This is a genomic window from Streptomyces sp. RFCAC02, from assembly GCF_004193175.1.
Classification (GTDB): domain Bacteria; phylum Actinomycetota; class Actinomycetes; order Streptomycetales; family Streptomycetaceae; genus Streptomyces.
In genome coordinates this window covers 4637757-4695259 of the sequence record NZ_SAUH01000001.1, presented here as the reverse complement: position 1 = coordinate 4695259, position 57503 = coordinate 4637757, and the positions used below count along the sequence as shown (strand labels likewise).

General features: G+C 73.5%; 49 protein-coding genes, 4 tRNA genes and 1 pseudogene (2 of these 54 cut by a window edge). 12 read left to right on the top strand and 42 right to left on the bottom strand.

The window, feature by feature from the left end; genetic code table 11:
• A protein-coding gene (locus tag EMA09_RS21840; protein ID WP_129842681.1) for a DAK2 domain-containing protein crosses the window boundary here: on the bottom strand, positions 1-1199 show its 5' portion. It extends 544 nt beyond the left edge of the window; 1199 of the gene's 1743 nt are visible here — the first part of the coding sequence; it begins with the start codon at positions 1197-1199; the stop codon falls past the left edge of the window.
• Positions 1200-1475: 276 nt separating this feature from the next.
• Between EMA09_RS21840 and rpmB the strand changes: the two genes are divergently transcribed.
• Positions 1476-1661 carry a 50S ribosomal protein L28 gene (gene rpmB, locus EMA09_RS21835; RefSeq protein ID WP_129842680.1) on the top strand — a complete coding sequence of 62 codons (186 nt, stop codon included), beginning with the start codon at positions 1476-1478 and terminating at the stop codon, positions 1659-1661.
• A gap of 74 nt (positions 1662-1735) precedes the next feature.
• Here rpmB and thiD read toward each other — a convergent pair whose 3' ends face one another.
• Together thiD and EMA09_RS21825 are read right to left on the bottom strand one after the other, a co-directional pair.
• Positions 1736-2524: a bifunctional hydroxymethylpyrimidine kinase/phosphomethylpyrimidine kinase gene (thiD, locus tag EMA09_RS21830; protein ID WP_129842679.1), complete on the bottom strand. Its 789-nt coding sequence runs from the start codon at positions 2522-2524 to the stop codon at positions 1736-1738.
• 43 nt (positions 2525-2567) lie between these two features.
• Complete coding sequence (locus EMA09_RS21825; RefSeq protein WP_129844186.1) at positions 2568-3533, bottom strand: thiamine-phosphate kinase; 966 nt, start codon at positions 3531-3533, stop codon at positions 2568-2570.
• A 133-nt stretch (positions 3534-3666) separates the two neighbouring features.
• Here EMA09_RS21825 and EMA09_RS21820 point away from each other — a divergent pair, with 133 nt between their 5' ends.
• Complete coding sequence (locus EMA09_RS21820; protein ID WP_129842678.1) at positions 3667-3900, top strand: Lrp/AsnC ligand binding domain-containing protein; 234 nt, start codon at positions 3667-3669, stop codon at positions 3898-3900.
• 128 nt (positions 3901-4028) lie between these two features.
• On the opposite strand, the pseudogene EMA09_RS21815 reads toward EMA09_RS21820, so the two are convergent.
• The 3 genes and pseudogenes from EMA09_RS21815 to EMA09_RS21805 all read right to left on the bottom strand — a co-directional run.
• Positions 4029-5141 (bottom strand): annotated as a pseudogene (locus tag EMA09_RS21815) (D-alanine--D-alanine ligase family protein); the annotation flags it as partial.
• 63 nt (positions 5142-5204) lie between these two features.
• Positions 5205-6155, bottom strand: a complete 951-nt coding sequence (locus EMA09_RS21810) for an NAD(P)H-dependent glycerol-3-phosphate dehydrogenase (protein ID WP_240796708.1) — start codon at positions 6153-6155, stop codon at positions 5205-5207.
• 47 nt (positions 6156-6202) lie between these two features.
• Positions 6203-6982, bottom strand: a complete 780-nt coding sequence (locus tag EMA09_RS21805) for a lysophospholipid acyltransferase family protein (protein ID WP_129842676.1) — start codon at positions 6980-6982, stop codon at positions 6203-6205.
• A gap of 183 nt (positions 6983-7165) precedes the next feature.
• On the opposite strand from EMA09_RS21805, the gene cofC reads away from it, so the two are divergent.
• Positions 7166-7840 (top strand): 2-phospho-L-lactate guanylyltransferase, encoded by a 675-nt coding sequence (cofC, locus tag EMA09_RS21800; RefSeq protein ID WP_240796512.1) that lies wholly within the window; start codon positions 7166-7168, stop codon positions 7838-7840.
• On the opposite strand, the gene EMA09_RS21795 is transcribed toward cofC, so the two are convergent.
• The 5 genes from EMA09_RS21795 to leuC form a co-directional block, all read right to left on the bottom strand.
• Positions 7812-8015, bottom strand: a complete 204-nt coding sequence (locus tag EMA09_RS21795) for a hypothetical protein (RefSeq protein ID WP_129842674.1) — start codon at positions 8013-8015, stop codon at positions 7812-7814. The genes cofC and EMA09_RS21795 overlap by 29 nt on opposite strands.
• A 147-nt stretch (positions 8016-8162) precedes the next feature.
• Positions 8163-8750, bottom strand: coding sequence for an HU family DNA-binding protein (locus EMA09_RS21790; RefSeq protein ID WP_129842673.1), 588 nt, complete (start codon positions 8748-8750; stop codon positions 8163-8165).
• Between the two features lie 126 nt (positions 8751-8876).
• Positions 8877-9131: a hypothetical protein gene (locus EMA09_RS21785; protein ID WP_129842672.1), complete on the bottom strand. Its 255-nt coding sequence runs from the start codon at positions 9129-9131 to the stop codon at positions 8877-8879.
• 165 nt (positions 9132-9296) lie between these two features.
• Positions 9297-9890 (bottom strand): 3-isopropylmalate dehydratase small subunit, encoded by a 594-nt coding sequence (leuD, locus tag EMA09_RS21780; protein ID WP_129842671.1) that lies wholly within the window; start codon positions 9888-9890, stop codon positions 9297-9299.
• A 5-nt stretch (positions 9891-9895) separates the two neighbouring features.
• Positions 9896-11320 carry a 3-isopropylmalate dehydratase large subunit gene (gene leuC, locus EMA09_RS21775; protein WP_129842670.1) on the bottom strand — a complete coding sequence of 475 codons (1425 nt, stop codon included), beginning with the start codon at positions 11318-11320 and terminating at the stop codon, positions 9896-9898.
• 181 nt (positions 11321-11501) lie between these two features.
• Here leuC and EMA09_RS21770 point away from each other — a divergent pair, with 181 nt between their 5' ends.
• Complete coding sequence (locus EMA09_RS21770; RefSeq protein WP_129842669.1) at positions 11502-12233, top strand: IclR family transcriptional regulator; 732 nt, start codon at positions 11502-11504, stop codon at positions 12231-12233.
• 10 nt (positions 12234-12243) lie between these two features.
• Here the strand turns inward: EMA09_RS21770 and EMA09_RS21765 are convergent, their stop codons facing one another.
• Complete coding sequence (locus EMA09_RS21765; RefSeq protein WP_240796511.1) at positions 12244-12747, bottom strand: DUF4188 domain-containing protein; 504 nt, start codon at positions 12745-12747, stop codon at positions 12244-12246.
• Positions 12748-12873: 126 nt separating this feature from the next.
• Between EMA09_RS21765 and EMA09_RS21760 the strand changes: the two genes are divergently transcribed.
• Positions 12874-13509 (top strand): MerR family transcriptional regulator, encoded by a 636-nt coding sequence (locus EMA09_RS21760; protein WP_129842668.1) that lies wholly within the window; start codon positions 12874-12876, stop codon positions 13507-13509.
• A gap of 59 nt (positions 13510-13568) precedes the next feature.
• Here the strand turns inward: EMA09_RS21760 and EMA09_RS21755 are convergent.
• The 21 genes from EMA09_RS21755 to EMA09_RS21660 form a co-directional block, all read right to left on the bottom strand.
• Positions 13569-13641: transfer RNA gene (locus EMA09_RS21755), tRNA-Glu, on the bottom strand.
• 25 nt (positions 13642-13666) lie between these two features.
• A tRNA-Glu gene (locus EMA09_RS21750) sits at positions 13667-13739 on the bottom strand.
• A 17-nt stretch (positions 13740-13756) separates the two neighbouring features.
• Positions 13757-13828, bottom strand: a tRNA-Gln gene (locus tag EMA09_RS21745).
• A gap of 158 nt (positions 13829-13986) precedes the next feature.
• Positions 13987-15471: a glutamate--tRNA ligase gene (gene gltX / locus EMA09_RS21740; RefSeq protein WP_129842667.1), complete on the bottom strand. Its 1485-nt coding sequence runs from the start codon at positions 15469-15471 to the stop codon at positions 13987-13989.
• Positions 15464-16246, bottom strand: coding sequence for a fumarylacetoacetate hydrolase family protein (locus EMA09_RS21735; protein WP_129842666.1), 783 nt, complete (start codon positions 16244-16246; stop codon positions 15464-15466). Before EMA09_RS21735 ends, gltX begins: the two co-directional genes overlap by 8 nt.
• 105 nt (positions 16247-16351) lie before the next feature.
• On the bottom strand, positions 16352-16948 hold the full coding sequence (locus tag EMA09_RS21730) for an ATP/GTP-binding protein (RefSeq protein WP_129842665.1): 597 nt from the start codon (positions 16946-16948) through the stop codon (positions 16352-16354).
• Positions 16929-17582: a DUF742 domain-containing protein gene (locus tag EMA09_RS21725; protein WP_240796510.1), complete on the bottom strand. Its 654-nt coding sequence runs from the start codon at positions 17580-17582 to the stop codon at positions 16929-16931. Before EMA09_RS21725 ends, EMA09_RS21730 begins: the two co-directional genes overlap by 20 nt.
• Before the next feature lie 174 nt (positions 17583-17756).
• A complete protein-coding gene (locus tag EMA09_RS21720; protein WP_129842663.1) occupies positions 17757-18170 on the bottom strand; it encodes a roadblock/LC7 domain-containing protein in 414 nt (137 codons plus the stop codon).
• A 10-nt stretch (positions 18171-18180) separates the two neighbouring features.
• On the bottom strand, positions 18181-20805 hold the full coding sequence (locus EMA09_RS21715) for a nitrate- and nitrite sensing domain-containing protein (RefSeq protein ID WP_129842662.1): 2625 nt from the start codon (positions 20803-20805) through the stop codon (positions 18181-18183).
• 343 nt (positions 20806-21148) lie between these two features.
• Positions 21149-21745, bottom strand: coding sequence for an ATP/GTP-binding protein (locus EMA09_RS21710; RefSeq protein ID WP_129842661.1), 597 nt, complete (start codon positions 21743-21745; stop codon positions 21149-21151).
• Positions 21726-22139: a DUF742 domain-containing protein gene (locus tag EMA09_RS21705; protein ID WP_129842660.1), complete on the bottom strand. Its 414-nt coding sequence runs from the start codon at positions 22137-22139 to the stop codon at positions 21726-21728. The genes EMA09_RS21710 and EMA09_RS21705 overlap by 20 nt, the downstream gene beginning before the upstream one ends.
• A 70-nt stretch (positions 22140-22209) precedes the next feature.
• Entirely contained in the window at positions 22210-22623 is a 414-nt protein-coding gene (locus EMA09_RS21700) for a roadblock/LC7 domain-containing protein (RefSeq protein WP_168220780.1), read from the bottom strand.
• An 18-nt stretch (positions 22624-22641) separates the two neighbouring features.
• Positions 22642-26448, bottom strand: a complete 3807-nt coding sequence (locus EMA09_RS21695) for a nitrate- and nitrite sensing domain-containing protein (protein ID WP_129842658.1) — start codon at positions 26446-26448, stop codon at positions 22642-22644.
• A 569-nt stretch (positions 26449-27017) separates the two neighbouring features.
• A complete protein-coding gene (locus EMA09_RS21690) occupies positions 27018-27230 on the bottom strand; it encodes an acyl-CoA carboxylase subunit epsilon (RefSeq protein WP_129842657.1) in 213 nt (70 codons plus the stop codon).
• A 58-nt stretch (positions 27231-27288) separates the two neighbouring features.
• Complete coding sequence (locus tag EMA09_RS21685; RefSeq protein WP_129842656.1) at positions 27289-28884, bottom strand: acyl-CoA carboxylase subunit beta; 1596 nt, start codon at positions 28882-28884, stop codon at positions 27289-27291.
• A 175-nt stretch (positions 28885-29059) separates the two neighbouring features.
• On the bottom strand, positions 29060-30679 hold the full coding sequence (cimA, locus tag EMA09_RS21680; protein ID WP_129842655.1) for a citramalate synthase: 1620 nt from the start codon (positions 30677-30679) through the stop codon (positions 29060-29062).
• A 310-nt stretch (positions 30680-30989) separates the two neighbouring features.
• A complete protein-coding gene (locus EMA09_RS21675; protein WP_129842654.1) occupies positions 30990-32099 on the bottom strand; it encodes a branched-chain amino acid aminotransferase in 1110 nt (369 codons plus the stop codon).
• Between the two features lie 261 nt (positions 32100-32360).
• Complete coding sequence (locus tag EMA09_RS21670) at positions 32361-33404, bottom strand: 3-isopropylmalate dehydrogenase (protein WP_129842653.1); 1044 nt, start codon at positions 33402-33404, stop codon at positions 32361-32363.
• 94 nt (positions 33405-33498) lie between these two features.
• Positions 33499-33663: a hypothetical protein gene (locus EMA09_RS28480; RefSeq protein WP_168220596.1), complete on the bottom strand. Its 165-nt coding sequence runs from the start codon at positions 33661-33663 to the stop codon at positions 33499-33501.
• Between the two features lie 144 nt (positions 33664-33807).
• The gene (gene pruA, locus EMA09_RS21665) at positions 33808-35439 is read right to left on the bottom strand and encodes an L-glutamate gamma-semialdehyde dehydrogenase (RefSeq protein ID WP_129842652.1); all 1632 of its coding nucleotides are present in this window, start codon (positions 35437-35439) and stop codon (positions 33808-33810) included.
• Positions 35440-35483: 44 nt separating this feature from the next.
• Positions 35484-36410 carry a proline dehydrogenase family protein gene (locus tag EMA09_RS21660; RefSeq protein WP_129842651.1) on the bottom strand — a complete coding sequence of 309 codons (927 nt, stop codon included), beginning with the start codon at positions 36408-36410 and terminating at the stop codon, positions 35484-35486.
• A 110-nt stretch (positions 36411-36520) separates the two neighbouring features.
• On the opposite strand from EMA09_RS21660, the gene EMA09_RS21655 reads away from it, so the two are divergent.
• Together EMA09_RS21655 and EMA09_RS21650 are read left to right on the top strand one after the other, a co-directional pair.
• The gene (locus EMA09_RS21655; protein ID WP_129842650.1) at positions 36521-37720 is read left to right on the top strand and encodes a helix-turn-helix domain-containing protein; all 1200 of its coding nucleotides are present in this window, start codon (positions 36521-36523) and stop codon (positions 37718-37720) included.
• A 146-nt stretch (positions 37721-37866) separates the two neighbouring features.
• The gene (locus EMA09_RS21650) at positions 37867-38514 is read left to right on the top strand and encodes a hypothetical protein (RefSeq protein ID WP_129842649.1); all 648 of its coding nucleotides are present in this window, start codon (positions 37867-37869) and stop codon (positions 38512-38514) included.
• 21 nt (positions 38515-38535) lie between these two features.
• Here EMA09_RS21650 and uppS read toward each other — a convergent pair whose 3' ends face one another.
• Positions 38536-40167 (bottom strand): polyprenyl diphosphate synthase, encoded by a 1632-nt coding sequence (gene uppS, locus EMA09_RS21645; protein ID WP_129842648.1) that lies wholly within the window; start codon positions 40165-40167, stop codon positions 38536-38538.
• 875 nt (positions 40168-41042) lie between these two features.
• A tRNA-Met gene (locus tag EMA09_RS21640) sits at positions 41043-41116 on the bottom strand.
• 369 nt (positions 41117-41485) lie between these two features.
• Between EMA09_RS21640 and EMA09_RS21635 the strand changes: the two genes are divergently transcribed.
• Positions 41486-42307, top strand: coding sequence for a glycoside hydrolase family 6 protein (locus EMA09_RS21635; protein ID WP_240796509.1), 822 nt, complete (start codon positions 41486-41488; stop codon positions 42305-42307).
• Positions 42308-42488: 181 nt separating this feature from the next.
• On the top strand, positions 42489-43529 hold the full coding sequence (locus EMA09_RS21630; protein ID WP_129842646.1) for an NAD(P)-dependent alcohol dehydrogenase: 1041 nt from the start codon (positions 42489-42491) through the stop codon (positions 43527-43529).
• A gap of 93 nt (positions 43530-43622) precedes the next feature.
• Here the strand turns inward: EMA09_RS21630 and serA are convergent, their stop codons facing one another.
• The 6 genes from serA to EMA09_RS21600 form a co-directional block, all read right to left on the bottom strand.
• Positions 43623-45212 (bottom strand): phosphoglycerate dehydrogenase, encoded by a 1590-nt coding sequence (gene serA, locus EMA09_RS21625; RefSeq protein WP_129842645.1) that lies wholly within the window; start codon positions 45210-45212, stop codon positions 43623-43625.
• Between the two features lie 206 nt (positions 45213-45418).
• Complete coding sequence (gene ilvC, locus EMA09_RS21620) at positions 45419-46552, bottom strand: ketol-acid reductoisomerase (protein ID WP_346655848.1); 1134 nt, start codon at positions 46550-46552, stop codon at positions 45419-45421.
• Between the two features lie 64 nt (positions 46553-46616).
• Entirely contained in the window at positions 46617-47141 is a 525-nt protein-coding gene (ilvN, locus tag EMA09_RS21615) for an acetolactate synthase small subunit (protein ID WP_129842643.1), read from the bottom strand.
• A gap of 43 nt (positions 47142-47184) precedes the next feature.
• On the bottom strand, positions 47185-49035 hold the full coding sequence (locus tag EMA09_RS21610; protein WP_129842642.1) for an acetolactate synthase large subunit: 1851 nt from the start codon (positions 49033-49035) through the stop codon (positions 47185-47187).
• Between the two features lie 269 nt (positions 49036-49304).
• Entirely contained in the window at positions 49305-52304 is a 3000-nt protein-coding gene (locus EMA09_RS21605) for a diguanylate cyclase (protein ID WP_129842641.1), read from the bottom strand.
• 145 nt (positions 52305-52449) lie between these two features.
• Positions 52450-53406, bottom strand: coding sequence for a 2-hydroxyacid dehydrogenase (locus tag EMA09_RS21600; protein WP_129842640.1), 957 nt, complete (start codon positions 53404-53406; stop codon positions 52450-52452).
• A 72-nt stretch (positions 53407-53478) separates the two neighbouring features.
• Between EMA09_RS21600 and EMA09_RS21595 the strand changes: the two genes are divergently transcribed.
• From EMA09_RS21595 to EMA09_RS21585, 3 genes are all read left to right on the top strand, one after another.
• Entirely contained in the window at positions 53479-54501 is a 1023-nt protein-coding gene (locus tag EMA09_RS21595; RefSeq protein WP_129842639.1) for an aldo/keto reductase, read from the top strand.
• A 68-nt stretch (positions 54502-54569) separates the two neighbouring features.
• Positions 54570-55790 (top strand): PQQ-dependent sugar dehydrogenase, encoded by a 1221-nt coding sequence (locus tag EMA09_RS21590; protein ID WP_129842638.1) that lies wholly within the window; start codon positions 54570-54572, stop codon positions 55788-55790.
• A gap of 107 nt (positions 55791-55897) precedes the next feature.
• Positions 55898-56545 carry a dihydrofolate reductase family protein gene (locus EMA09_RS21585; protein ID WP_129842637.1) on the top strand — a complete coding sequence of 216 codons (648 nt, stop codon included), beginning with the start codon at positions 55898-55900 and terminating at the stop codon, positions 56543-56545.
• A gap of 234 nt (positions 56546-56779) precedes the next feature.
• Here the strand turns inward: EMA09_RS21585 and EMA09_RS21580 are convergent, their stop codons facing one another.
• Positions 56780-57503: the end of a helix-turn-helix transcriptional regulator gene (locus EMA09_RS21580; RefSeq protein WP_129842636.1), read on the bottom strand. The gene runs 2294 nt beyond the window's last position; the window shows 724 of its 3018 coding nt (coding positions 2295-3018); its start codon lies off the right edge, out of view; its stop codon occupies positions 56780-56782.

The window sequence follows — 57503 nt, the reverse complement described above, 5'->3', positions numbered from 1 at the left end:
AGTTCGGCGCCGCCCGGGGGCTCGCCCGGGTGGACGGTGAGGGCGGTCGCGCCCGCCTCGGCGCACAGCCCGGCCAGTCCGTCGCCCGGCATGACGGACACGACCGCGCGCCGCGCCGCGCGGCGGTCGGTCCCGGCGCCTGGGGCCGGGGTGAGCACGCTGATCCCGATGCGGTGCGGCCGGCCCGCCTCGATGCCGGCCTCGACGGCGGCGCCGGGCCTCGCGGTGTGGACGTGGATGTTCCACAGCCCGTCGCCGCCGACGACGACGAGGGAGTCCCCGAGCGCGTCGAGGCGGGCGCGCAGGGCCGGGACCGCGGCGTCGGGGGCGTCGAGGAGGTAGATCACCTCGTACGCGGGGCCGGTGCCCGCCGGGGGCGGCGCGCCGTGGTCGTGGGCACCGGTGCGCGTGGTGTCCTCGCCGGAATGCCCCGCACAGGGGGGCGCGGCGCAGCCGGAAACCCCGGGCACGGCCGGCTGTTCCCCGTCCGCCGGCGGGTCCGCCCGTGCCGTACGGGCGCGCGCGGGCCGTTCGCCCGGTCCGGCCGGCCGGTGGCGCCGGTCGCTCGCGCGGCGGACCGGGGGGCGGCCGGAGAGGGCCGCGTCGAGCGCGTCGAGCACGGCGACGAGCCCGCGGCCCCCCGCGTCCACGACGCCCGCACCGGCGAGGACGGCGAGCCGCTCCGGCGTGCCGGCCAGGGCGCCACGGGCGCCCGCGCAGGCGGCGGCCGCGACGGCCGCGGGGCCGCCCGGGGCCTGCTCGGCGGCGTCGGCGGCCGCCGTGGCGACGGTCAGCATCGTGCCCTCGACGGGGTGCGCGACCGCCTCGTACGCCGAGGTCGCGGCCCGGCGCAGCGCGCGGCGCAGGGCGTCGGCGCCGGCCGGCTCGGGGGTGGCGGCGAGGACGTCGGCCATGCCGCGCAGCAGTTGGGCGAGGATGGTCCCCGAGTTGCCCCGGGCGCCGATGAGCGCGCCGTGGGCCATCGCGCGTATCGCCTCGCCGAGCGTCGGCCCCCCGCTGCCGGCCGCGGCCACGGCCTGCGCGGCGGACTCGGCGGTGAGGTAGAGGTTGGTGCCGGTGTCGCCGTCCGCGACCGGGAAGACATTGATGGCGTCGATCTCCTCGCGGTCCCGGCCGAGGAGGTCGAGCGCGAACCGGCACCAGCGCCGTACCGCCTCGGCGTCGAGCGGTTGCGGCACCTGGGCCTCCTCCTGGCGGTACGGCGACGGGGCGCGGCGGCTGGCGGCGGGTGCAGCTTAAGCCTTCCCGTGCGCGGGCCACCGGCCCGTGGGCGGGCGGGGGCACGATTTCCCTGCCCGGGAGCCTTCAGGGTATGCTGCCCCGGTTGCCCGATGTTGTCGCCGATTCTCCGGCCGGCTGTCGGGTCGACCCACCGGGATTCCGAGATCCCGGTTTCCGAGCGTACGTTCACGTCGCCCCGCCTGCGCGGTGGCGACCCGTCTTTGGAGTGACCCGTGGCTGCCAACTGCGACGTCTGCGGCAAGGGGCCGGGCTTCGGCAACAGCATCTCCCACTCTCACCGCCGCACCCCCCGCCGTTGGAACCCCAACATCCAGCGGGTGCGTGCCGTGGTGAACGGGACGCCGAAGCGCCTGAACGCCTGCACCTCGTGCATCAAGGCGGGCAAGGTCACGCGCTAGCGTTCTCGACGGCATCGGCCGGTCCACCCGTGGGTGGGCCGGCCTCTTGCGTGCCGTGAAACGCCCGGCGCGCGCTACGACAGCGCGTGGCCGTGGTGCACCGGGCCGATGCCGGCGCCGAGGGGGAAGCCCGCCGCTATCGCGCCCGTCACGTACTCCTTCGCCGCCGCCACGGCGTCCGGCACCGGGTCGCCGTGGGCGAGGCGCGCGGCGATCGCCGACGCGAGGGTGCAGCCCGTGCCGTGGGTGTGGCGGTTGTCGAGGCGCGGCGCGCGCAGCCAGTGCTCGTCGGTGCCGTCGGTGAGGAGGTCGACGGCCTCCCCCGGCAGATGGCCGCCCTTGATCAGCGCCCAGCGCGGACCGTGCGCGAGGATCGCGTCCGCCGCGCGCCGCATCCCGTCCTCGGAGGTGACGCGGACGCCGGTGAGCTGCTCGACCTCCGGCAGGTTCGGCGTGACGACGGTCGCGGCGGGCAGCAGCCGGCCGCGCACGGCGTCCAGCGCGTCCGCCGCGAGCAGCGGGTCACCGTGCTTCGACACCCCCACCGGGTCCACGACCACCGGGGCGTCCACGTCCGCGAGCAGACCGGCGACCAGCTCGACGAGTGCCGCCGACGCCAGCATCCCCGTCTTGACGGCCTGCACCCCGATGTCGTCCACGACGCTGCGGAACTGCGCCACGACCGCCTCGGCCGGCAGCTCCCAGAACGCCTGGACGCCCAGCGAGTTCTGCGCCGTGACGGCGGCGATGACGCTCATCCCGTGGGTCCGCAGCGCGAGCATCGTCTTCAGGTCGGCCTGGATGCCCGCCCCGCCGCCGGAGTCGGAGCCCGCGACGGTCAGAACGCGTGGTGGTGCCTGCATGGGCGCCACAGTACCGAGCGGCACACGGCGGGCCGCCGCCAGGTCAGGACGGGGCGAAGTGGTCCCAGCCGCCGGCCGTCTCCCACGCCGCGCCGTCCACCGTGACGTGCGGCAGACCCCGCGTCCGCGCCGGCAGGACCTCGCCGATCGTCCGCCAGCGGGCCGGGAGTTTCGTGTCGGCGGGGAAGACGGCGACGATCGCGTGGTCCTCACCGCCCGTCAGGACCCAGGTCAGCGGGTCGACACCGACCGCCTGCCCGATGTCCGACATCTGCGCGGGCACGTCGAGGGCGGCCGACCGCAGGTCGATCCGTACCTTGCTGCCCCGCGCGATGTGCCCGAGGTCCGCGATCAGGCCGTCGCTCACGTCCGTCATGGCCCGCGCGCCGAGGGCAGCGGCCGCCGGCCCGGCCGGGTAGGGCGGCTCCGGGCGCCGGTGCGCCTCGACGAACGCGCGCGGCGAGCGGAACCCGCGCGACAGGACCGCGTGCCCCGCCGCCGACCAGCCGAGCCAGCCCGTGACCGCGACGAAGTCCCCGGGCCGCGCCCCCGTGCGCGTCACCGGCTCGCGGCCCGCCAGGTCGCCGAGCGCCGTGATGGACACCGTGATCGTGTCGCCGCGCACCACGTCCCCGCCCGCGACGCCCGCGCCGGCGACCCGGCACTCGTCGCGGATGCCGTCCATCAGCTCCACGGGCCAGGTCGCGGGGAGTTCGGCGGGGACGACGAGACCGAGCAGGAGCGCGGTCGGCACGGCCCCCATGGCGGCGATGTCGGCGAGGTTCTGGGCGGCGGCCTTGCGCCCCACGTCGTAGGCGGTGGACCAGTCGCGGCGGAAGTGCCGCCCCTCCAGCAGGATGTCGGTGCTGGCCACGACGCGGCGGTCGGGTGCCGCGACCACCGCGGCGTCGTCCCCCGGGCCGAGCCGTACGGCCGGAGTCCCGCTGATCCGGGACGTCAGCTCCCGGATCAGGCCGAACTCGCCCAGCTCCCCCACACTGCCCTTCACTCGGTTCTCCTCATGCTCGTCCATGCCGGCCACGGGTCAACTCGCCGCGATCAGCACCCGCCGGAGTCTCCCGGTGCTGGTCATGACGCGCTACGGTAGCGCCCCCGATCCTCGAAGCCGCTGTGGAGGACCTGTGGTACAGGCGTACGTCCTGATCCAGACAGAGGTGGGGAAGGCATCGGCCGTGGCCGACGTCCTCTCCCGAATGGCGGGGGTGACCCGGGCGGACCATGTGACCGGCCCCTACGACGTGATCGTGCGCGCCGAGGCCGCCTCGGTGGACGAGCTGGGCCGGCTGGTGGTGGCGGAAGTCCAGCGCGTGGCCGGGATCACGCGCACGCTGACCTGCCCCGTCGTCCATCTGTAGACACCCCGTCCGCTCGCCGGGCGTCCTCCACGGTACGCCGCCCGCCCCGGCGCCCCGCGACCGGGCGGGCGGTCACGGCGGCGGGTGCCGGTGCCCGTGGGGCCACGGCACCCGCGGCCGGCGCCGTTCTAGCGCAGCCCGGTCGGGCGGCGCAGTGCCGCCCGCAGCAGCAGGTCGACCAGCTCCGGGTAGTCGACGCCGGTGGCCTCCCACATACGGGGGAACATCGAGATCGGCGTGAAGCCCGGCATGGTGTTGATCTCGTTGATGACGAACTCGCCGCTGTCCAGCAGGAAGAAGTCGGCGCGCACCAGCCCCTCGCAGGACGCCGCGTCGAACGCCCGGACGGCGAGCCGCCGCACCTCGTCGGTCTGCTCCTCGGTGAGCGGCGCCGGCACGATGCCCTGCGAGGCGTCGATGTACTTGGCCTCGAAGTCGTAGAAGTCGTGCGTCTCGCTCGGCGGGATCTCGGCCGGCAGGCTGGCGCGCGGCCCGTCCTCGAACTCGAGGACGCCGCACTCGATCTCGCGGCCCGTCAGCTCCGCCTCGACCACGACCTTCGGGTCGTGGCGGCGTGCCTCCTCGATCGCGGCGTCGAGGTCCTCGGGGCCGGTGACGCGCGAGATGCCGACGGACGAGCCGGCCCGCGCGGGCTTCACGAAGACCGGCCAGCCGTGCTCGGCGGCGAAGGCGGTGATCCGCTCACGGGCGCCGGCCGGGTCGCTGACCCACTCCCGGGGCCGCACCACGGTGAACGGGCCGACCGGCAGGCCGAAGGAGAGGAAGACCCGCTTCATGTACTCCTTGTCCATGCCGACCGCGGACGCCAGGACGCCGGCCCCGACGTACGGGACGCCCGCGAGGTCGAGCATGCCCTGGAGCGTGCCGTCCTCGCCGTACGGGCCGTGGAGCAGCGGCAGGACGACGTCCACGCCGCCGAGGTCCTTGGGCACCGAGCCCGCCTCGGCGTAGACCACCTCGCGGCGGCCCGCGTCGACCGGCAGGACGACGGTGCCGGTGCCGGTCTCGGCGAGGGCCTCGACGCTCGGCATCTCCCGCCCGGCGATGGCCATGCGGTCCGGGTCGTCGGCGGCCAGGATCCAGCGTCCTTCGGTCGTGATGCCGATGGGCAGCACGTCGTAGCGCGTACGGTCGATGGCGCGCAGGACGGCACCCGCGGTGACGACGGAGACCGCGTGCTCGGAGCTGCGGCCACCGAAGACGACGGCGACCCGCGGCTTGGGGCTCTGGGGGAGTTCTCGCTGCTCATAACCCTGTGAGGCTACCTAACGGGGTGGTCGGTTTCAGTGGTGCTCGGGCTTGGCGCTGCGCGCCATCAGGTCCTGCACGGCGACCAGGGGCGGCAGGCCCTCGTGGACGATGCCGACGACGGTCTCGGTCAGCGGCATGTCCACGCCGTACCGGCGCGCCAGGTCGAGCACGGAGCGGCACGATTTGACGCCCTCGGCGGTCTGGCTGGTCACGGCGATGGTCTCCTCGACGGTCATGCCGCGGCCGAGGTTGGTGCCGAAGGTGTGGTTGCGCGACAGCGGCGAGGAGCAGGTGGCGATCAGGTCGCCCATGCCCGCGAGTCCGGCGAACGTCTGCGGGTCGGCGCCCATCGCCTGGCCGAGCCGCGCGGTCTCGGCCAGGCCGCGGGTCATGAGGGACGCCTTGGTGTTGTCGCCGAGGCCCATGCCGTCGGCGATGCCCACGGCGAGCGCGATGACGTTCTTGACGGCGCCGCCGAGTTCGCAGCCGACGACGTCGGTGTTGGTGTACGGGCGGAAGTACGGCGTGCGGCAGGCGGTCTGGAGGCGGCGGGCGACGGCCTCGTCCCGGCAGGCGACGACGGAGGCTGCGGGCTGGCGGTCGACGATCTCGCGGGCCAGGTTGGGTCCCGACAGGACGGCGACGCGGTCGGGGCCGACGCCCGCGACCTCCTCGATGACCTCGCTCATCCGCTTGGCGGTACCGAGTTCGACGCCCTTCATGAGGGAGACGAGCACCGTGCCGGGCGCGAGCAGGTCCTTCCAGACGGCGAGGTTCTCGCGCAGCGTCTGCGACGGCACCGACAGCACGGTGAACTCGGCGTCGCGGGCCGCCTCGGCCGCGTCCGTCGTGGCGCTGATGCCGTCGGGCAGGGTCACGCCGGGGAAGTAGTCCGGGTTGGCGCGGGTGGTGTTGACGGCCTCGGCGATCTCCGGGCGGCGTGCCCAGAGCGTCACCCGGCAGCCCGCGTCGGCGAGGATCATGGCGAACGCCGTCCCCCATGATCCGGTGCCGTAGACGGCGACGCGTGTCACTCCGTTCTCTCCTCCTCGGGCGCGGACACGGCACCGGACGCGCGGTGCTCGTCGCGCCGGTCCGGCGATGTCCTGCGGTGCACGTACCGCTCGGCGGGCGGGGCTTCGTCCCTGATGTCGGCGAGCAGCACGGTGATGGCGTCCATGATCCTGTCAGACGCCTCGCGCAGGACGTCGGCGGTCGGCTCCCGATCGTAGAACTCGCTGAGATCCACGGGGGCACCGGCCGCGACGACGAGGGTCTTGCGGGGCAGCAGGCGGATCTTCCGCGACCTGGCGTAGGGCGGCATGGCGGCCTGGGCGCCCCACTGCGCCACGGGGATGACGGGGGCGCGCGTGCTGAGGGCGACGCGGGCGGCGCCGGTCTTGCCCTCCATGGGCCACAGGCCGGGATCGCGGGTGAGGGTGCCCTCGGGGTAGAACGCGACGCACTCGCCGCGGTGGACGGCGGCGACGGCGGCCCGGAAGGCGTCGGCCGCGTCGGAGGTGTCGCGGTAGACGGGGATCTGGCCGGTGCCGGTCATGAAGCGGGCGACGATGCCCTTGGTGAAGAGGCTGTCCTTGGCGAGGAATCGGGGGACGCGCCCGGTGTTGTACTGGAAGTGGGCGTAGGACAGCGGGTCGAGAACCGAGTTGTGATTGACGGCGGTGATGAATCCACCCGACGCGGGAATGTGTTCCATTCCACGCCAGTCCCGCTTGAACAGCAGCAGCAGCGGCGGTTTTACCAGAATTGCGGCCAATCGGTACCAGAAGCCGATTCTGCGGCGTGACACTGGGACACCATCTCCTCTTGCACTGCTCCGGCGCGGTCCGCTGCGGACAGTCGCACAAGTGTGGCCCCGGGGTGAGGGGCTGTCCAGCGGCGGCCCCCCGCCGCGACGGTCCAAGTTTGCACCCTAATGCGCAGCTCACGGCCGCCCGCGGGCGGTGTCGGGCGAGGAGGGGAGAATGACCCGGTGAGTGAGACGCACGAGGGCGGCTGGTCGTTGATCGTGCCGGTGAAACGGCTGCGGCTGGCCAAGACCCGGCTGGCTCCCACGGTCGGGGACGCGGCGCGGCCCGCGCTGGCCCTGGCGTTCGCCGAGGACACGGTCGCCGCCGCGCTGGCCTGCCGCGCGGTGCGGGAGGTGCTGGTCGTGACGGACGACACCCTCGCGGCGGAACGACTGGTGCGCCGGGGTGCGCGTGTCGTCCCGGACGCGCCCGGCGGCGGGCTGAACGCGGCGCTGGCGCGCGGCGCCGCGGTGCTGCGGGGCCGCGCCCCGGACGCGGACGTGGCCGCGATGAACGCCGACCTGCCCGCGCTGCGGCCCGCCGAACTCGCCGCGGTGCTCGCGGCGGCGGGGCGCCGGCCGCGGAGTTTCCTCGCGGACACCGCCGCCGTCGGGACAACCTTGCTCGCCGCCCGCGGCGGCAGTGACCTGGCCCCCGCCTTCGGCGGACCGTCGCGCGCGGCGCATCTGGCGTCCGGAGCGGCCGAACTCACGCTCGACGGGGTGGCCCGCGTACGGCGCGATGTGGACACGGGGGACGACCTGCGGGAGGCCCTGGCCCTGGGCGTCGGCCCGAGGACGGCGGCCGCGGTGCGGCGGGCGGCGCGGCTTACAGCGTCTGCAGGGTCAGGAAGGTGACGCGGCGCTCCGCTCCCTCACCGGCGACCTCGATGCGCACCCGCTGACCCGGCCTCAGGAGCCGCAGCCCGCCCGCGTCGAAGGCCGCGGTGTCGAAGTCGAGGGGCGTGCCGTCGTCCAGCAGCACACTGCCGGAACGGGTGGCGGGATCGTAGGTGTACGCGGTGGCCTGCATGGGGGCGAGCTTAGGGCGTTCCCCGCGGTTCGCGCCGTCGCGGGCGCCCGCCCCGCGCCGGGCGGGACCGGCGCGGGGCGGACACGGCGGCGGGCCGGGCTCCGGTGAGGGAGACCGGCCCGCTCGGTGCCCGGGCGCCGGGGGGCGTCACCCGCGGCGGGCGGCGGCCTTCGTGGCGGAACGGGAGGAACCCCGCTTGGCCGGCGCCTTGGTCGCGGTGGCCTTCTTGGCCGGTGCCTTCTTCGCGGCCGTCTTCTTGCCCGTGGCCTTCTTGGCCGTCTTCTTCGCCGCGGTGGCCTTCTGCGCCGTGGTCTTCTTGGCGGCGGCGGTGGCCTTCTTCGCGGTGGTGGTCTTCTTCGCCGCGGCCTTCTTGGTGGTGGCCTTCTTCGCCGCGCCACTGCCCTGGGTCAGGCTGCCCTTGGGAGCCTTCTTGACGGCCACGTCGTTGCGGGGGAGCTTCTTCGTCCCCGCCACGAGGTCCTTGAAGCCCTGTCCGGCGCGGAAGCGGGGCACCGAGGTCTTCTTGACCCGCACGCGCTCCCCGGTCTGCGGGTTCCTGGCGTAACGGGCCGGGCGGTCCACCTTTTCGAAGGAGCCGAAGCCGGTCACGGACACCCGCTCCCCGGCGACCACGGCGCGGATGATGGCGTCGAGGACGATATCGACCGCGTCCGCGGCCTGCTGACGGCCACCGAGCTTGTCGGCAATCGCTTCGACGAGTTGTGCCTTGTTCACGTCTTCCCCTTCGCAGGCATTGCTGGAACGAATGCGTTCAAGCTTTTTCGCACGTTAGGCAGATATATAGCGCAAATCAAACGCGAAACGGGCGAATCACCCTAGTGTCGCAACGAACCCGACGCATCACGGAGTTCCGTCACGGTCGGCGCGGAAGGCGGCCGGAGCCGGCCGTTCCGCCTCGACGTCCTCCATCAGCCGGTCCAGACGGCGCGCGGCGCCGGGCAGGTCCTGCTTGGCGGCCGCGGTGATGACCAGCAGTTTCCGGGTGAGGGCCTGCCGTACGTCCTCGGACACGTGCAGGTCCCGCACCATGCGGTGGGCGTCCTTCAGGCGATCGGCGACGAGGTCGTAGAGTTCGAGTTGACCGTCGCGTTCCATACGCCGATTGTGCCACCTTGGAACCGTTATCGCCCTCTTGGCCCCCCAACGCCCGTGTCGCAGCCGGAGGATCGCATGCGAACGCCCCCGCCTGCGGAAACGGGCGGGGGCGTTCGCGTTCGTGAGGCGGTGCCGCACTGCCGGGCGCTGCGGCCCGGCGGAGGGTCAGGCGGCCTGCGTCCTGGGCTTGAAGGACGGCCGCCGCGTCTCGAACGCGGCGATGTCCTCCTCGTGGCGCAGGGTGATGCTGATGTCGTCCAGGCCTTCCAGGAGACGCCAGCGGGCGTTCTCGTCGAGCTCGAACGAGGCGGTGACGCCCTCGGCGCGGACCTCGCGCGCCACCAGGTCGACGGTGATCTCGGCCTTCGGGTCGGCCTCGGTCAGCTTCCACAGCGTCTCGACGGTGTCCTGCGGCAGGACGACCGTGAGCAGGCCGTTCTTCAGGGAGTTGCCCCGGAAGATGTCGGCGAACCGCGAGGAGATGACGGTCTTGAAGCCGTAGTTCTGCAGGGCCCACACGGCGTGCTCGCGGGACGAGCCGGTGCCGAAGTCGGGGCCGGCCACCAGGACGGTGGCGCCCTGGCGCTCCGGCCGGTTGAGGACGAACTCGGGGTCCTTGCGCCAGGCCTCGAACAGTCCGTCCTCGAAGCCGTCGCGGGTGACCTTCTTCAGCCAGTGGGCCGGGATGATCTGGTCGGTGTCGACGTTGCCGCGGCGCAGCGGGACGGCCCGGCCGGTGTGTGCGGTGAAAGCTTCCATGACGCTCAGACCTCCACGGGGGTGGGGACGCCGGCCAGGTCGGCCGGGGACGCGAGCCGGCCGGTGACCGCCGTGGCGGCGGCGACCTGCGGCGAGACCAGGTGCGTGCGCCCGCCCTTGCCCTGCCGGCCCTCGAAGTTGCGGTTGGACGTGGAGGCGCAGCGCTCGCCCGGGGAGAGCTGGTCCGGGTTCATGCCGAGACACATCGAGCAGCCGGCGTGCCGCCACTCGGCGCCCGCCTCGGTGAAGACCTTGTCGAGCCCCTCCTCGACGGCCTGCAGGGCGACCCGGACGGATCCGGGGACGACCAGCATCCGCACACCGTCGGCGATGCGGCGGCCCTGCAGGATGGACGCGGCGGAGCGGAGGTCCTCGATGCGGCCGTTGGTGCAGGAGCCGACGAAGACGGTGTCGACCTCGATGTCGCGCAGCTTCTGGCCGGCGGACAGCCCCATGTACTCCAGGGCCTTCTCGGCGGCGAGGCGCTCGGTGGCGTCGGCGAAGGAGGCCGGGTCGGGCACGGACTCGGACAGCGGGGCGCCCTGGCCCGGGTTGGTGCCCCAGGTGACGAACGGCGACAGCTCGGCCGCGTCGATGACGACCTCGTGGTCGAAGACGGCGTCGTCGTCGGTGCGCAGCGTGCGCCAGTAGGCGACGGCCTCGTCCCAGTCGGCTCCCTGCGGCGCGTGGTCGCGGCCCTGCAGGTAGGCGAAGGTCGTGTCGTCGGGGGCGATCATGCCGGCGCGGGCGCCCGCCTCGATCGACATGTTGCAGATGGTCATGCGGGCCTCCATCGAGAGCTTCTCGATGGCCTCGCCCCGGTACTCGATGACATAGCCCTGGCCGCCGCCGGTGCCGATGCGGGCGATGATCGCGAGGATCAGGTCCTTCGCGGTGACGCCCTCGGGCAGCTCGCCCAGGACCGTCACGGCCATCGTCCGGAACGGCGCCATCGGCAGCGTCTGGGTGGCCAGGACGTGCTCGACCTGGCTCGTGCCGATACCGAAGGCCAGCGCGCCGAACGCGCCGTGCGTCGAGGTGTGGCTGTCGCCGCAGACCACCGTGGTGCCGGGCTGGGTCAGACCGAGCTGCGGGCCGACCACGTGGACCACGCCCTGCTCGCTGTCGCCGAGCGGGTGCAGGCGCACGCCGAACTCGGCGCAGTTCTTGCGCAGCGTCTCGAGCTGCGTCCGGGAGACCGGGTCGGCGATCGGCTTGTCGATGTCGAGGGTCGGGGTGTTGTGGTCCTCGGTGGCGATGGTGAGGTCGGTGCGCCGCACCTTCCGACCGCTCTTGCGCAGGCCGTCGAACGCCTGTGGGCTCGTGACCTCGTGCAGGAGATGGAGATCGATGAAGAGCAGATCGGGCTCGCCCTCCGCACGCCGGACGACGTGGTCGTCCCAGACTTTCTCCGCCAGTGTGCGTCCCATTGGCACTTCCCTCCGGCATCGCCGCTGATGATGGGTGGACCGCCGTCCGTTCCCCGCGCACCGGACGGTGGCCGCGCGCCACGGGGCACCGGGGTGCATCGTGGCTCGCAGGGCTCCAGCCTGGCGCTTTTCTCCGGACTATGAACTTGCGTTTCACAGTGTGAGACGCGAGTATCGTTGCATGGACAACTCTAGCGGTGATTCCAGCGGTGTGGGCGTACTCGACAAGGCGGCCCTGGTCCTGGGTGCCCTGGAGTCGGGGCCGGCCACGCTGGCGAGCCTCGTCGGGGCGACGGGCCTGGCCCGGCCGACCGCGCACCGGATGGCCGTGGCCCTCGAGTACCACCGGCTGCTGGCCCGGGACATGCAGGGACGTTTCATCCTCGGCCCCCGGCTCGCGGAGCTGGCGGCGGCGGCCGGCGAGGACCGGCTGCTGGCCGCGGCCGGACCGGTGCTGACCCAGCTGAGGGACCTGACGGGCGAGAGCGCCCAGCTCTACCGGCGCCAGGGCGACATGCGGATCTGCGTGGCCGCGGCGGAGCGGCTGTCCGGCCTGCGGGACACGGTGCCGGTCGGCTCCACCCTCCCGATGAAGGCGGGATCGGCGGCCCAGATCCTCCTGGCCTGGGAGGAGCCGGAGCGGCTGCACCACGGGCTGCAGGGCGCGCGTTTCACCGCGACCGCGCTCTCCGGCGTGCGGCGGCGCGGGTGGGCGCAGTCCATCGGGGAGCGGGAGCCGGGTGTGGCCTCCGTCTCGGCGCCGGTCCGCGGGCCGTCCAACCGCGTGGTGGCCGCCGTCTCGGTGTCCGGGCCGATCGAGCGCCTGACGCGGCACCCGGGCCGGATGCACGCCCAGTCGCTCCTGGACGCCGCCGCCCGCCTGACCGAGGCCCTGCGGCGCAACGGCGGCTGAGCCCGCCAGCTCACACCCCCCGCACGCCGAGCCGCTCGGCCGCCCGGTCCCCGCGGCGGCCGACGGGTATCACGCCGGCGGCAGCGCCGAGGCCGAACGGCGGCATGTTCACATAGACCGCCTCGTGCCCGCCGGCGGGCACGACATAGGTCTCGTGCCAGAAGCCGACCCTGTCCCGGCCTTCGCGCAGCCGCCTGTTGAACGCCGCCCAGGCCGGCCGGTGCAGGCCCTCGCGGTCGGACGCGTAGGCGAGCAGCTTCTCGTGCGACGACCAGTACTGCACGACGTAGATGACGCGCGGGCCGCCGAACAGCAGCCGGTAGCCGATCATGCCGCTGTCGCGGTCCGCGCCGAGCTCCCGCAGCATCCGCGGCATCGCCCGGAACGTCGGCCACCAGCTCCGCAGGCTCCGGAAGCTGTTGATCCGCATCCCGATGAGGAAGACCGTCACGCCCCCGCGCACGGCCTCCGCCGACGCGTCCGCCGTCATCCGCCCCTTGATGATCTCCGTCATGACCCCTCCATGCGCACCCGACCGGTCACCCCGACTTGGATAGCTTCACTATCCATGATGGGATAGTGGCACTCTCCGAGAGAATTGGCAAGCGGGAAGACGAGCGGAAGGGGCGAGGGGCATTCCATGCGGCTGGCCGAGCTGAGCAGACGGAGCGGGGTCTCCACGGCGACGATCAAGTACTACCTGCGGGAGGGGCTGCTGCCGCCCGGCGAGCGGGTCTCCACGACCCAGGCCGAGTACGACGAGGAGCACCTGCGCCGGCTGCGCCTGATCCGCGCCCTCATCCACGTCGGACGCGTCCCCGTCGCCACCGCGCGCGAGGTCCTCGCCGCCCTGGAGGACGAGAACGAGGACCACCTCTCGCGCCTCGGCACGGCCGTCGCCGCGCTCCCCGTCACCCCCGCCGCCCCGGAGGAGGGGCCGGCCGCCGAGGTCGCCCGCCGGACGGCCGAGGAGCTCCAGCGGCGCCTCGGCTGGCGCGTCGTCCCGTCCAACCCGGCCCACCGGAGCCTGGTGGCCGCCCTGACCGCGCTCGTCCGCCTCGGCTACCCCTGCGACACGGACCGGCTGCTCCCCCACGGCCGGCTGGCCGCCGAACTCGCGGCCCACGAGGTCGCGCTCATCGAGGACTTCGAGGCGCCCACCACACAGCTGGAGGCCGCCGTGGCGCTGACCGTGCTGTACGAGCCGGTCCTGCTCAGCCTGCGGCGCCTCGCCCAGGCCGAGGAGGCCGCCCGGCGCTTCGGCCACCGGGAGTGAACCGGGGGCACACACGCAAGCCCCCCGCCGAAAGGCGAGGGGCTTGCGGTGACGCTCTGTACCCCCGACCGGATTCGAACCGGCGCTACCGCCTTGAGAGGGCGGCGTGCTAGGCCGCTACACAACGGGGGCCTGCTGCAGTCCGCTGAGCGGACCGTACCCCCGACCGGATTCGAACCGGCGCTACTGCCTTGAGAGGGCAGCGTGCTAGGCCGCTACACAACGGGGGCTTGATCTCGAAAGACCGCTGGGGTACCAGGACTCGAACCTAGACTAACTGAACCAGAATCAGTCGTGCTGCCAATTACACCATACCCCACCGAAACGCCACCCCCACCGGGGGTGTTGCTCAGGTGATCGCCCGGGCTTCCCGTTTCCGGTCCGTCCCTTGCGACGCGCCAAACAATACCCGATCGAGAAGGGTGTCCCCAAACCGGTTCCCCGGCGGTCGGTGGCGTTCCCCGCGGGCGGGCCGGCTCAGGCCGCGAGGCGGGCCAGGGCGGCGTCCACGCGGGCGAGCGTCCGCTCCCGCCCGAGAACCTCCAGGGACTCGAAGAGCGGCAGCCCCACCGTGCGCCCGGTCACGGCCACCCGCACCGGCGCCTGGGCCTTGCCGAGCTTCAGCCCGTGCTCCTCGCCCGCGCTCTGCACGGCGTCCTTCAGCGCGGCGGCCGTCCACTCCCCGAGCGCGGCCAGCCGCTCCCGCGCCGTGCCGAGCACCGCCTCGGCGCCCGGCTTCATCGCCTTCTGCCACGCCGCCTCGTCCGACACCGGCGCGTCGAGGAAGAGGAAGTCCACGGCGTCCGTGATGTCGGACAGGACCGTGACGCGCGTCTGCGCCAGCGGGGCGAGCGCGGCGAACGCGGCCGGGTCGTACGCCTCCGGCTTCCACGGCGCGTACGGGGCGCGCAGCCACGGCTCGCACGCCGCCGCGAACTCCTCGGCGCTCAGCCGCTCCCTGATGTGCGTGGCGTTGACCGCCTCCGCCTTGGCCAGGTCGAAACGGGCCGGGTTGGCGTTCACCGCGCCGATCTCGAAGGCCTCGACCATCTCCGCCATCGAGAAGATGTCCCGGTCCTCCGCGATCGACCAGCCGAGGAGCGCGAGGTAGTTCAGCAGCGCGCCGGGCAGGAACCCGCGCTCGCGGTACAGGTTCAGCGAGGACTCCGGGTCCCGCTTGGACAGCTTCTTGTTGCCCTGCCCCATCACGTACGGCAGGTGACCGAACGCGGGGACGGTGCCCTCCCCCACGCCGATCTCGGCGAGCGCCCGGTACAGCGCGATCTGGCGCGGGGTGGAGGACAGCAGGTCCTCGCCGCGCAGCACGTGCGTGATGCGCATGAGGGCGTCGTCCACCGGGTTGACCAGGGTGTAGAGCGGGGCGCCGTTCGCACGGACGATGCCGTAGTCCGGGACGTTCTCGGGGGCGAAGGTCAGCTCGCCGCGCACCAGGTCGGTGAACGTGATCGGCTCGTCCGGCATCCGGAATCGCACGATCGGGGTACGCCCCTCGGCCTCGTACGCCGCGCGCTGCTCCGGCGTCACCGTGCGGCACCTGCCGTCGTACCCCGAGGGACGGCCCTCCGCGCGGGCCGCCGCGCGGCGCTCCTCCAGTTCCTGCGCCGTGCACCAGCAGTGATACGCGTGGCCGGCCCGCAGCAGCTTCTCCGCGACGTCCGCGTAGATGTCCATGCGCTGCGACTGGCGGTAGGGCGCGTACGGGCCGCCGGCGACCGGGCTCTCGTCCCAGTCGAAGCCGAGCCATTCCATGGCATCGAGCAGCGCCGCGTAGGACTCCTCGGAGTCGCGGGCCGCGTCGGTGTCCTCGATGCGGAACACGGCGGTGCCGCCGTTGTGCCGGGCGAAGGCCCAGTTGAACAGCGCGGTGCGCACCAGGCCGACGTGCGGGTTGCCGGTCGGCGACGGACAGAAGCGGACGCGGGGAGCGGTGGGACTAGTCACGCGTGACGACCTTGTTGGTGAGAGTGCCGATGCCTTCGATGGAGACGGCGACCTCGTCGCCGACCCGGACCGGCCCGACCCCCGAGGGGGTGCCGGTCAGGATGACGTCCTGCGGGAGCAGCGTCATCGACTCGCTGATGTGCACGATGAGGTCCTCGACCGCGCGGATCATCTCGCTGGTGCGGCCGAGCTGGCGCTGCTCGCCGTTGACCGTGCACATGACGGCGAGGTCGGACGGGTCGAGGTCCGTCTCGATCCAGGGACCGAGCGGGCAGGACGTGTCGAAGCCCTTCGCGCGCGCCCACTGCGCCTCGCGCTGCTGCACGTCGCGGGCGGTGAGGTCGTTGGCGCAGGTGTAGCCGAGGATGACGTCGCGGGCGCGCTCGCGCGGCACGTCGCGGCACATGCGGCCGATGACGACGGCCAGCTCGGCCTCGTGGTGGACGTCGTCCGAGATCGTCGGGTGGACGATCGGGTCGCCGTGACCGATCACCGAGGTGGACGGCTTGAAGAAGGTGATCGGGACGTCGGGCACCTCGTTGCCCAGCTCACGGGCGTGCTCGGCGTAGTTCCGGCCGACCGCGACGATCTTGCTGGGCAGGACGGGCGGCAACAGCCTGACCTTGCTCAGCGGCACACGGCGGCCGGACCGTTCGAAGGCGGCGAAGGGGTGGCCCTTGATGATGTCGAGCTGGAGCCCGCCGTCCTCGGCGGGCTCCTCCTCCACCACGCCGAAGCCAACGGTCCCCTCGATGGAGAATCTGGCGATGCGCACGGCTGCGTACGTCCTTCACTGGCCGCTTGAACCCTGGAAAAGTGCGGGTCCAGCCTAGACGAACGGCCGCGGCGCGCCTTCTGGCGGCGGCGCGCGGGCGAGCGGTCAGCGCAGCCGTGCCATCAGCGCGTGTTCGACGAGGGTGATCAGGGCGCTCTTGGACTCCGAACGGTGCCGCGCGTCCGTCGTGATGATCGGCGCGTCGGGACCGATCTGCAACGCCTCCCGCACCTCGTCCGGCGAATACGGCTGATGACCGTCGAACCCGTTCAACGCGATCACGAACGGCAGACCGCTGTTCTCGAAATAGTCCACCGCCGGGAAACAGTCCGCCAGCCGACGCGTGTCCACCAGCACCACCGCACCGATCGCACCACGCACCAGGTCGTCCCACATGAACCAGAAACGGTCCTGCCCCGGCGTCCCGAACAGATACAGGATCAGATCCTGATCCAGCGTGATACGACCGAAGTCCATCGCCACGGTCGTCGTCGTCTTCCCCGCCGTGTGCGTGAGATCGTCGATCCCCGCCGACGCCGAGGTCATCACCGCCTCCGTCCGCAGCGGATTGATCTCCGACACCGACCCCACGAACGTGGTCTTCCCCACACCGAACCCGCCCGCGATCACGATCTTCGCGGAGGTCGTGGACCGGGACGGCGCGGTGAGACCCCCGGCGTCGTTAGAGCTTGCGAAGTCCACTGAGCACCCTTTCGAGCAGTGTCACATCTGGCTGGCCACCCGGGTCGCTGCCATGACCCGGCTGATGAATGGCGACGAGCCCGGCCTCGGCCAGATCGGCCACCAGAATCCGGGCCACCCCCAGGGGGATGGAGAGCAGCGCGGAGACCTCGGCCACGGACTTGACCTCGTAGCAGAGCTGGCAGATCCGCTGGTGCTCCGGAAGCTGCCCCTGGAGCTGGACCGGGTCGGCGGTGGTGCTCACCAGCGCCTCGATGGCCAGCTGGTACCGCGGCCGCGTCCGGCCACCGGTCATCGCGTACGGCCGGACCAGCGGCTGCTGCGGTTCGGGCTCGGGCGGACGCCGGCCGGCGGACGGCTGCCGGCCGGGGGGCGTCCACTCCGCCGGGGTGTCGGCCGCTCCCGCGGCGCGGTGCCGGTCGTCGCGGTGGACCGGACCGCCCCGGTCCTGCGGCCCGCGCCGCTCGCTCCCCTCCGGGGGGGCCGGACGGTAGCCGGGCGGCTGCGGAGGCTGGGGAGGCTCGGGACGGGTCCTCGGCCGGGGTTCGGACCGCGGGTTCTCACCCTGCTGGTCGGGGGCGGGCGGACGCCGCCGTGAGCCGCTGGGGGCGGAGGGGAAGTTGTAACGTCTCACCGGCCCACCGTCACGCGGCGGCTGTGCCGGGTACTCGTTGCCGTACGGTCCGCCTGGGGGCGTTGTCACTGTTCCTCCTCCGACTGCCTTCACTCACGAGCGGAAGCCGCGCTCATCTCGTCGCCATGTCCGGCACCTTATGGTGCCGGAGACCCAATCCGCACACGCGGTCTGCTAGTTGAGCAGGCTTCCCTGCAGCTCGGCGCGGAGGTCCGGGGTCAGAACGCTACCGGCTCGATCCACCAGCAGCGCCATTTCGTACCCCACCAGACCGATGTCCGCGTCCGGATGTGCCAGCACCGCCAGCGACGAACCGTCCGAGATCGACATGATGAAGAGGAAACCACGCTCCATCTCCACCACCGTCTGATTCACCGCACCGCCCTCGAAGATCCGCGACGCACCCGCCGTCAGCGACGTCAGACCCGACGCCACCGCCGCCAGCTGATCCGCACGGTCCCGCGGGAACCCCTCGGACAACGCCAGAAGAAGACCATCGGCGGACACCACCACCGTGTGGGACACCCCGGGGGTGTTCTCCACGAAACTGGTGATCAACCAGTTCAGGTTCTGCGCCGCCTGGCTCATCGGCCTCACACTAACGCTCCTGATCGTATTCGTCGTTCTGTGCGGCGCCGTTCTCGCCGGCGCCGCGGCCCCGCCGTACACCGCGGCGCAGGCTGCTGAGCCTGCCGCCCACCTGTGACGGGTCGCGGGAGATCCGCGGCTCGTCGGAGGTGTCCGGTGAGGACCGGTCGGTCGGTCGGTGTCGCGGTACGCGCCGGGGCAGTCCGGCGGATGTGGTGCCGCTCGTGCGCCCCTCGCGGCGCGGTCCCCGATCCGGCCGCGCCAGGCCCGGTTCCGGCGGTGGGGCCGGGGCCGGGTCGTCGTCCCGCAGTCGCTGTGCCGGGTCCTCCTCGGGCCGCTGCCTTGGCCGGTCGTCGCGGGGGTCGTCCCCGGCGCCCGGTGCTGGTCCAGTGCAGCCTACGCGCTGCACGCCCTCCGCGGGACCACTGAGGGGTGAATCCGCGACGGGTGTGACCTGGTCGAAACCCGCCTGGGATGTGGGACGTTCGTCCGAGGTGGGGTTCGTGGCGCGCGAATCGACAGGGGGCGCGTCCGCCGGGGCGAGCGCCGGTCGGCGCGCATGGCGCGGTCCCGGGCGCTGGGCCGGTGGCGCGTCGAGGTCGCCGCGCGCCCCCTGGGGAGGCGGGACAGGCACGTCCGCCGTGGCGGGAGCGGGCCCCGGCCGGGTGACCGCGTCGGGCAGCATGACCAGAGCCGTCGTGCCGGTGTGCTCCGCGTGCCGGAGCTGGACGCGGATCCCGTGCCGCTCCGCGAGCCGGCCGACGACGAACAGGCCCATGCGGCCGGTGACGGCGGCGTCCAGGTGCGGCGGATGGGCGAGCCGCGCGTTGACGGCCGCGAGGTCGTCCGGCGACAGACCGATGCCGGCGTCGTGGATCTCGGTGAGGACCCGGCCGTCCGGGAGCCGGGTGGCGGTGACGCGGACCGGCGCGCGGGGCGAGGAGAAGACGGTGGCGTTCTCCAGCAGTTCGGCCAGCAGGTGGACCAGGTCGTTGACGACGCCGGCCCTGATCACGGTGTCGGGCACGCCGGTCAGCTCGATGCGGGCGTAGTCCTCGACCTCGGAGGCGGCCGCACGCAGCACGTCCAGGAGGGAGATCGGGCGGTCCCAGCGGTGGGCCGGCTCCTCGCCCGCGAGGACGAGGAGGTTCTCGCCGTTGCGGCGCATGCGGGTCGCGAGGTGGTCGAGTCGGAAGAGGCCGTCGAGCGCCTCGGGGTCGGCCTCGTGCGTCTCCAGGGCGCTGATCAGCGCGAGCTGCCGCTCGACGAGGGTCTGGTTGCGGCCGGCGAGGTTCGCGAAGAGGGTGCTGATGGCGGCGCGCAGCGCGGCCTGCTCGGTGGCGAGGCGGACCGCCTGCCCGTGGATGCGGTCGAAGGCGCGGGCTATCTCGCCGACCTCGTCGCGGGTCGCCATCCCGATCGGCGCGACGGCGGGCGGAGCGTCGCCGGGTTTCGATCCGGCGAGGCGCGCCACGGCCTGCGGCAGCCGGTGGTCGGCGACGTCGAACGCGGCGGCGCGCAGCCGCCGCATCCCGCGGCCCATGGACCGGGCGACGAGGCCGGCCACGACGAACGCCAGCAGGACTGCGGCGAGGACGGCGGCGGCGCCCGCCACGATGTCGCGGCGCGCGTCGGCGCTGACCTCGCGCGCCTCGTGGACGGCGGCGTCCATGAGGTCGCTCTCGACGGCCCGGTAGGCGTCGAACTCGGCGGTCGCCGTACGGAACCAGCTCTCGGCCGTGACCCCGGCGTCGGCGAGCCGCTCCGCGTCGAGCCCTTCGGCGATGAGGTCGATCATGGTGCCGGGACCCGGCGCCTGCGGGTCGCCTCCCGTGACGTCCAGCTCGGTGTCGGCCATGGCCTGCGCGAGCTGCCGCACCCGGTCGTCCGTACCGGCCGAGGCGAACTCGCCGAGGGCGATCTCCTCCAGGCGCACATAGGAGTTGAACGCGGTGACCTGCTGCTCGACGGAGCCCGCGTCCGGTCCCGGGGCGACGATGAGGTGGGTGCCGATGGCGCGCTGGAGGGAACTCGCCGCCTTGGCGAGGGACAGGGCGTAGACGCTGCGTCCGTACACGAGCATGTTGTCCGTGCCGAGGCCGAGTTCGTTGGCGAAGGCCATCAGGGGGCGCTGGACCGCGACGTACGCCTCCTCCGTGGCGACCCCGGGCAGGGCGTCGGTGAACGCCCGGTCGCGCAGTGAGACCAGGAGGTCCACCGCCGCGTCGGCGTCGTCCAGCCGGTCGCGCAGCCCCGGGCTGTCGGGGGCGTCGGCGGCGCGGGCGGCGAACTCGGCGCGGGCGCGGTCGGTGCGGTCGCGGGCCTCGGCGATGCCGGGGTCGTCGCCGCGCCCCTCCAGCAGGGGCCGCGCGGTCAGGTCGCGTTCGTCGAGGACGGCGTGGGCGAACGCCGTGGCGGCGCGGGCGAGTTCGGCGACGCGCCGGGCGTCGTCCGCCTCTTCGGCGCGCGCCCGGTCGGCGCCGACGCGCAGACCGCCGAGGGCGAGGGCGACGAGGACGGGGATGAGGAGGATGGCGTTGAGCTTCGTGGCGACGCGCCAGTTGCGGGGCGCGAGGCGGGGTCCGGCGCCCCGGGGGTCGCCCGGGGCGCGGGGGGACGTCGTACGGCGGCTCACTGGTCTCACCTCCCGGCACCGGCACGCCGTCGCGGGCGGGCCGTGGCGTCAGTGGGGGGATCGGGCGCCATCCAGCATGCCCCGCGAGGGGTTTCCCGCACCGGGAAACACGGGAATTACGACGGACCCGCCGGGGAACGGCCGGGAATGTGCCGTGGCCGCGGTGAAACGAAGCGGTTTACAGGCGAGAGAGCCGGGAACCGGGCATGCGGTGGTCGGACGGGAGCACACGGCATGCGGAGAACGGGCGCGATCGGTCACCGGAACGAAAACGAACGCGCGCCGGGCTGCGGGCGGTGCCGCATCGGCGCGCGGGGCGTCCGTACGTACGGGGAGGTGCCGGTCAGTGGAGACGGGCGAGCAGTGCGTGTTCGACGAGGGTGATCAGGGCGCTCTTGGACTCCGAACGGTGCCGCGCGTCCGTCGTGATGATCGGCGCGTCGGGACCGATCTGCAACGCCTCCCGCACCTCGTCCGGCGAATACGGCTGATGACCGTCGAACCCGTTCAACGCGATCACGAACGGCAGACCGCTGTTCTCGAAGTAGTCCACCGCCGGGAAACAGTCCGCCAGCCGACGCGTGTCCACCAGCACCACCGCACCGATCGCACCACGCACCAGGTCGTCCCACATGAACCAGAAACGGTCCTGCCCCGGCGTCCCGAACAGATACAGGATCAGGTCCTGATCCAGCGTGATACGACCGAAGTCCATCGCCACGGTCGTCGTCGTCTTCCCCGCCGTGTGCGTGAGATCGTCGATCCCCGCCGACGCCGAGGTCATCACCGCCTCCGTCCGCAGCGGATTGATCTCCGACACCGACCCCACGAACGTGGTCTTCCCCACACCGAACCCGCCCGCGATCACGATCTTCGCGGAGGTGGTCGAGCCAGCGGAGACCGGGCGCGCCGGGCCGCCGCTAGAGCTTGCGAAGTCCACTGAGCACCCTTTCGAGCAGTGTCACATCTGGCTGGCCACCCGGGTCGCTGCCATGACCCGGCTGGTGGATGGCGACGAGCCCGGCCTCGGCCAGGTCGGCCACCAGGATCCGGGCGACGCCGAGCGGTATCGTCATGAGCGCCGAGACCTCGGCCACCGACTTGACCTCGAGACACAGCTGGCAGATCCGCTGGTGCTCGGGCAGGAGCCCCTGGAGCTGGACCGGGTCGGCGGTGGTGCTCACCAGCGCCTCGATCGCCAGCTGGTACCGCGGCCGCGTCCGGCCGCCGGTCATCGCGTACGGCCGGACCAGCGGCTGGTCACCCTCCTCCTCGAACGAGCCGTAATGCGGCGACGCACCGTACGGTCCCTGCGGGGGTGGCGGCGTGTTCATGGCTCCTCCGAGCGAATGGCATGAGAACGGCGATCGGGACGGTGGTGCTCATGTGGGGGGAGCTTTCCGGTCAGCTGAGCAGGCTTCCCTGCAACTCGGCGCGGAGGTCCGGGGTCAGAACGCTACCGGCTCGATCCACCAGCAGCGCCATCTCGTACCCCACCAGACCGATGTCCGCCTCGGGGTGCGCCAGCACCGCCAGCGACGAACCGTCCGAGATCGACATGATGAAGAGGAAACCACGCTCCATCTCCACCACCGTCTGATTCACCGCACCGCCCTCGAAGATCCGCGACGCACCCGCCGTCAGCGACGTCAGACCCGACGCCACCGCCGCCAGCTGATCCGCACGGTCCCGCGGGAACCCCTCGGACAACGCCAGAAGAAGACCATCGGCGGACACCACCACCGTGTGCGACACCCCGGGGGTGTTCTCCACGAAACTGGTGATCAACCAGTTCAGGTTCTGCGCCGCCTGACTCATCGGCCTCACCTAACGCTCCTACTGGTATGTGGGGCCGGAGCCCCGGTCCGACCGGCCGGCCGTCGTACCGGCCTGGCGTCCCTGCTGAATTCCCCGGCGGAGGTTGGTCAGGCGGCCCCGGACGTCGTCCGGGCGACGCGAGACCGCCGGGCCCACCGGCGTGGCCTGCTGGTGCTGCTGCGCTGCGCCCGCCACGAGGTTCGCGCGGGGCACACGCCGGGGCAGGCCCGACGTGGTGACCCCGCCCGCGGAGGGCTGGCGGAGCTGCTCGGCCTGCCGCCAGCGTTCGTCGTTCGGGGACGAACGCCAGGGGGTGCCCGAACCACCGTCGCCGGACTCCCGCCGGGGGGCGGGGGCCTCGTCGGACCGGTGGCCGCCGGCTGCCGGCCCTGGCTGGGCGGGCCGCGCCGGCGCGGGCGCGTTCTGGGGGGACTGCCGGGAGCCCGCGGGCTCCCGCGAGGGCTGCGCCGGCGCTCCCGGCGCGCGACGGAGACCGAACCACGTGGTCTCCATCTCCTCGAAGATCGGTGTGCGCTCCGACGTCCTCGGGGTCTGGCGGGCGGACAGCGCGCTGCGCACGTCGTCCGGCCGCTCGTCCCTGGCGCGGGGCGCGGGCTCCTGGTGGCCCTGCCGGTCGCGGTGCGCCGGCGGGGCGAAGGCGGAGTCGTCGTCGTAGCCGGACGCCGCGGGCTCGGGCGCGCGGTAGCCGGAGTAGGCGCCGTCCTGGTAGCCGGGCTCGCGGTAGTCCTGGCCCTGGTAGTCCCGGGCGGCGCGGTCGTCGCCGCGGTAGCCGGGGTCCTGGGCCTGGCCCGCGTAGTCGGCGCCGCGGTAGTCGCGGTGCTGGGCGTCGTCCTGCGGGCCGGGCTCCCGGTAACCGCTGTCGCGGTGATCGGGGGTGGGGTAGCCCTGGTCCTGGTACTCCGGCGTGCGGTAGCCCGGGTCCTGATACGCCTGCTGCTGGTAGTCCGGCTCCTGATAGCCCTGGGCGCGGTAGTCCTGGCCCTGGTAGCCGGTCTGCTGACCGTCGCCGTACGGCTGGGCTGCGGGGAAGGCCCCGGTGTCGCCGGCCGGCTCCCCCGGGCGCGCCGGCGGGAAGCCGTACTCACCGGTGCGGGACGCCTCGTCGTCCTGCTGCGCCTGTGCCCTCGCCTGGCGTGCGGCGAACGCGTCGGCCATCGAGGAACGGCTCTGGTGCCCCTGGCCCGGCGCGTCGGCGCGCTGCGGGAAGCCGTCCGGGCCGACGGCGGGGAACTGCGCCGTACTGGCGGCCATGGAGTCGTGCTCGTCGTGGCCGCGGGGCTGGTCGCGGTCGGCGCGGGCGGCCGGTATTCGGCCGCTCTCGTCGGGCGCGCTGGCCCAGCTCGGCCGGTCGGCGCCGGGGCCGGCCGGCACCGGCGGCTCCGGGGCCTGCCGCGGGGGCGCGGGCGGTGCGGCCTGCGGGGGCGCGGGGAAGTCGTCGGGTGCCGGGGCGCCGGAGGCGCCGACCGGGCGCGAGGGCAGGGCCGGGCGGTCCGCGCGGCCGGTGACCTGGCCGCGGCCGTGCTCGGCGCGGTCGAGGCTGCGCTGCCAGCCGGGCGCGCGGTCGGTGTCGCCGGGGCGTCCGCCGCCGTCGCCGGCACCGCGGCCGGGCGGCTGCTCCCGCTCCAGGGTCGCGGTGGGCCGCCCGCCGGCCGCATCGGCGGGACGCGGGCGGAAGCCGCCGTTCGCCACGTCGGCGGGCAGCATGACGAGCGCGGTGGTGCCGCCGGAGTCGGACGGCCGCAGCTGGATGCGGATGCCGTGCCGCAGGGACAGCCGGCCGACCACGAACAGGCCCATGCGGCGGGAGACGGACACGTCAACCGTCGGCGGGTTGGCGAGGCGGTCGTTGATGTCGGCGAGGTCCTCGGGGGACAGGCCGATGCCGGTGTCGTGGATCTCCACAAGGACCCGGCCGTCGGGCAGCGCGTGACCGGTGACCTTGACCTTGGTCTGCGGCGAGGAGAACGAGGTGGCGTTCTCCAGCAGCTCGGCGAGCAGGTGCACGAGGTCGTTGACGACACGGCCGGCGACGTCCGTCTTCGGGACGGCCGACAGCTCGATGCGCTCGTACTGCTCCACCTCGGACGCGGCGGCGCGCAGCACGTCCACCAGGGGCACGGGACGCGTCCACCGGCGGCCCGGCTCCTCACCGGCGAGAACGAGGAGGTTCTCACCGTTGCGGCGCATGCGGGTCGCGAGGTGGTCGAGCTTGAACAGCGAGGAGAGCTGGTCGGGGTCGGCCTCGCGGGACTCCAGTTCGGAGATCAGCGAGAGCTGGCGCTGGATCAGGCCCTGGCTGCGGCGCGAGAGGTTGGTGAACATCGCGTTGACGTTGCCCCGGAGGAGGGCCTGCTCACCGGCGAGGCGGACCGCCTCGCGGTGGACGTCGTCGAACGCCTCGGCCACGCGGCCGATCTCGTCACGCGTGTAGACGCCGATCGGCTCGACGGAGGTGTCCACGTCCTCCGGCTCGGCCTCGGACATGCGCTTGACGACCTCGGGCAGCCGCTTGTGCGCGACCTCCTGGGCGGTCGTCTGCAGGCGGCGCAGCGAGCGGACCATGGACCGGGCGACGATGAACGCGCCGACCAGCGTGATGCCGAGGACGAGCAGGACGATGGCGCCGTTGAGGACGGCGTCGTCCTCCGCCTGGTCCTGCAGGTCGCGGGCCTTGGCGAGGAGTTCGTCCAGCAGCTGCTGCTGGATGCGGTCCATCGCCTCGATCTTGGTGCGGTCCTGGTCGAACCAGTTGAGGTAGGTGCGCGGCTGGCGGTCGATGCCCTCCTCGGCCGCGAAGACCTGCTGCGCGTACTGGTCGGCCTGGGTGATGCTGCCCTGGCCGCCGTTGAGGGGGGCGAGCAGCGCGTTGAGGTGGTCGCGGTCGCCGTCGTAGATGGCCTCGAAGCTGCCGAGTTTGGCGTCCTCGTTGAGCCAGTTGGTGCGGCCGTAGCGCCAGTCGCTCTCGGAGAGCTGGGTGACCTCGCCGTCGATCTCGCCCCGGGCGAGGCCGGCGGTGATGACGGCGCGCTGGATGGAGGCGTGCTCCTTGGCGGCGGCGAACGCGGCGAGGGCGCGGGTGGCGCGGATCATCTCGCCGTTGCCGGTGGCCTGGGCCATGTCCTGCGTGAGGCTGAGCAGGGACGTGATCATGTTGTTGTAGGACGAGATCGTCTGGGAGACGTAGTCCCGGTCCTGGTACGCGTCCTTGCGCACCGAGTCCAGCTCGCCGAGCTGGCTGCTGATGTCGTCGAGGCTGGACTGGATGCCGCGCATCGCCTCGTCGGTGTTGTCGATGCGCAGGGTGGCGTCACTGAACGAGTGACGGGCCTCGTCGGTGTCCTCGCGCGGACCGGCGATCTCGTCGCTGCGCGTGTCCATGCCGGTCATCAGCGGGCCGGCGGTGCGGTCGCGTTCCTCCTGGAGCGCGGTCGCGAGACGGGTGGCCTGCTCCGTCATGTCGGTCAGGAGCTGCATGTCGTCGAGCTGCTCGATGTCCGCGAGCGCCGTCTGCAGACGCAGGCCGCCGAGAATGGTCGCGGCGACCACGGGCAGCGCGACGAGGGACACGAGGCGCGTGCTGATGCGCCAGTTGCGCAGCGCGAGACGGGAGCCCGCCTGACTCGGGCGGCGCGGTGCCGACGGGGTGGCGGACGCGTCGTCGCCCGCCGCGGCGCCATCGGGCGCGGGGCGGTCGCCGTCCGCGGCGTCGCCCGGCGCGGCACCTGCCGAGGGCTCCCGGTCGGTCGCGCCGTCCGGCTCCGCATCCTCCGCAGCGCGGCCTTCCCTCTTGAAACGTCCCTGCACTAGCGTCGCAACCTCTGGACCTCAGCGCCCGTCGTGAAGACGGCGGGGCGGTGTCGAACCGGGGGCAGGCGGGAGCCGGCCCCGTTTCCGGTCGTTCGGGCAACCGACGCGTCCGACGGCCGGCCGGTGCGTGACGCCTGGCGCGCGTCCCTCACAGGGTGGCCGACCCGCGACGGTCCGTGGAATTCCAACACAGCCGCCGACCTGCAACAAGGCCCCGACGCAGAGCCGTGACCTGTATGACGCTGCGCAGACGCCCCGTCACCGGCAGTCGAACTCCCGTGTGGAGAAAACGGACTTTTGACCACCACAGCATCATCGAACAGGCACACGAGTCCCGCACACTCTCCGCCCGGCGCGCGGCAATAGCCGTCTATGCCCGATTCGCGACCCTCAACCGGTGTCCGATTCACGGCCTTTCCTCCGTCGGAAGTGAACAACGTCACAGCAAAGATGTGACGGTTCCTCAGCGCGAACGGGTAGGTGTCCTCTCTCCCTGGACAGCACGAAGCAGCCCCCGGACGACGGATGTCCGGGAGCTGCTGCTGCGCGACGGGAGCGGAAGGGCCTCAGCCCTGCCAGCTGTGGGGCGCGCGGAAGCCGGGCGTGCGCTCCAGGCGGCGCCACCCCGCGCTCGTGCGCGCGGGGGCTGCCGGCGCCACGGCCGTCCCGCGCGCCGCGCGGGACAGGAGCAGCGCGGTCACCGCGGCCAACTCCTCCGGGCTCGCCTGCCCCCGCTCGACGCGGACCAGCTTCGGGTCGGCGCTCGTCACATCGCTCATCGGGTTCCTCTCTCGGTCGGTCGGCTGCCGGTCGGATGCGCCGCGGCGGCGCGGCGGCTCACTGCGGCGGGTTGCCGTGCTTGCGGGCGGGCAGGTCGGCGTGCTTCGTGCGCAGCATCGCGAGGGTGGCGATCAGCACGGGCCGCGTCTCCGCCGGCTCGATGACGTCGTCGACAAGGCCGCGCTCGGCCGCGTAGTACGGGTGCATCAGCTCGGACTTGTACTCCCTGACCATGCGCGCCCGCATCGCCTCCGGGTCGTCGGCCGCGTTGATCTGCCGGCGGAAGATCACGTTGGCCGCGCCCTCGGCGCCCATGACGGCGATCTCGTTCGTCGGCCAGGCCAGCGTCACGTCGGCGCCGATCGTCTGCGAGTCCATCACGATGTACGCGCCGCCGTACGCCTTGCGCAGGACGACGGAGATCCGGGGCACCGTCGCGTTGCAGTACGCGTACAGCAGCTTCGCGCCGTGCCGGATGATGCCTCCGTGCTCCTGGTCCACGCCGGGCAGGAAGCCGGGCACGTCCAGCAGCGTGATGATCGGGATGTTGAACGCGTCGCACATCTGCACGAAGCGGGCGGCCTTCTCGGAGGCGTGGATGTCGAGCACGCCGGCCAGGGACTGCGGCTGGTTGGCGACGATGCCGACGACCTGGCCGTCGAGGCGGGCCAGGGCGCACAGGATGTTCTGCGCCCAGCGCTCGTGCACCTCCAGGAACTCGCCGTCGTCGACGATCTCCTCGATGACGGCCCGCATGTCGTACGGGCGGTTGCCGTCGGCCGGGACCAGGTCCACGAGCGTCTCGCAGCGGCGGTCCACCGGGTCCTTGGCGGGGATCGCGGGCGGATTCTCGCGGTTGTTGCTCGGCAGGAGGGACAGGAGGTAGCGGACCTCCTCGATGCACGTCTCCTCGTCGTCGTACGCGAAGTGCGCGACACCGGAGGTGCCCGCGTGCACGTCGGCGCCGCCGAGTCCGTTGTGCGACACCTCGGCGCCCGTCACCGCCTGGACGACGTCCGGGCCGGTGATGAACATCTGCGAGGTCTCGCGGACCATGAACACGAAGTCCGTGAGCGCCGGCGAGTACGCGGCACCCCCGGCGCACGGCCCGAGCATCACGGAGATCTGCGGGATCACGCCGGAGGCGCGCGTGTTGCGCTGGAAGATGCCGCCGTAACCGGCGAGCGCGGAGACGCCCTCCTGGATACGGGCGCCCGCGCCGTCGTTCAGCGAGACGAGGGGCGCGCCGGCCGCGATGGCCATGTCCATGATCTTGTGGATCTTCGCGGCGTGCACCTCGCCCAGCGCGCCGCCGAAGATGCGGAAGTCGTGCGCGTACACGAAGACCGGGCGGCCGTGGACCGTGCCGTGGCCGGTGACGACGCCGTCGGTGTAGGGGCGCTTGGCCTCCAGGCCGAAGCCGGTGGCCCGGTGCCGGCGCAGCATGCCGACCTCGTGGAACGAGCCCGCGTCGAGCAGGAGGTCGATCCGCTCCCGGGCGGTGAGCTTGCCCTTCGCGTGCTGCGCCTCGGTCGCCTTCTCGGAGGGACCGCGCAGCGCCTCGTCCCGGATCGCCCGCAGTTCCGCCACCCGGCCCCGGGCGTCGGGGGCCGCCTCGGCGGGAACGGACTCGGACTCGGAAAGATCGGTCATGTACAGACCCTACGAAACGGGGCGCGTGCGTGACCTCGTCAGATCCGTACAGTCCTGACCGCCGAATCATGGCTGCGCTGGACAGAACGGAGGGCGGCGCCACCCGTGCGTGCAGGGATGTGCCCCACCGGGTGACGGGGGCGCTGTGCGGTTCCCACAGCGCCCCCGCGCGGGGTCACTCGGCGGGCCGGAGGCCGGCGCGCAGCAGGCCGTAGGTGTAGGCGTCGTTCAGCGCCTGCCAGGAGGCGGCGATGACGTTGTCCGCGACACCCACGGTGGACCACTCCGTGGCACCGTCGCCGGTCGTGACGAGGACGCGTGTCGTGGACTGGGTGCCCTGCCGGCCCTCCAGGATGCGGACCTTGTAGTCCACGAGCTGGATACGGGCCAGCTCGGGGAAGGTCCGCTCCAGGCCCGCGCGCAGGGCGCGGTCGAGGGCGTCGACGGGGCCGTTGCCCTCGCCGGTGGCGATGACCCGCTCCCCCTTGGCCCACAGTTTGACGGTCGCCTCGTTCTCCGCGCCGCCGTCCGCCCGCTGGTCGGTGATCGTGCGCCACGACTCGAGCCGGAAGAAGCGCTGCGGCCCCTCGACGACCTCCTCGCGCAGGAGGAGTTCGAACGAGGCGTCGGCGGCCTCGTAGGTGAAGCCCTTCTGCTCCTGCTCCTTCACCCGGGCGACGATCCGGCCGACGAGGTCGCGGTCGCCGGCCAGGTCGTAGCCGAGCTCACGGCTCTTCAGCTCGATGGAGGCGCGGCCGGCCATGTCGGAGACCAGCATCCGCATCGAGTTGCCGACCAGCTCCGGGTCGATGTGCTGGTAGAGGTCGGGGTCGACCTTGATCGCAGAGGCGTGCAGGCCCGCCTTGTGGGCGAAGGCGGACACGCCGACGTACGGCTGATGCGTGGACGGGGTGAGGTTCACGACCTCGGCGATGGCGTGCGAGACGCGGGTCATCTCGGCCAGGGCTCCGGCGGGGAGGACACTGCGGCCGTACTTCAGCTCCAGGGCCGCCACGACGGGGAAGAGGTTCGCGTTGCCGACGCGCTCGCCGTACCCGTTGGCCGTGCACTGGACGTGGGTGGCGCCGCCGTCGACGGCCGCCAGGGTGTTCGCGACGGCGCAGCCGCTGTCGTCCTGCGCGTGGATGCCGACACGGGCGCCCGTGTCGGCGACCACGGTGCGGACCACGGCCTGCACCTGCGCGGGGAGCATGCCGCCGTTGGTGTCGCACAGGACGACGACGTCGGCGCCGGCGGAGGCGGCCGTGCGGACCACGTCGAGGGCGTAGCCGGGGTTGTCGGCGTAGCCGGCGAAGAAGTGCTCGCAGTCCAGGAACACGCGGCGGCCCCGCGCCCGCAGGTGGGAGACGGTGTCCCGGATCATGGCGAGGTTCTCGTCGAGCGTGGTGCGCAGCGCCAGCTCGACGTGCTTGTCGTGCGCCTTGGCGACGAGGCAGACGACCGGGGTCTCCGCGTCCAGCAGGGCCTGCACCAGCGGGTCCTCGGCGGCGGTCGTGCCGGCCCTGCGGGTCGCGCCGAACGCGACGAGCTGCGCGTGGCGCAGGGACAGCTCGGTGCGCGCGCGGCGGAAGAACTCGGTGTCCCTCGGGTTGGCGCCGGGCCAGCCGCCCTCGATGAAGCCGACGCCGAAGCCGTCGAGGTGGCGGGCGATGGTCAGCTTGTCGGCGACGGTGAGGTTGATGCCCTCGCGCTGGGCGCCGTCGCGCAGCGTCGTGTCGAACACGTGGAAGGCGTCGTCCGGAAGGGCGAGCTGGTCCGTGGCGTCGGTGGTCATGTCGGTCGGCTCCTGTCCGGGAGGGGTGCTCCGGAATCGGTGTGGGCGGCAGGGACGGGGGTCGGTGGGTCCGCGGTCGTGAGGGCCGGTCCGGACGTGGCGTGCTCCCGAAAACGAGAAAGACCTCTCGCGGGATGCGAGAGGTCTGCGCGCGGGTCTGGACACGGTGGCCGCCGCTGCCCGGGGCGGGCGTCGGCAACAGTCACTGCGGACCGGCGCGCTCGTCACCAATAATGATGGTGGTTGCAAGCACGGGGGCAGTGTGGCACAGGCGAACGCCCGTGCCACACGCCGTCTCACCATCCGGACGTCAGCCCACGCGGTGCAGCCAGCCGTGCCGGTCCTCGATCTCCCCGGTCTGGATGCCGACCAGCGTCTGGCGCAGGCGCATCGTGATCTCGCCGGGCTGTCCGTCGCCCACGGACCAGGAGGCGTCGGCCGACTTCACCGAGCCGACCGGAGTGATCACGGCGGCCGTGCCGCAGGCGAAGACCTCGCTGAACTCGCCGTCCTCGTTGCCGCGCCGCCAGTCCTCGGTGGAGATGCGCTCCTCGGCGGTGCCGTAGCCGAGGTCGGCGGCGATCGTCAGCAGGGAGTCGCGCGTCACGCCGGGCAGCAGCGTTCCGGTGAGCTGCGGCGTGACGACGGTGGCGGCGTCGCCGGTGCCCCGCACGAAGTACAGGTTCATGCCGCCCATCTCCTCGACCCAGCGGCGCTCCACGGCGTCGAGCCAGACGACCTGGTCGCAGCCCTGCCGGACGGCCTCGGCCTGCGCGAGGAAGGAGGCCGCGTAGTTGCCGCCGCACTTGGCCTCGCCGGTCCCGCCGGGGGCGGCCCGCACGTACTCCTTCGACAGCCAGACCGACACCGGGTTGACGCCGCGCGGGAAGTAGGCGCCGGCCGGGGAGGCGATCACCATGAAGAGGTACTCCTGCGCCGGGCGGTTGATGCCGAGGCCGACCTCGGTGGCGATCATGAAGGGCCGCAGGTAGAGGGACTGCTCGCCGCCCGAGGGCACCCAGTCGCCGTCCTGGGCGACGAGGACGTCGATCGCCTCGACGAAGGTCTCGACGGGCAGCTCCGGCATGCCGAGGCGGCGGGCCGAGCGGCGGAACCGCTCCGCGTTGGTCTCGGGCCGGAAGGTGGCGACGGAGCCGTCGGGCTGGCGGTACGCCTTGAGGCCCTCGAAGATCTCCTGGCCGTAGTGCAGGACCATCGTCGCCGGGTCGAGTTCGAGCGGCGCGTACGGCGTGAGCTGGGCGTCGTACCAGCCGCGGCCCTCGCTGTAGCGGATGGTGACCATGTGGTCGGTGAAGTGGCGACCGAAGCCGGGGTTGGCGAGAACGGCCTCGCGCTCCGCCGCCGGGGTCGGGTGGGCGGAGGGCTTGAGGTCGAAGGTGAGGCCGGATGCGGTGGTCATGGAGCGTCCTTCGGGTGCTCGGATGGTTGCTGCTGTGTGCGTGCGGGGGCGCACGGACCGGGTGCCCGTCGCCCGCTGCGGTAGTAGGACGTCCGAGCATTCGGGTGTGCCGCGGCCCCGTCGCGGAAGTCCTGCGGGGGGCGCGGCGCGCTGCGGAGGTGCGGTTCCCGGTGGGGAGCCTCGTCAAAATAGTCGCACCCGGCGGTCGGGATGCCCAGCCGCCGGGTGCGTGGCCGGCGGCATCCCGCCGCCGGGCGGGGTTCAGCCGGCCGCGCGGGCGGCGAGGGCGTCGCCCACGGCCGCGGTGGAGCGGGGCGTCGCGGCTTCGCGCTCGGCCAGGTCGGCGGAGACGGCGTCCTCGACCCGTACGGCCTCGGCCTCGTAGCCGAGGTGGCGCAGGAGGAGGGCCACGGACAGGACCGTCGCGGTGGGGTCGGCCTTGCCGGTGCCGGCGATGTCCGGCGCGGAGCCGTGCACCGGCTCGAACATCGACGGGAAGGTGCCGGCCGGGTTGATGTTGCCCGAGGCGGCGAGGCCGATGCCGCCGGTGACGGCCGCGGCCAGGTCGGTCAGGATGTCGCCGAACAGGTTGTCGGTGACGATCACGTCGAACCGCTCGGGCCGGGTGACCATGAAGATGGTGGCCGCGTCCACGTGCAGGTAGTCCGTGGTGACCTGCGGGTACTCGGCGCCGACGCGGTCGACGGTGTTCTTCCACAGGTGCCCGGCGTGGACCAGCACGTTGTTCTTGTGGACGAGGGTCAGCTTGCGGGCGGGGCGGGCGGCGGCGCGCTCGAAGGCGTCCCGCACGACGCGCTCGACGCCGTAGGCCGTGTTGATGCTGACCTCGGTGGCGACCTCGGCGGGGGTGCCGGTGCGCATGGAGCCGCCGTTGCCCACGTACGGGCCCTCGGTGCCCTCACGGACGACGACGAAGTCGATGTCGGGGCGGCCGGCGAGGGGGGTGGCCGTGTTGGGGAAGAGCTTGCTCGGGCGCAGGTTCACGTAATGGTCGAACGCGAACCTGAGCTTCAGCAGCAGGCCGCGCTCCAGGACGCCGGAGGGCACGGACGGGTCGCCGACCGCGCCGAGCAGGATCGCGTCGTGCCCCTTGAGGCGGTCGAGCTCCCCGTCGGTGAGGGTCTCACCGGTGGCGTGCCAGCGGCGGGCGCCGAGGTCGTAGGAGGTCGTCTCCAGCTTCACGTCCGAGGGGAGGACGGCGGTGAGGACCTTCAGTCCCTCGGCCACCACCTCGGGGCCGATGCCGTCGCCGGGGATCACCGCGAGATCGATACTGCGAGCCATGGGGGCGACCCTACGCCGCGTCCCAGAGGCCGACACACACCGTCCGCCATCCGGACAGTCGGATGACGGACGGCGGGGTGCGTCGGGGGGCCGGTCAGGAGAGGAGGGCGCCGCCGTTGTCCCGGCGGTCGAGGGCGCGCTGAAGGGCCGCGGCGGCGTGCCGGCGGCTGGCGTCACGGGCGGCGCGATCGGCCGCGCGGGCACGGCCGATGGCCGAGCCGGGTTCGGACACTCGCCTGGTGAGAGGTGCGTGCGGCATGACGGATCAACTCCCGGATGGGGGTCCTGTGGCGGCTGGGGCGACTGTGCCCTGAGTACAACCTCCACAAAAATAGCGGCCGTCCGGCGTGATGTCTCGCCAAATACATGAGCGTCCTACTATCCGAGACGACGCGTGACCGGATCAGGCCATGTGCGGATAGCGGTACTCGGTCGGCGGGTCGAGCGTCTCCTTGATCGCGCGCGGCGACACCCACCTCAACAGGTTGAACTTCGACCCCGCCTTGTCGTTCGTCCCCGACAACCGCGCGCCGCCGAACGGCTGCTGGCCGACGATCGATCCGGTGGGCCGGTCGTTGACGTAGAAGTTGCCGGCGGCGAAGCGCAGCCGTTCGGCGAGCCCGGCGATCACGGCGCGGTCGCGGGCGAACACGGCACCCGTCAGCGCGTAGCCGGAGACGGACTCCATCTGGTCGACCACCGCGTCGAACCGGTCGTCGTCGAACACGTGCACGGCGATGATCGGCCCGAAGTATTCGGTGCGGAAGACGTCGTTCCCCGGATCCGAACAGGTCAGGACCGTCGGGCGGACGAACCAGCCCACCGAGTCGTCCCACGTGCCGCCCGCGACGATCTCGCACGCCGGGTCGGCCTTCGCCCGCTCGATCGCCGCCGTGGCCTTCGCGAACGCGCGGGCGTCGATGACGGCGCCCATGAAGTGCGACAGGTCCGTCGGGTCCCCCACGCTCAGGCCCTCGGTCTCGGCGACCAGCGCGTCCCGCAGGCCGCCCTCCCACAGGGAGCGGGGCACGTACGCGCGCGAGGCCGCCGAGCATTTCTGGCCCTGGTACTCGAACGCGCCGCGCGTGATCGCGGTCCGCACGGCCGCCGGGTCCGCGCTCGGGTGGACCACGATGAAGTCCTTGCCGCCGGTCTCGCCGACGACGCGCGGGTAGCCGCGGTACCGGTCGAGGTGCGCGCCGACCTCCCGCCACAGGTGGCGGAACGTCGCGGTGGAGCCCGTGAAGTGGATGCCGGCCAGCTCGGGATGCGGCAGGGCCGCATCCGAGACGGCGCGGCCGTCGCCCGTCACCAGGTTGATGACACCCGGGGGCAGGCCCGCCTCCTCCAGGAGCCGCATGAGGAGGACCGCCGAGTGGGTCTGCGTGGGCGACGGCTTCCACACCACGACGTTGCCCATGAGCGCCGGCGCGGTGGGCAGGTTGCCCGCGATGGCGGTGAAGTTGAACGGCGTGATGGCGTAGACGAAGCCTTCGAGGGGGCGGTAGTCCATCCGGTTCCACACGCCCCGCGCCTGCGCGGGCGGCTGTTCGGCCAGCAGCTCGCGGGCGAAGTGCACGTTGAAACGCCAGAAGTCGACCAGCTCGCACGGCGCGTCGATCTCCGCCTGCTGCGCCGTCTTCGACTGCCCGAGCATCGTCGAGGCGGCGATGGTCTCGCGCCACGGCCCCGCCAGCAGCTCGGCGGCCTTCAGCAGGACGGCGGCGCGGTCGTCGAACGACAGGGCGCGCCAGGCCGGCGCCGCCGCGAGGGCCGCGTCGACGGCGTCCCGCGCGTCCTGCGCCGTGGCCTCCCCGAAGGTGCCGAGCACGGCCCGGTGGTTGTGGGGCTGGACGACGTCGACGCGCGCGCCGCCGCCCATGCGGCGCACGCCTCCGATCGTCATCGGCAGGTCGACCGGGTTCCCGGCCAGCTCGCGGAGCTTCGCCGTGAGCCGGTCGCGTTCGGGCGAACCGGGCGCGTAGGAGTGCACCGGTTCGTTCACCGGCGCGGGGACATGCGTCACTGCGTCCATGCCTGGGGGCTCCTTCTCGGGAATCGGTGGGGTGAGGACGGCGGTCAGCGGCGGGAGACGAGGGAGCGGAGGAAGAACGCCAGATTCGCGGGGCGTTCGGCCAGACGGCGGGTGAAGTAGCCGTACCAGTCGGTGCCGTAGGGCACGTAGACGCGCACCCGGTGCCCCAGCGCGGCGAGACGGGCCTGCTCCTGCGGACGGATGCCGTACAGCATCTGGAACTCGTACCCGTCGCCCGGCAGCCCCGCGCGCCGCGCGACGGACTGGGCCACGGCGATGAGGCGCGGGTCGTGCGTCGCCACCATGGCGTACGCCCCGCCCTCCATCAGCGCGCGCAGACAGCGGACGTACGCCAGGTCCACGGCGGCCCGCCGCTGGTGCGCGACGGTGGGCGGCTCGCGGTAGGCGCCCTTCACCAGCCGGACGCGGGCACCGGACGCGGCGAGCGCGCGGCAGTCCGCCTCGGCGCGGAACAGGTACGCCTGCACGGCGACACCGGTCGCGGGGAACCGTTCCCGCAACGCGGCGAGGACCGCGAGCGTCGACTCGGTCGTGGTGTGGTCCTCGGCGTCCAGCGTCACGGTCGTGCCGGCCCGGTCGGCCGCCTCGACCACGGGCAGCACCGCGCGCAGCGCGATGTCGTGGCCGCCGGGCAGCGCCTGGCCGAACGCCGACAGCTTGACGGACATCTCCACCCGGTCGCCGCGCCCCGCGCCGGCCAGCGCGTCCGCGAGCGCGAGGTAGGCGTCCCGGGCGCGCAGGGCCGCCGCCGCGTCGGAGACGTTCTCGCCGAGATGGTCGAAGGTGACGGTGAGACCGTCCCCGGTCAGCCGGTCCGCGGTCGCGACGGCCTGGTCGAGCCGTTCCCCGGGGACGAAACGCTCCACCACGGGACGGGTGACGGGCGCGGACGAGACGAGGCGGCGTATGCCGTCGCTGCGCGCTGCCGCCAGCAGGACGGGTCCCAGCATCAGTGCCTCCACGGAGGGGAAAGCGGCGTATGTCCCGACGGTAGGCAGCCCGGGCTCCCCCGGCCATCGACAGGTGTCCCGGCAGCCGCGACCATCCCTCGTACGGATGTATGGGACCGCGCGGGCGGAGGGGCGGAGGAGGTGGCGGAGTGACGGCGGGCAACGGGTACCAGGCACTCGTCGACGAGGTGTGCGCCCTGCTCGGGTCGCCGGTGACGCTGGAGGGGCGCGACTTCGCGCTGATCGCGTACGGGGCGCACGACAGCGCGGACGACCCCGTCATGGACCCGGTGCGCACGCGGTCGATCCTCAGCCGGCGGTCCACCGCCGCGGTGCGCTCCTACTTCGAGGGGTTCGGCATCGCGCGGGCGGCGGGCCCCGTCCGCATCCCGCCGGCGCCGGCGGCGGGGGTGCGGACCGGCCGGCTGTGCCTTCCGGTGCGGCACGCGGGCGTCGTGCACGGGTACATCTGGCTGCTCGACGACGGCGCGACGGCGCCGGACGACCCGCGGCTCGCCCGCGCGGCCGCCATCGCCGACCGGATCGGCGCGCTGCTCGCGGCCGAGGCGCGCGCGGGCGCGCGGCTCGGGGCACTGCTGCGCGCCGCGCTGGCGTCGCCCGCCGGGGAACGGGCGCTGGCCGCCGCGCTGGGTCCGGTGGCGGAGGGGCCGCTGACGCTGGTGGCCGTCACGCCGTGGCCCGGGGAGCAGGACCCGCCGGCCGGGCTCGCGGGCGTTCTGGCGCTGGCGGCGCCCGTGCTGCCGGCGGATGCCGGCGACGGTGCGGACGGTGCCCTCGCGGTGCTCGTCAGACCGGGCGGCGCCCGCGCGCTGGCGGCGCGTGTCGTCTCCGGGCGGAACGGCGGGCCGGCGGCGGGCGTCGGCGGCCCGCGGGAGGGAGTCGGGGGGCTCGCGGACTGCTGGCGGGAGGCGGTGGCGGCGGCGCGGGCGGCCGGCGCGGAGGACCGGTTCGGCGGCGTCGCGGAGTGGGCCGGCCTCGGACCGTACCGGCTGCTGACGGCGCTCGCGTCCGTCCCGGCCGCCGCGGCACGGCCCGATCCGGCGGTGGCACGGCTGCTGACGCCCGGACACCGGGAACTCGCCAGGACGGCCGAGGCGTTCCTCGACCACGCGGGCCGTGCGGCGCGGACGGCGGCGGCCCTCGGCATCCACCGGCAGACGCTCTACTACCGCATCGACCGGATCGAACGGCTCACCGGCCTCGACCTGGCCGACGGGGAGGACCGGCTGCTGCTGCACATGGCGCTGAAGACGGCCCGCCTGGCCGGCCACGGCGGGGACGCCGGCTGACGGGCGGGGCGCGACGATCCACCGCCCACACCCTCGTCCTCCTTTCGGGTGTTTTCACGACGATTCCCCCGTATGGATGCCTCGGCAGCCAGATGATTCCCCTGGGTCGTCCTCCCGCGGCCCGAGGAAGGATGGTGGGCACACCGATGAGTGCGAAGCGACGAACGGTCCTGGGCGCCGCCATGGCCACCCCCCTGCTGGCCCGGTTCGCCGGGACGGCGTCCGGCGCCGCCGCGGACGACACCTGGGGCACGGTCTCCGACGGCTGGGTCGAGATCCGCTGGACCGCCGAGGCCCAGGCCGAGCTGAACCGGCTCGGGGCCGTGGTCGAGGCCACGGCCCCGGCCCTGCTGATCACGGACTCCGGCGATCCGGGGGTGCGGTTTCCCGTGCGCTCCGGCAGCGGTGATCCGTCGCTGACCGACCTCCCGGCGGCGCGGGGCGAGGGCGCCCTCGACGGCGGGCTCACCGTCCGCGCGCGGAACGGCGTCCTGCGCGTCGAGAGCCTGGAGAGCGTCCTGCGGGACGGCGTCGCCTCGGGCACCTGCGTCGTCAACGGCGTCGACGTCGGGCACCGCGCGCTGTTCCGGTGCGGCCTCGCCGACGGCGTGCTGAGCACCGAGAACGTGCCGGTCGGCAGCCCGATGAGGGTGCGCGTCGGCGAGGTGCCGCTGCACGCCACCCAGGAGCTGCTGGACGCGTACACCGAGAGCTTCGGTGCGCCGCTGGTCACCGCCGACACCCTGCTGGCGCGCGTCACCGCGGAGGGGCTGTACACCCCGCCGGGAGCGTGACGCCCGGGCCGGCCCCATTCTTCAGGACGTCCGGGCCGGCTCCTCCCGGCCGTCGGCGGGACCGGCCGGGCCGGGCAGTGTGCCGCCGAACCGGCGCTGGCGGCCCGCGTACACCGCGACCGCCTCCCGCAACTGCGCCAGGCCGAAGTCGGGCCACGGCGCCGGGTCGAAGACCAGCTCGGCGTAGGCGAGGTGCCAGGGCAGGAAGTTGCTGATGCGCTGCTCGCCCGAGGTGCGGATCAGCAGGTCGACGTCCGGGAGGCCGGGCACGTACAGGTGCCGGGCCAGGTCGGCGGCGCCGATGTCCTCGGGCCGGATCGTCCCCGCGACGGCCTCGGCGGCCAACGCCTGGGCGGCCCGCACCAGCTCTTCCCGGCCCCCGTAGTCGACGCAGACGGTGAGCGTAAGCGCGTCGTTGTTCGACGTCATGCTCTCCAGCAGCGCCAGGGCGGACGCCAGCGACGGATCGAGGCGGTCCCTGCGCCCGCACCAGCGGACCCGTACGCCGAGGCCGTGCAGCCACTCGGTGCCCCGGGCGATGCCGTCGGCCATGGTGTCGAACAGGGTGGCCAGCTCGTCCCGGGAGCGGTCCCAGTTCTCGGTGGAGAAGGCGTAGATGCTCAGGTTCCGGATGCCCAGCCGGAGGGCGCCGTTGACCAGGCGCATCGCGGCGGACTCGCCGGCCTGGTGACCGCGGGCGGTCGGCAGGCCCCGCCGCACGGCCCACCGCCGGTTGCCGTCCATGATCACCGCGACATGGCCCGGCACGGGACCCGCGTGCCGCCACGGCGGGCGGCGGCGCACCGCGCCCCGCTCCGCCAGGGGGTCGACGCCGTCGGCGAAGACCCGGCCGCGCCGTAGCACGACCTCGTCGAACTGCAACTGCGCGCCGAGGACGACGGCGTGCAGGAAGGGCTGGTACTCGATGTCCACCATCCCCGTCACCGGCGCCGCCCGCTCCAGCAGGTCCCGCCAGCGGCCGAGCTGGACCTCGACCAGCGCGTCCCGCTCCTCCCGGCGGCCGGGGCGCCGGAGGTCGTCCGGGGTGAGCCCGGCGTGCCGCAGGTCGGCGCGCGGCAGGTAGCAGCGGCCGGCGGCGAGGTCGGCCGGCAGGTCCTCGAAGATGTCGACCAGGTGGCACACCTCCCCCAGCAGGGACAGCAGGGCCGGTGCGCCGGGAGCGGCGGCGCCCAGCAGCGGCGCGCACATCTCGCTGGTCGTGCCCGAGATGCCCCGCAGGACACGCCGCAGGTCAGCGAACGTTTCGGGGGCGGGCGGGACGGCGCAGTCGGCTCGCATCGTGTCGAGGAACTCCTCCACCAGTGCGTGGTCGATCTCCCACCGTGCCACCGTGTCCACGAACGCCCTGCGCAGCGGGTGCCGGCTGTGGCCTGCGCCCAAATCCCGCAGCGTCGCGGAGCGCCAGCGGGCGAACCGCCGCTCACGGCCCTCCTTCGTCCCGCGCCTGTCGGCGATGTGGTCGCTGCGCACCGTGAAGCCGATCACCGCGTGGACATGCGGGCGGATCGCGGCGGGCAGCAGCGTGATCGCCCGCGACATCGGTGTCAGGAACCGCTCGGTCTCCGCGGCGCACGCCTCGTAGGACGCCCGCAGCTCCGGCGGGTGGATGAGCGGCGTTTCGTTCCCCGGCATGCCTGGACCTCCCCGTCCATCACGCGGCCACGGGGGCGAGTCCCCGGCCCGCGGCGGGGGTGGCACTCCCCCACCGGTCCTAACGACTCACCGGCCGACCGGTGCCGTCCCGGCGGAAGGGCATGACGGGCGGTGGGCCGGTGAGCCACCGCCCGCGCCCGGCAGGGGGAAAACGATGCACGGCTGCCCGACCCGGGTGGTGCAAGGCCAGGAGCCGTCCGGGGAAAACGTTGCACCATACGGTCACCGGGTACGCCGGGGGCAGCCGCGGTTCCGCGGACGACCGGGGACGGCAGCCGGTATCGCCCAGCGACTCGCCCGTGTGGGGGAGTTGAGTGCCGAAGCACCGCGCTCGACGAGCAGTGCCCGCCGCCGCTGAGGAAATCGATGCACGAGAGCCGGATGGCCTCGGGCAGGGGCACACGGGGAGATCCGGCGACAACGATCCACCAGTCCATCACCAGGCCGCTCGGCCGGATCGTCGCTCCCCCGCACGCCCGCGCCGACGCGCGAGGCAGGTCGGCCGTCGCAGGTGAAACGCCCGGCACGGTAGCCGGATGTGGCCTGCAACGATGCGGGTGGCGCCACGAGGAGTCCGACGCGTTCCGGGCACCGGCGGGCCGCATGAGCAACTCCCGGGCACGCGAAGGGCGCTGTTGGCGAGTCAATCGTTTTCCACCACCACGGTGGACACGATCACCGACACCGGCCCAGCGCAATACCGCCGGGTCGCCGGGCAGTTGGGGTCGTACGGCACCGGCGTCCCGAGCGGGAACAGCCGTCCGCGAGGAGGAAAACGATGTCGCACCCCCCTCTGCGGGGGCGCGTGCACAGCACGGAGGCCCGGTCCATCAGGACCGGGCCTCCGTATCGAGTAGCGGGGACAGGATTTGAACCTGCGACCTCTGGGTTATGAGCCCAGCGAGCTACCGAGCTGCTCCACCCCGCGGCGATGAACAGAACTCTACTTCACCATGACCCGCACGCCAAAACGAGCTTCCGCCGGTTCCGCCCCGGAGGGTTTACCCGGCCGTGATGAAGCGCTATCTTCCCTGGATGGGAGCGCTCCCACACCACCCCCACATCCGAATCGTCCCGAAAGGAACGATCCCTTGCGCATCCCACGAGCCGCGCGCACCCCCCGCGCCGACCGCCCCGGCGGACGGTCCGCCGCGTCGCCGCCACGCGCCTCCTCCTCGCCGCCGGTGCCGCGGTCGCCGCGCTGGTCGCCTCCGGTCTGCCGGCCACCGCCCAGAACACCCCGGCACCGGCGGCCGCCCTCCCCGACAACACGGAGTTCCACAACTACCCCGGCGCGGTGCACGCCTGGCTGGCGGACCACCCGGGCGACTACCGCAGCGGCCTGATCGCCGAGCGGATCGCGAGCCGGCCGCAGGCCGTGTGGTTCGCCAACTACGAGCCCGCCACCGTGACCGCCGACGTCGCCGACGTCACCGGCGCCGCCGCGGCCGCCGGAGAGGTCCCGGTCCTGGTCTCCTACATGATCCCGAACCGCGACTGTGGCGGCGCCTCCGCGGGCGGCGCCCCGAACTTCCCGAGCTACCTCGACTGGACCGAGGACTTCGCCGCCGGCCTCGGCAGCGGCCCCGCCGTCGTCATCCTGGAGCCGGACTCCCTCGCCCTCACCACCTGCCTGGGCAGCTCCGAGCGGGCCGAGCGGTTCGCCTCGCTCGGCGAGGCCGCCGACATCATCCACGCCGCCAACCCCCGGGCCCGCGTCTACTTCGACGCCGGCCACTCCGGCTGGCACGCCCCCGCGACGATGGCCGCCACCCTGCGCGAGGCGGGCGTCCTGCAGCACGGCGACGGCATCTACTCCAACGTCTCCAACTACCACTACACGGCGAACGAGGTCACGTTCGCCCGGAACGTCCTCGCCTCGCTGGGCGACCCCGACCTCCGGGCGGTCATCGACACCAGCCGCAACGGCAACGGCCCCGCCGGCAGCGCCTGGTGCGACCCGCACGGCCGGCTCGTCGGCCAGAGCCCCACCGCGGCGACCGGCGACGACCGCATCGACGCCTACCTGTGGATCAAGCGCCCCGGCGAGCTGGACGGCTGCGACGGCCCCGCCGGGTCGTTCTCACCGGACATGGCGTACGAGCTGGCCGGCGGCTGAGCCCCGGCGGCACCGGCCGCCCTTCCCGAACCGCCGCCCCCGCGCCGCACACCGCGGGGGCGGCACCTCCGGCCCCCTCCCGGCGGCCGTCCTCTCCCGCCCGACCCCCGGATGCCCATAACGGGCATTTCTGTCATTCTGTCCGGAGGGAACGTGCCCGGCCGTCCGAGAGGAGATCGCCATGAAGGCCGTCCAGTACCGGGAGGTCGGAGCCGCCCCGGAGGTGGTCACCGTCCCCGACCCGGAGCCGGGCCCGGGACAGGTCCTGCTCAAGGTCGCGGCAGCCGGCGTCTGCCACTCCGACATCGCGGTGATGAGCTGGCCCGCCGAGAGCTTCCCGTACCGGCTGCCCCTCACGCTCGGCCACGAGGGCGCGGGCACCGTCGCCGCGCTCGGCGACGGCGTGACCGGCATCGCCGAGGGCGACCTCGTCGCGGTCTACGGCCCGCAGGGCTGCGGACGCTGCGCCAAGTGCGCCGAGGGCAAGGAGAACTACTGCCTGCGCGCCGGCGAACTCGGCATCAACCCGCCCGGTCTCGGCGCCCCCGGCGCGATGGCCGAGTACCTCCTCGTCGACGACGCGCGGTTCCTGCTGCCGATCGAGGGCCTCGACCCGGTCAGAACGGTGCCGCTGACCGACGCCGGTCTCACGCCCTACCACGCGATCAAGCGGTCCCTGCCGCTGCTGACGCCGGGCAGCACCGCCGTCGTCATCGGCACCGGCGGCCTCGGCCACGTGGCGATCCAGCTCCTGCGCGCCCTCACCCCGGCCCGCGTCGTCGCCCTGGACGTCAACGACGCCAAGCTGGAGCTGGCCCGCACCGTCGGCGCGCACCACGCGGTGCTGTCCGACGAACGGGCCGTGGACCGGGTGCGGGAGCTGACCGGCGGCCTCGGCGCACAGGCGGTGTTCGACTTCGTCGGCGCGCAGCCGACCGTCGAGATGGCCGGCGCCATGGCCGGTGTCGAGGCCGATGTGACGATCGTCGGCATCGCCGGCGGCACCCTGCCGGTCGGCTTCGACCGCCTCCAGTTCGACGTGGCGGTGCGGGCGCCGTACTGGGGCAGCCGGGGCGAGCTGCGCGAGGTGCTGGAACTCGCGCGGACCGGCGACATCGAGGTGCACGTCGAGACGTACGGGATCGACGACGCGCCGGCCGCGTACGAGCGGCTCCACGCCGGCAAGATCAACGGCCGCGCCGTCATCCTCCCCAACGGCTGACCGCCGGACCGCAACACACGACGGGCGGGGCCGGACCCGGGAGGCATCACCGGGTCCGGCCCCGCCCGTTCACGCACGGCCGGGCCGGGTGCGTCAGTCGGTCAGGTCGACGCCGCGAGCGGACGTCGCGCCGATCTCGGAGGCGATCTCCGCGAGCACCGGAGCCGGGATGGTGCCGTCCACGGTGAGGGCGATCAGGGCCTCACCGCCCTCCTCGGCACGCGCCACCTGCATGCCGGCGATGTTGATGCCGGCCTCGCCGAGGACACGGCCCAGGGTGCCGACGACGCCCGGCCGGTCCGTGTAGCGCAGGAACGCCATGTGGTCGGCGACGGCCAGGTCCACCGTGTGCGGGCCGATGGCCACGATCTTCTGGAGGAACTTCGGCCCGGCGAGCGTGCCGGACACCGAGACGACCTCGCCGTCCGTGAGGGTGCCGCGGACGGTGATGAGGTTGCGGTGGTCGGGGGACTCCGAGCTGGTGGTCAGCCGCACCTCGACGCCGCGCTCCTGCGCGAACAGGGGCGCGTTCACGTAGGACACGGTCTCGGCCACCACGTCCTCGAAGACGCCCTTGAGCGCGGACAGCTCCAGGACCTTGACGTCGTGCTGGGTGATCTCGCCGTTCACCTCGACGTCGAGGCGCTGGGCGACCTCGCCCGCGAGGGCGGTGAAGATGCGGCCCAGCTTCTCCGCGAGCGGCAGACCCGGCCGGACGTCCTCGGCGATGACGCCGCCCTGGACGTTCACCGCGTCCGGGACGAGCTCGCCCGCGAGCGCGAGCCGCACCGACTTGGCGACCGAGATGCCGGCCTTCTCCTGCGCCTCACCGGTGGAGGCGCCCAGGTGCGGGGTGCCGACGACCGTGTCGAACTCGAAGAGCGGGGAGTCGGTGCACGGTTCGCTCGCGTACACGTCGAGGCCGGCGCCGGCGACGCGGCCCTCCTTGAGGGCACTCAGCAGCGCGGCCTCGTCCACGATGCCGCCGCGCGCCGCGTTGACGATGCGGACGGACGGCTTGACCTTGTGGAGCGCCTCGTCACCGATCAGGCCGAGGGTCTCCGGGGTCTTCGGGAGGTGGACGGTGATGAAGTCGGAGACGGCGAGCAGCTCGTCGAGGGACAGGAGCTTCACCCCGAGCTGCGCGGCACGGGCGGGCTGCACGTACGGGTCGTAGGCGACGATCTCCATGCCGAACGCGGCCATCCGCTGGGCCACGAGCAGCCCGATGCGGCCGAGGCCGAGGACACCGAGGGTCTTCTCGGCCAGCTCGACACCGGTGTACTTGCTGCGCTTCCACTCCCCCTGCTTCAGCGCGGCGTTGGCCTGGGGGATGTTGCGGGCGGTGGAGATGAGCAGACCGCAGGCCAGCTCGGCGGCGGTGACGATGTTGGAGGTGGGCGCGTTCACGACCATCACGCCGGCCTTGGTGGCGGCGGAGACGTCCACGTTGTCCAGGCCGACACCGGCGCGGGCCACGACCTTGAGACGGCCGGCGGCGGCGATGGCCTCCGCGTCGACCTTGGTGGCGCTGCGGATCAGGATGGCGTCGACATCGGTGATCGCGCTCAGCAGCTCCGCGCGGTCGGCACCGTTGCAGTGGCGAATCTCGAAGTCGGGGCCGAGGGCGTCGACGGTGGCGGGCGACAGCTCTTCTGCGATCAGTACGACGGGCTTGCTCACGGTGACTCACTGTCCTTCGGGGTTGGCCGCGTCCCGACGGCCGAGGGGGAAGAGGTAGGCAGCCACGAGAAGACGCACGACGCTGTGAGCCTGTGACGCGCTTCGTACGGGTGAAGTGTATCGGCGTCGGCGGCGGGTCCGGCAGCCTGTGCCGGACCCGCCGCCCGATCGAGCGAACTCCCGCGGTCGTGAAGGGGGGCGGGGGCTCAGGCCTCGTCGTCCACCCAGCTCATCAGCTTGCGCAGCTCCTTGCCGGTGGTCTCCAGCAGGTGGTCCGCGTCGGCCTTCTTGTACTCGTTGTACTTGGGCAGGCCCGCGTTGTACTCGGCCATCCAGTTGGTCGCGAAGGTGCCGTCCTGGATGTCGGTCAGGATCCGCTTCATCTCGGCCTTGGTCTGGTCGGTGATGATGCGGGGACCGGACACGTAGTCGCCCCACTCGGCGGTCTCGGAGATGGACCAGCGCATCTTCTCCAGGCCGCCCTCGTACATGAGGTCGACGATGAGCTTCAGCTCGTGCAGGCACTCGAAGTACGCGATCTCCGGCTGGTAACCGGCCTCGACCAGCGTCTCGAAACCGGCCTTGACCAGGGCGGAGGTGCCGCCGCACAGCACGGCCTGCTCGCCGAAGAGGTCGGTCTCGGTCTCCTCGGTGAAGGTCGTCTTGATCACGCCGGCGCGGGTGCCGCCGATGGCCTTCGCGTACGACAGGGCGAGGGCGAACGCGTTGCCGGTGGCGTCCTGCTCGACGGCCGCGATGCACGGGACGCCGCGGCCCTCCTCGTACTGGCGGCGCACGAGGTGGCCCGGGCCCTTCGGGGCGACCATGCACACGTCCACACCGGCCGGGGGCTTGATGAAGCCGAACCGGATGTTGAAGCCGTGGCCGAAGAAGATCGCGTCGCCCTCCTCGAGGTTGTCGCGGACCGACTCCTCGTAGACGCGGGCCTGGATCGGGTCCGGGACCAGGATCATGATGACGTCGGCCTCGGCGGCGGCCTCGGCGGGGGTCGTCACCCGCAGGCCCTGCTCCTCCGCCTTGACGCGGGACGTGGAGCCCTCGTGCAGGCCGACGCGGACGTCGACGCCCGAGTCGCGCAGCGACAGGGCGTGGGCGTGGCCCTGGCTGCCGTAGCCGAGGACCGCGACCTTTCGGCCCTGGATGATGGAAAGGTCGGCGTCGTCGTCGTAGAACAGCTCGGCCACTTTGAGTCTTCTCCTTGTGTCTTTCGTCTGCCGGCCTCCCCCGCGTGGGGCGGCGGGGCCGGAACGCTGCGCGGTGGTCAGCCGCAGGGACCACCGTATGCGGTGCGGGGCGGTGCCCCGCACCGGTCTCGCCATCCGGATCGCCGCAGCGGTGCGCACCGTGCGGCGATCCGTGCGCCGGGTCCTCGGGACCCGTCCCTCACGCGGAGCGGTCGAGCGCTCGCAGGGAACGGTCGGTGATGGACCGGGCGCCGCGGCCGATGGCGATGGCGCCGGACTGCACCAGCTCCTTGATGCCGAAGGGCTCCAGCATGCGGAGCATGGCTTCCAGCTTGTCGCTGCTGCCGGTCGCCTCGATCGTGACGGCCTCGGGGGCGACGTCGACGGTCTTGGCGCGGAAGAGCTGGACGATCTCGACGATCTGGGACCGCGTCTCGTTGTCCGCCCTGACCTTGACCAGGACGAGTTCGCGGTGGACGGCCGAGCCGGGGTCGAGCTCGACGATCTTCAGGACGTTGACCAGCTTGTTGAGCTGCTTGGTGACCTGTTCCAGGGGGAGGTCGTCGGCTCCCACGACGATGGTGATGCGGGAGACCTCGGGGTGTTCGGTGGTGCCGACCGCGAGGGAGTCGATGTTGAAACCGCGCCGGGAGAACAGGGAGGTGATCCGGGAGAGGACACCGGGCTTGTTCTCCACCAGGACGGAGAGAGTGTGCTTGGACATGGGGTTCGCTGCTTCGTCTCGGGCGGGCTGGCGGGTCGGTGGGTCAGTCGTCGGAGTCGCCGAAGTCGGGGCGCACGCCCCGGGCGGCCATGACCTCGTCGTTGGAGGTGCCGGCGGCGACCATCGGCCACACCATGGCGTCCTCGTGGACGATGAAGTCGACGACGACCGGGCGGTCGTTGATGGAGTTCGCCTTCTCGATGACGGCGTCGAGGTCGGCGGGGTCCTCGCAGCGCAGCCCGACGCAGCCCATGGCCTCGGCCAGCTTCACGAAGTCGGGGACGCGGGTGCCGGCCGCCGACCCGTCGTGGAGGACGGTGTTGGAGTAGCGCTGGTTGTAGAACAGCGTCTGCCACTGCCGCACCATGCCGAGGGCGCCGTTGTTGATGATGGCGACCTTGAGCGGGATGTTGTTGAGGGCGGCGGTGGTCAGCTCCTGGTTGGTCATCTGGAAGCAGCCGTCGCCGTCGATGGCCCACACGGTGGTGTCGGGCAGCCCGGCCTTCGCGCCGAGCGCCGCGGGCACGGCGTACCCCATGGTGCCGAGGCCGCCGGAGTTCAGCCAGGTGCCGGGGCGCTCGAACGGCAGGTAGTGCGCGGCCCACATCTGGTGCTGGCCCACGCCGGCGGTGTACACGGTGTCCTCGGGGGCGAGCTGGCCGATCCGCTCGATCACCTGCTGCGGGGACAGCGAGCCGTCCTCCGGGAGGTCGTAGCCGAGCGGGTACGCCTCGCGCCAGGCGTTGAGCTGCTCCCACCAGGCGGCGTAGCGGGCGGCCGCGTCGGTGCCGAGCGCGCCGCTGAACTCGTCGGAGCGCAGGACGGCGGTGAGGTCGCCGATGACGTCCTTCGCGTCGCCGACGATCGGCACGTCCGCGACACGGTTCTTGCCGATCTCGGCCGGGTCGATGTCGGCGTGGACGATCCGGGCGTGCGGCGCGAAGGAGTCGATGCGGCCGGTGACGCGGTCGTCGAAGCGGGCGCCGAGGGCGAGGATCAGGTCGGCCTTCTGCAACGCGGTCACGGCGGCGACGGAGCCGTGCATGCCGGGCATGCCCAGGTGCTGGGGGTGCCCGTCGGGGAACGACCCGAGGGCCATGAGGGTCGTGGTGACCGGGATGCCGGTCAGCTCCGCGAGGTCGAGCAGCTCGGCGGCGGCGCCCGCCTTGATGACACCCCCGCCGACGTACAGCACGGGGCGGCGCGCCTCGGCGATCAGCCGGGCGGCCTCGCGGATCTGCTTGGCGTGGGGGCGGCTGACCGGCCGGTAGCCGGGCAGGTCGATGGTCGGGGGCCACGAGAAGGTGGTCGTGTTCTGCAGGGCGTCCTTGGCGATGTCCACCAGAACGGGTCCCGGGCGGCCGGTCGAGGCGATGTGGAACGCCTCGGCGATCACGCGGGGGATCTCGGCCGGGTCGGTGACCAGGAAGTTGTGCTTGGTGACGGGCACGGTGATGCCGCAGATGTCGGCTTCCTGGAACGCGTCGGTGCCGATGGCGCCGGAGGCGACCTGCCCGGTGATCGCGACGATCGGGACGGAGTCCATCGCCGCGTCGGCGAGCGGGGTGACGAGGTTGGTCGCGCCGGGACCCGAGGTGGCCATGCACACGCCGACGCGGCCGGTGGCCTGCGCGTAGCCGGTGGCGGCATGGCCGGCGCCCTGCTCGTGACGGACGAGGATGTGCCGGACGGCGGTGGAGTCCATCAGCGGGTCGTACGCCGGGAGGATGCACCCGCCGGGAATGCCGAACACCGTGTCGGCGCCGACCGCTTCGAGGGAACGGATGAGGGACTGCGCGCCCGTCATGGTCTCGGGGGCGGCGGCGGGCTGCTGCGCTCCGCCTCGGGGGGCCCGCGGCTGCGGCTTCGGTGCCCCGGTGGCCTGCTCGGTCATCGACGATCTCTTCTCGGGGGATGAGGGTGGGGACGCTGGCGTGGAGGATGCTCGGCGGCACGGGGTCCGGCCGGTCCGGTGCAACAAAAAACCCCTCGTGCCGTGAGGCATGCGAGGGGGAGCGCGTCACTGGTGGGCCGGGAGGTCGTCCCGGGGTCAGCCGACGCGCCGTCCAAGTACGAGGATTCGGGTGCGCATGGCACAGACATTGCTCTTTTCCCCCACGGCGTGTCAAGCGGCCGTGAACGAGGTCTCACTATGTGGGCGTACTAGGTCGGCCGAGTATCCGGCCCCGCCGTGGAGGGCCTGCGGCGGCGTGCGACCGCGGTGGCGGACGGGTTCTCCCGCACGGTACGGCGTGCCGCGGGCAGCTCGGCGACGGCGGTGGGGACCGCCGGTGCGGGGCCGGTGCCGGGGAGGGCGGGCGCCGGCGTGAGGAACGACACGGCGGGCCGCGCGGGCGCGGGGTCGCCGCCGGGGACGGGCAGGACGCCCTCGCCGAGGACCCGGCGCAGCGGTCCGGCGGTGAGCGGCGGGCTGAAGGCGAGCCCCTGGCCGCTGCGGCACCCGAGGTCCCGCAGGAGGGACGCCTGCTGCGCGGCGTCGATGCCGCAGGCGACGGTGTCGATGCCGAGGTCGGCGGCCATGCGCAGCAGGGCGCCGGTGATCGTGCGGACGGCCGGGGAGTCGGTGAGGCCGGTGACGAGCTCGCCGTCGAGCCGCAGGAGGCGGACGGGCAGCCGGTGGAGGGCGGCGGCGCCGGTGCCGCCGCTGCCGAACCCGCCGAGGGCGAGACCCACGCCGAGCCGCGCGAGGTCGGCGACGCGGCGGGTGAGGTCGGTGGAGGCGAGCACGGGATCGGACTCGGGGAGTTCGAGGGTGAGGGCGGCGGGCGGCAGGCCGTGGCGTGTGAGGAGGGCTTCGACCCGGGCGGGGCTCAGCGCGCGGTCGGCGAGATGCGGGCCCGGCACCCGGACGGTGACGGGGACGGCGGGCGCCGCCGCGGTGCCGGTGGCCGTGGTGCGGGCGCGGTGGCGGCGGGCCGCCTCGATGACGGCGCGCTCGACGAGGCGGCCGGTGAGCCCGGCCGGGTCCGGCGGCGGGGCCGGTTCGCGGCGCCGGGTGCGCAGCGGGTCGAAGGCGACGTGGGGCAGGCCGTGCGCGGCGGGGGCGCCGCGGCGGCGCGCGTGGGCGGTCAGGGCGGTGATGCGCCCGTCCATGAGGTCCACGGCGGGCTGGTGGAGGAGGGTGAACTCGCCGGCGCCCGGCGGGGCGGCCGCGCGGGCGGGCACGGCGGCACCGGCGCCGGGGCGGGCGCGGTGCAGCTCGACGCGGTTCTTGCCGGACTGCTTGGCGCGGTACATGGCGAGGTCGGCGTCGCGCATGAGGCGGGCCGGGGTGGCGCCGGGGCCGGCGAAGGCGACGCCGATGCTGGCGGCGATGCGGAGCTCCCGGCCGTGGACGGTGTAGGGGCGGGAGACGGCCGCCCGCATGCGCTCCGCGATGCTGAGGACACGGCGTTCACGGGTGGCGGGGTCGCCGTCCGGGTCGCCGGTGATGAGGGCGGCGAACTCGTCGCCGCCGAGGCGGGCGGTGGTGTCGTGGACGCGGACGCAGGCGCGCAGGCGTCCGGCGGCCTGGATGAGGAGTTCGTCGCCCGCCTGGTGGCCCGCGGAGTCGTTGACCGCCTTGAAGCCGTCGAGGTCGATGAAGAAGACGGCCGCGGCGGCGTCGCGGGCGGTCGTGCCGCCGAGGGCGAGGCGGACCCGGTCGGTGAACAGGGCGCGGTTCGGCAGGTCGGTGAGCGGGTCGTGGGACGCGCTGTGCTGGAGCTGCGCCTGGAGGCGGACCCGTTCGGTGACGTCGCGGCTGTTGAGGATGACGCCGCCGGCGTGCCGGTTGACGGTGGACTCGACGTTGAGCCAGTGCCCGTCGCCGTGCAGGACGCGGCACTCGATGCGGGTCGCCGGCTCGCGGGCGGGCGGCACGGACAGGAAGCGCCGCAGTTCGTCCTGGACGCGGCCGAGGTCGTCGGGGTGGATGAGGGCGGCCAGCCCGCCGCCGATGAGCCGGTCGGCCTCCCGGCCGTAGACGCCGGTGGCGGCCGGGCTGACGTAGCTGAGGGTCCCGTCCGCGCCGGCGATCATGATGACGTCGCTCGATCCCTGCACGAGGGAGCGGAACCAGTTCTCCTGCTGGGTGAGTTCGCGGGTGAGGAGGACGTTGTCGGCGAGGGTGAGGCCCTGGCGGACCAGCAGCGCGAGGACGACGCCGCAGGCCATGCAGCCGACGACCCGGTCGATGTCGTGGCCGCCGACCACGGTGATGAGGATGCTGAGGACGCAGACGGCGGCGGCGAGATACGGCGAGAGGGTGGCCAGGGAGCCGGCGAGCGGGCGCGGCGCGCTGGGCGCGGCGGTACGGCGCTGGTCGGGCAGGGGCCTCAGCTCCAGGCCGGGGACGCGGCGTTCGCGGTCGGCGAGCCAGGGCGCTGCGGCGAGCAGCAGCGACGCGGTGAACCAGCCGGCGTCGAGCAACTGCCCCGACGTGTAGTGGTCGCGCAGCAGCGGTGAGGTGAACAGGGCGTCGCACGCGACGGTGAGCGCGAGGGCGCCGACGGCGGCGTTGGTCGCCGTGCGCTGGGTGGCGCCCCGGCGGGCGTGGAGCACGAGCACGACGCTGACCAGGGCGATGTCGAGCAGCGGGTACGCCAGGGTGAAGGCGGCGCGGGGCACCGACAGGCCCTGGCGGCCGGCCGTGTTGGCGAGGGCGACGCTCCAGCACAGGGTGATGAGGGAGCCGCCGATGAGCCAGGTGTCGAGGACGAGGCGGATCCATCCCGACACGGTGAGGGGACGTTTGGCGAGCATGAGCAGCCCGACGATGGCCAGGGGCGCGAACAGGAGGTAGCACAGGTCGGCGACGGAGGCCCGGGGCACGGGCTCGCGCAGGACGACCTCGTACCAGCCCCAGACGGCGTTCCCGATGGCGATCATGAGGGAGGACAGGCCGAGCAGCGTCCAGCCGGGCCGCAGGTCCCCGGCCCGTTCGTGCGCGAACCACAGGCAGGAGCCGGCGGCCAGGAGCGCGGCGGCACTGAGGCCCAGGTCGCCCATGACGAGGGCCGCTTCGCGCGATCCCCAGCCGAGGATGGCGCCGGCCGCGTATCCGAGACACAGGGCGGCGATCAGCAGCGGGGTCCTGGCACCGCGCACCGAGTGCGCTCCCCCGCCGTGCTCGTGCCACCAGGTCGTCCACCACTGGCGCATATGCGTGCCGCCCCCCTCTCGTCCGGGTTCGCCCCCGAACGGACGATACACCAGAACAGTCACTCAGCGACATAGTCGTCTCACTGAAAGTGACCGATGGAGCGGTGGACGGGCGTACGCGGCGCGGTGGGGCGGTGCGCCGGGGTCAGTCCGCGGCGGTCCCGGGCGCCGTGACCATGACGTACCGCAGGGGCTCGCCGGCGGCGAACCGTTCCAGCTGGTCGCGCAGGACGCGCTCCGCGCGCGGCCGGAACGCCGTGCTGGGGCCGCCGACATGGGGTGTGATGAGGACGCCCGGCGCGCGCCACAGCGGATGGTCGGCGGGCAGCGGCTCCGGGTCGGTGACGTCGAGGGCGGCGCGCAGGCGGCCCCGCGTGGTCTCGGCGAACAGGGCCGCCGTGTCCACGACCGGCCCGCGGCCCACGTTCACCAGAAGCGCGCCGTCCCGCATGCGCGCCAGGAAGGCGGCGTCCACCATGCCCCGGGTGCTGTCGGTGAGCGGCGTGGCGAGGATCACCACGTCGGCGGCCGGGAGCAGGCCCGGCAGGTCGGCGGTGGCGTGGACGGGGCCGCGGGCGACCGTCCTGGCGCGGCCGGCGACGCGCAGCACCTCGGCCGGCTCGAACGGCAGCAGCCGGTCCTCGATCGCGGCACCGATCCCGCCGTACCCGACGATGAGGACCGTGCGGTCGGCGAGCGAGGTGTGGAACGACTGCTCCCAGCGGCCCTCGTCCTGGGCGCGGACGGCGCCGGGGATGTCGCGCAGGGCGGCGAGGGTGAGGGCGAGGGCGAGTTCGGCGGTGCTGGTGTTGTGGAGGGGACCCGCGTTGCACAGGTGTGCCCCCGGGGGCAGGAGGTCGAGGCCGGGCAACATATGGTCGATCCCTGCGGTGAGCGTCTGGACGACGCGCACCCCCGTCATCGCGGGCAGCGGCCGGAGGGCGACTTCCTGTCCCATCAGGTACGGGACCACGTAGAACGCGCAGCGGGCCGGGTCCGCGGGGAACTCGCCGGTCCCGTCCCAGTGGTGGTAGGCGAGCCGCTCGGGCAGGGGTCCCAGCTCGGCGGGCGGGAAGGGCAGCCAGACTTCCGGTGTGGTCATGCCGCCAGGCTATGACCGGGGGTGCGACGGGCTGCCCGGCGGGGCGGAGGCAGCGGAAGGAACGGCGTTCAGGTGCGGTACAGGACGTTGGGGGCGTCGTCCCTGCGGGTGGGCGCCATAGGTCTCGGCTGCATGCCGATGAGCTGGGGCTACTCGGCGTCCGAACGGGACAGGGAGGCGTCGCTGCGCGCGATCGGCGCCGCGCTGGACGCGGGGTGCTCGCTGCTGGACACGGCCGACATGTACGGGCCGTTCACGAACGAGCTGCTGCTCGGCCGGGTGCTGCGCCGGCGGCGGGACGAGGTCGTCGTCGCGACGAAGTGCGGGCTGCTGGTGGGCGAGCAGCACATGGTGGCGAACGGCCGGCCCGCGTACGTCCGGCGGGCGTGCGACGCGTCGCTGCGGCGGCTCGGGACCGATGTGATCGACCTCTACCAGCTCCATCGCGTGGACCCCGAGGTGCCGGTCGAGGAGACGTGGGGCGCGATGGCGGACCTGGTGCGTGCGGGCAAGGTGCGCGCGCTGGGCGTGTGCGCCCTGGACGACGGCGGGCGGGACCCGCGTGCGCGCCGGGGCGGTGGGGGCGGCGACGACGGGGCGCCGTACGCGGGGACACTCCGGCTGCTGACGCGCGTGCAGCAGGTGTTCCCGGTGAGCGCGGTGCAGGCCGAACTGTCGGTGTGGGCGCCCGGCGCGCTGGCCGGTCTCGTGCCGTGGTGCGACGCGCGGGGCATCGGGTTCCTCGCCGCGATGCCGCTGGGCAGCGGCTTCCTGACCGGCACGCTGGTGCCGGGCGGCGGTTTCGAGCCGGACGACCTGCGCGCGCGCCACCCGCGGTTCACGGCGGAGATGATGGCGGCGAACCAGCCGGTGGTGGCGGGGCTGCGCCGGGTCGCCGCGCGGCACCCCGGGAGCACGCCGGCGCAGGTGGCGCTGGCGTGGCTGCTCGCGCGGGGACGCCATCTCGTCCCGGTCCCCGGCACGAAGAAGGCCCGCTGGGCGGTGGAGAACGCGGCGGCCGCCGACCTCGACCTGACGGCGCGGGACCTGGCGGAGATCGGCGCGCTGCCGGCCGCCCGCGCGTCCTGGGAGTGACCGCGCCGGCGCACGACCGGATTGCGGGGGCGCCCGGCGGGGTAGCGCGCACACCGGAGGTGGAGACGATGCGCCGTGGCACCGTGAACGGGAAGGCACCGGCCGCGGGGGCCGCCGTCATGGCGCTGGCCCTGCTGCTCGCCGGCTGTTCGTCGGACGACGGTGACGGGGGCGGCGGCAGCGCGTCGGCGTCGCCCGGTGGACCGTCGGGGTCCGCGGAGCCCGAACCGCCCGGCGGGGAGGGCGAGACGCCCCGGGGGACTTCCGAGGCCGCGCCCGCCGAGGGATCGGCCGACGTGGTCGAGACGGTGGCGAGCGGGCTCGACTCGCCGTGGGGCCTGGTCGTCCTTCCCGACGGCGATCTGCTGGTGGGGGCGCGGGACAGCGGGGAGGTGCGGCACGTCGCGGTCGGCACGGGCACGACGACCCTGGCCGGCACGGTCCCGGACGTGGCGGACGGCGAGGGCGAGGGCGGCCTTCTCGGCCTGGCGCTCGCCCCCGACTTCGCGGACTCCGGGCTGCTGTACGCGTACGTCACCACGGCGGAGGACAACCGTGTCGTCGCCCTCGCGCACGACCCGTCCGCGCCGTCCGGGGAGCGGCTGACACAGGTGGACGAGGTGCTCACGGGCATCCCCCGGGGCGAGATCATCCATGACGGCGGTGCCCTGGCGTTCGGCCCGGACGGGATGCTCTACGCATCGACCGGCGACACGGACAACACCGGCCGGCTGTCCCAGGACCCGGACTCCCTGGCGGGCAAGATCCTGCGCATCGACCCCGCCACGGGGGAACCGCCGGCCGACAACCCCGATCCGGACAGCCACGTCTACTCGTCCGGCCACCGCAACGTGCAGGGCCTCGCCTGGGACTCCGCCGGCCGGCTGTGGGCCACCGAACTGGGCGACGACACCTGGGACGAGCTGAACCTCGTCGAGCCGGGCGGCGATCACGGCTGGCCGGACCACGAGGGACGCGGCGGCGCGGACGACGGCCGTGTGGACCCGGTCGAGCAGTGGCCGCCGGCGGAGGCGTCACCGAGCGGTCTGGCGTTCCAGGGCGGCTCGCTGTGGGTGGCGGGCCTGCGCGGCGAGCGGCTGTGGCGGGTGCCGCTCGACGGCAGCGGACCGGTGGCGGATCCGGCGGCGTTCCTCGTGGGCGAGTTCGGCCGGCTGCGGACCGTCGTGCCGGTGGGTGACGACGAACTCCTGCTGGTCACGAACGAGACGGACAGCCGGGGCACTCCGGAGGACGGCGACGACCGGATCCTGCGGCTCCGCGTGACGTAGGACCGGCCGGTGGCCGGCCGCGCGGTGACGACGGTGCGGGGTGGCGGCGATGAGTTTCCGCCGCCGGGCGAGTCCTCCCACCGTTGCCGACACCACAGGAGGAACAAGTGCCCCAGCTGTTGAGGGTCCAGAACTTCAGCGTTTCGCGTGACGGGATCGGCGCGGGTGAGGGCCAGAGTCTCGAGAATCCGTTCGGCCACGCCGTGGATCCGGGGAAGCTGCTGTCCTGGGCCGGAGCCACGGCGAGCTGGCCCGGGCGCACCGACTCCGGGGGGAGCCGGGGCCTCGACGACTACTTCACTCGGGACTTCACGCACAACATCGGCGCCGAGATCATGGGCCGCAACAAGTTCTCCCCCCACCGCGGCCCCTGGAAGGACCACGAGTGGCGCGGCTGGTGGGGCGACGAACCGCCGTTCCACACCCCGGTGTTCGTCATGACGCACCACGAGCGTCCTTCGTTCACGCTCTCCGACACGACGTTCCACTTCGTCGGCGGCGATCCGGAGTCGGTCCTGGCGCGGGCGCGGGAGGCCGCCGGAGGCAAGGACGTCCGGCTCGGCGGCGGGGTCACCACCGTCCGGGAGTTCCTCGACGCGGACCTCGTGGACACACTGCACGTTGCGGTCTCGCCGGTGGAGCTCGGGTCGGGGCTGCGGCTGTGGGAGTCCCCCGACGAACTGCTCGACCGGTTCCACCTGGAGGTCGTGCCCAGCCCGAGCGGCGTGACGCACCACCTGTTCTGGCGGAGGTGACCCGGCCCCCGGGCGGCCGGTCTCCCCGACGTCGCCGAGGCGATCACGGCGCCCGGGCCGCAGGCGAGGAACTCGCCGAACGCGCCGCCCTCGCTGCCGCATCGCCCGTCCCCGGCGGAGACGCGCGGTGCGGCGGCCGGGCCGTGCCCGTCGTCGAACTCCCCCGGCGCACCGGGGGGTCGTCCGCCGGGTCACCGGACTCAGGACGTCGGACGCGGTGTGCGGCGCGGCACGTCAGTGGACCGGGACGATCGGCTCCGCCGTCGCGACGAGGCCGAGGCGGTGCGCCACCGCCGCCGCCTCCCCCCGGCCCGACACCTCCAGCTTCGCCAGGATGTTGGACACGTGGACACTCGCCGTCTTCGGCGAGATGAACAGCTCCTCGGCTATCTGCCGGTTGCTGCGGCCGGCCGCCACCAGCGTCAGGACCTCCCGCTCCCTGGGCGTGAGCCCCGCCGGCTCCCGGCGCGGGGCGGAGGGCTCCGGCGCCACGGGCAGCCGTGCCCGGTGGGCCAGCCGCTCCAGCTCGGCCACGAGCGGCGCGGCACCCAGCTCGCGCGCCGCGCCGAACGCCTCCGCGAGCAGCGGCGCCGCGCCCTCCCGGTCCCCCTCCGCGAGCAGGGCCTCCCCCCACCGCGCGGCGACACGGGCCGCCTCCCAGGGCCGCGTCAGGCCGTCGAAGGCGGCGGCGACGGCGGCCCAGTCGGCGGCCGACGCCCGGCCCTCGGCCCGGAGCAGCTCCGCCTCGACCAGGGCCGCGTACGCCTGCCACACCGGGTAGTCGCACCGCAGGGCGGCCGCGAAGGCGCGGACCAGGGCGATCGCCTCCGCACGCCCGGGGGCGGCCACCGGCACACCGAGGAACTGCGACTCCGTCACGGCCGCCGCGGCCACCAGCGGCCAGCTGTGGCTCCCGGACCCGGTCGCGCCGAGGTCGGCGTACGCGGCGGCCAGGATC

Coding starts and splice junctions, on each gene's coding strand:
- EMA09_RS21600 (WP_129842640.1), bottom strand. CDS start 53,406: ATGACCACACCGGAAGTCTGGCTGCCCTTCCCGCCCGCCGAGCTGGGA.
- EMA09_RS21700 (WP_168220780.1), bottom strand. CDS start 22,623: ATGAGTCAGGCGGCGCAGAACCTGAACTGGTTGATCACCAGTTTCGTG.
- EMA09_RS21785 (WP_129842672.1), bottom strand. CDS start 9,131: ATGGAACGCGACGGTCAACTCGAACTCTACGACCTCGTCGCCGATCGC.
- EMA09_RS21650 (WP_129842649.1), top strand. CDS start 37,867: ATGAGTGCGAAGCGACGAACGGTCCTGGGCGCCGCCATGGCCACCCCC.
- EMA09_RS21795 (WP_129842674.1), bottom strand. CDS start 8,015: ATGCAGGCCACCGCGTACACCTACGATCCCGCCACCCGTTCCGGCAGT.
- EMA09_RS21675 (WP_129842654.1), bottom strand. CDS start 32,099: ATGACCACCGCATCCGGCCTCACCTTCGACCTCAAGCCCTCCGCCCAC.
- EMA09_RS21690 (WP_129842657.1), bottom strand. CDS start 27,230: ATGAGCGATGTGACGAGCGCCGACCCGAAGCTGGTCCGCGTCGAGCGG.
- EMA09_RS21610 (WP_129842642.1), bottom strand. CDS start 49,035: ATGACCGAGCAGGCCACCGGGGCACCGAAGCCGCAGCCGCGGGCCCCC.
- EMA09_RS21810 (WP_240796708.1), bottom strand. CDS start 6,155: ATGATCCTCGCCGACGCGGGCTGCCGGGTGACGCTCTGGGCACGCCGC.
- EMA09_RS28480 (WP_168220596.1), bottom strand. CDS start 33,663: ATGCCGCACGCACCTCTCACCAGGCGAGTGTCCGAACCCGGCTCGGCC.
- EMA09_RS21630 (WP_129842646.1), top strand. CDS start 42,489: ATGAAGGCCGTCCAGTACCGGGAGGTCGGAGCCGCCCCGGAGGTGGTC.
- EMA09_RS21760 (WP_129842668.1), top strand. CDS start 12,874: ATGCGGCTGGCCGAGCTGAGCAGACGGAGCGGGGTCTCCACGGCGACG.
- EMA09_RS21605 (WP_129842641.1), bottom strand. CDS start 52,304: ATGCGCCAGTGGTGGACGACCTGGTGGCACGAGCACGGCGGGGGAGCG.
- EMA09_RS21770 (WP_129842669.1), top strand. CDS start 11,502: ATGGACAACTCTAGCGGTGATTCCAGCGGTGTGGGCGTACTCGACAAG.
- EMA09_RS21765 (WP_240796511.1), bottom strand. CDS start 12,747: ATGACGGAGATCATCAAGGGGCGGATGACGGCGGACGCGTCGGCGGAG.
- EMA09_RS21590 (WP_129842638.1), top strand. CDS start 54,570: ATGCGCCGTGGCACCGTGAACGGGAAGGCACCGGCCGCGGGGGCCGCC.
- leuD (WP_129842671.1), bottom strand. CDS start 9,890: ATGGAAGCTTTCACCGCACACACCGGCCGGGCCGTCCCGCTGCGCCGC.
- thiD (WP_129842679.1), bottom strand. CDS start 2,524: ATGCAGGCACCACCACGCGTTCTGACCGTCGCGGGCTCCGACTCCGGC.
- cimA (WP_129842655.1), bottom strand. CDS start 30,679: ATGACCACCGACGCCACGGACCAGCTCGCCCTTCCGGACGACGCCTTC.
- ilvC (WP_346655848.1), bottom strand. CDS start 46,552: ATGGCGAGACCGGTGCGGGGCACCGCCCCGCACCGCATACGGTGGTCC.
- ilvN (WP_129842643.1), bottom strand. CDS start 47,141: ATGTCCAAGCACACTCTCTCCGTCCTGGTGGAGAACAAGCCCGGTGTC.
- EMA09_RS21670 (WP_129842653.1), bottom strand. CDS start 33,404: ATGGCTCGCAGTATCGATCTCGCGGTGATCCCCGGCGACGGCATCGGC.
- EMA09_RS21720 (WP_129842663.1), bottom strand. CDS start 18,170: ATGAGCCAGGCGGCGCAGAACCTGAACTGGTTGATCACCAGTTTCGTG.
- EMA09_RS21660 (WP_129842651.1), bottom strand. CDS start 36,410: ATGCTGGGACCCGTCCTGCTGGCGGCAGCGCGCAGCGACGGCATACGC.
- EMA09_RS21655 (WP_129842650.1), top strand. CDS start 36,521: ATGGGACCGCGCGGGCGGAGGGGCGGAGGAGGTGGCGGAGTGACGGCG.
- pruA (WP_129842652.1), bottom strand. CDS start 35,439: ATGGACGCAGTGACGCATGTCCCCGCGCCGGTGAACGAACCGGTGCAC.
- uppS (WP_129842648.1), bottom strand. CDS start 40,167: ATGCCGGGGAACGAAACGCCGCTCATCCACCCGCCGGAGCTGCGGGCG.
- EMA09_RS21685 (WP_129842656.1), bottom strand. CDS start 28,884: ATGACCGATCTTTCCGAGTCCGAGTCCGTTCCCGCCGAGGCGGCCCCC.
- EMA09_RS21705 (WP_129842660.1), bottom strand. CDS start 22,139: ATGAACACGCCGCCACCCCCGCAGGGACCGTACGGTGCGTCGCCGCAT.
- leuC (WP_129842670.1), bottom strand. CDS start 11,320: ATGGGACGCACACTGGCGGAGAAAGTCTGGGACGACCACGTCGTCCGG.